The organism is Streptomyces hyderabadensis (assembly GCF_020404845.1).
In the GTDB taxonomy this organism is placed as follows: Bacteria; Actinomycetota; Actinomycetes; order Streptomycetales; family Streptomycetaceae; genus Streptomyces; species Streptomyces hyderabadensis.
The window spans coordinates 112917-153851 of sequence record NZ_JAIOJZ010000014.1; the positions used below are offsets into that span (position 1 = coordinate 112917).

Here is a 40935-nt window from a genome sequence, read left to right on the forward strand (position 1 = left end):
GAGTCCCGCGCGGCGTACCGGCGGCAGATGTCCTGGGTGCCGTCGGTCGACGCGTTGTCGGATATCACCAGTTCGAAGTCCTCGTAGGTCTGGCCGAGCAGGGCGTCCAGCGACTCGGCCAGGTACTCCTCGCCGTTGTAGACGGGCAGGCCGATGCTCAGCCGGGGGTGGGGGGTCATGTGTTCCTCACTTCGGGAATGGGATGGTCGTGTCGCTCGCGCAGGGCCGCCCGCAGTTGCAGCCACCACACGGCCGAACCGCAGACGGAAGCGGCTGCGGCGCCCCAGGCCGAGCCGACCGTGCCCCCCGCGACCGCTCCGCCGAGTCCGCCGGCCACGTAGCAGGCGGAGGCGAACAACTGGCAGCGCAGACTGCGCCGGGCCGCGGCCAGCGCGCGCAGCCCGGCCGCCGCCCCGGTGCCGAGCCCGGCGCCCGCGACGCTGAGCGTGACCGGGACGATGAGTTGTGAGGAGGCGCTCCAGACGTCACCGAGCACCAGCTCGCCGAGCCTGTCCGGCACCAGCAGCAGCGCCGCGCCCCACAGCGTCGCGGCGACGGTCTGCCCGGCGCCGAGCAGGAAACAGAACTTCCCGAGCCGCTCGGGTGCCTGCCGCAGCACCCGCGCCGACTCGGCCACGGTGACGAGCGACAGCCCCATCAGCACCGCGAGGAACGGTCCGAGCAGGAGTTCCGCGCCGCGGATCACGCCCACCGCGCCGACCCCGACGATCGCGCCGAGCCCGTAGGCCCGGATCTGGCCCGCCCCGCTGACGCCGACGTTCTCGACCAGGTACCGGTAGCCGAGGTCGCGGTGGTCGCGGTGCCACTCGCGCGCCCCGGTCGGCCGGGGCCGGATGCCGGACTGGATGCAGCCGTACACCGCGGCCACGGCGGCGGATCCGCCCCAGGCGAGCAGGAAGGCGGTCACGCTGCCCACGTAGGCCGCCACCACCATGGCCGGGACCAGTGCGAGGGCCCACACGACGTCGTTGACGAACGCCTTCCGGCCGACGCCCGCGGCGAAGAACGAGTACCGCCAGGCGTCCTGGAGCAGCAGCCCCGGCAGCACGACACCGAGCGCGGCGAACGCGGCCCCCACCTGGCCGCCGATGCCCAGCCCGGCGATCAGCGACACCAAGCCGATCGAGGCGCCGACCAGGAGCGCGGCACCCGATGCCCGGCCCACCGCCCCGCGCCAGGACGACTCCGGCACGCCGCTGAAGCGCACCACGAGCGGGTCGGTGGCCAGCCCGCGGGAGACGTTGAGGACCACGCCGTAGGTCACCCAGGCCAGGCTGAACACCCCGAACGCGGTCAGTCCGAGCGAGCGGGCCACATAGACGCCCACCACGAAGTTGGACAGGCTGGAGGCCGCCTGGTCGGCCAGGCCCCAGGACAGCCTGCCGACGACGCCCCGGCGGGCGGGCCCCGCCGGTTTCGTCGTCTTCTCCCCGTCGACGGCCATCGGCGTCATGCCTTGATCAGTCCGGCGCCGTGCAGGGCGTCGGCCGCCGCGGCGACGGTGTCGAACGACAGCCCCGACCGCTCGGCCACGTCCAGCAGACCGTGCTCGCCGTCGGCGAGGCTGAGCACCCACAGCATGGCCATCTGGGCCTGCTTGGCGTCGCTGCGGCCGCCGAGCGAGTCGTACAGCCCGCGCCGCCCCAACTGCGGCTCGCCGTACGGGCTGAGGTTGACGTAGCACCGGTTGCGGTCGAGGACGTCGAACGCCTCGCGGCAGACGGCGAGCGTGTCCGCCATCGCCGCGGGGGAGACGAAGTCCAGGTCGTCGGCCGACGTGTGGTACTCGGGGTAGCCCGCGTACGGGGTCCGGGTGAGCGAGCCCACCCCGAGGTCGAACCCGGTCGAGCAGTACTGCCGTTCGTCGTAGCCGTACGGCGTGAACTCGGTTATCCGGTGCGGTCGTTGAGACGCGGACAGGACGTGCCGCAGCACCCGGTCGATCTCCGCGTCGCCGCGCCTGCTCTGTTTGTAGGTGAGCCCGCCCGGGTCGCCGGCGCAGGCCAGCACCAGACCGTGCCTGACCCGCTCCACCCGCTCCCGGTTGCGGGCCAGCCAGGTGATCGCCCCGATGGTGCCGGGCGCGAAGACGAACCGGTAGGTGTAGTACGGCTGCCGCTTCGCCAGCTCCCGGGCCAGGAACACCGCCACCGCGATGCCGGCCAGGTTGTCGTTGGCCAGCGACGGGTGGCACGTGTGGCAGGAGACGAGCACCTCGTCCGGCACCTGGCCGGGGACCACGTGCTCGGCGTAGGTGAGGTGACCGTCCGCCAGGGTGGAGTCGATGCGGACCTCGTACTCGCCCTCCGGCAGCGCGTCCAGGGTCTCCTGGGCCAGGCAGAAACCCCACTGCGGCTCGTAGTAGCTGGTGCGGTACGGCACCCAGGACGGGTGCTCGGGCAGGGTGTGCAGGTGCGGACGCAGCTCGGCCAGCGGCATGGTCGCCGACACCGGCACGCTGTAGCCGAGCACATGGAGGCTGGACGCGGCGAAGTCGACGACCCGGCGGCCGGCCGCGTCGGCGACGTACGCGTCCCGGATGTTCCACTCCTGCGGCACCGTCCAGTCCAGCACCCGTGTCCCGGTCGGTACCTCGTGCACGTGCAGAGGGATGTACTCGTCGACGATCCGCAGGGTCGCGCGGACACCGTCGCCGGTGATGCTCCGGCACAGCGGGTACATCCGCTCCACCAGGGCGTACATCTCCTCTCCTGGCTCGGTCATCGGCGCCACCGCAGGGTGTCGTCGACGGCACCGGTCCCGGTGGACTCGCGCAGGACGGCCAGGCGGGTGAAGCGCCGCTCGAAGTCCTCCCGGGTCAGCCCGTGCTCGCGGTAGGCGTCGGCGAGTTCGAGCGCGCCCTGCTTCACCGTCCACTCGCAGTCGAAGCCGGGGACCGCGGCCCGGAACCGGGAGAAGTCCACCCGGTACGAGCGCGGATCGGCGCCCGTCTCGCCGGTGATCACCACCTTCGAGCCGGACACCGCGGCGGCCACCTCCTCGGCGATCTCGGCGACCGTGACGTTGTTGACCTCGCTGCCGATGTTGAACGCCCGGTCGTGCACGGCCTCGCGCGGGGCGGTCAGCGCGGCGGTGAAGGCCCGCGCGATGTCGGCGGCGTGCACCAGCGGACGCCACGGGGTGCCGTCGGAGAGCACCAGCACCTCGCCGGACAGCAGCGCGTGGCCCACCAGGTTGTTCAGCACGATGTCCGCGCGCAGCCGGGGCGAGAAGCCGAAGGCGGTGGCGTTGCGCATGTACACCGGGCTGAAGTCGCCGTCGCACAGCGCGTGCAGGTCGTCCTCCACCCGCACCTTGGACTCCGCGTACGGCGTCACCGGGCGCAGCGGGGCGTCCTCGGTCACCAGCTCGCCCCCGCCCGCGGCGCCGTAGACCGAGCACGTCGACGCGTACAGGAAGCGCTGCACCCCGGCGTCGCGGGCCAGCCGGGCCAGCCGCACGGACGCGTGGTGGTTGATGTCGTAGGTCAGCTCCGGCGCCAGCGAGCCCAGCGGGTCGTTGGAGAGCGCGGCCAGGTGGATCACCGCGTCCACCCCGGCCACGTGCTCGGCCGTGAGGTCGCGCAGGTCCACCCGCCGCCCCGGCGGGTCGGCGGGTGCCGGTCCCAGGACGCAGTCGGCGAACAGGCCGGAGTCCAGCCCGACGACCTCGTGTCCGGCGGCCGTGAGGACCGGGGCCATCACGGTGCCCAGGTAGCCCTGGTGTCCGGTGAGCAGTACGCGCAAGGTTCAACCCCCCAGGTTGAGAGTGAGTTTGGCGACGTCGAACGCCTCGGCGTAGCGGGCGTGGCATTCGATGCCGCGGATCCGGGCCAGGCCCAGGAAGGCCTCCCGGTCGTACCAGGGGCGGTGCCGCTGCGAGGGGTAGTGCTCCTGCAGCAGCCGCACCTTCTCCTCGGCGGCCTCCGGTGTCAACGGCTGGTACGCCGTCGGGCGGCCGAGGTCGCCGTCCCACTTGACGATCTCGTAGCGGAGCACCAGGTGGTCGCGGAACGCGGTGGTCATCAGCTTCGCCAGACCACGGTGGTCCTGGTGCGCGTCGTCGGTGCGCGGGGCCAGCACGAGGTCCGGTTCGGTCCGCTCCCGCAGCTCCTCGACGGCGGTCTTGGCCTCCTCCCAGTGGGCCGGCATCCGGCCGTCCGGCAGCTTGAGCACCGTCAGCCGCAGGTCGGCGTCCGGGCAGAAGGCGGCGAGCGCGGCTCGCTCCTCCTGCTCCCGTTCGCCGCCACCGCCGGAGAGCACCAGCGCGTCGACCCGGACGCCGGGCCGGGACCGGCACAGCGTCAGCAGGGTGCCGCCGGCGCCGATGGCGATGTCGTCGCAGTGCGCGCCCACCGCGACGATCCGGTCCGTGCGCCCGGCGCTGAGGCCGATCACGCGGTCACCCCGGCGGGCGTCCCCGCACCGTCCCGCTCCCACACGGCCCACGGACGCTCGCCCCGGGTGTAGGCGGCGTCCAGCGCGGCCCGCTCCTTCACGGTGTCGGTCGGCTTCCAGAAGCCGCGGTGCTGGTGCGCCACCAGTCGTCCGCGCTTGGCCAGCTGGGTGCAGCCGTCGGCCACCAGGTCCCCGTTCTCCGGGATGTGGTCGAAGACCTCCTGCCGCAGCACGAAGTAGCCGCCGTTCTCCCACAGCGGCAGGTCGCTCACCGGCGTGATGCCGCCCACCAGACCGTCCTCGCCCAGGTCCACGCAGTGGAACGAGGACTGCGGCGGCACCACCATCATGGACGCCCCGGCGTCCCGCCGCGCGAAGGAGTCGATCATCTGCGGCAGGGGCGCGTCGGTGAGCACGTCGGCGTAGTTGGCGAGGAACATCTCGTCGCCGTCCAGATGGTGCCGCACCCGGCGCAGCCGCTCCCCGATCGGCGACTCGATGCCGGTCTGCGCGAAGGTGATCGTCCAGTCGGCTATGTCGGCGGACAGCAGCTCGGTCCGCCCGCCCCGCAGCACGAAGTCGTTGGACGTCGTCTCCTCGTAGTTGAGGAAGAAGTCCTTGATGTGGTGGGCCCCGTAGCCGAGGCACAGGATGAACTCCTTGTGCCCGAAGTGCGCGTAGTAGCGCATGACGTGCCAGATCAGCGGCCGCGGCCCGACCATCGCCATCGGTTTGGGCACGTCGTCGGACGCGCCCTCGCGCATCCGCATCCCGTAACCGCCGCAGAACAGTACGACCTTCATGCTGTGACCTCTCGGGACGGGGCCTCGACGATGCTCAGTTCCGGAATGGGAAACACCAGCCGGCCGCCCCACTCGTGTACGAAGGAGAGCTGCTCGGCCAGTTCGGCCCGCAGGTTCCACGGCAGGACGAGGACGTAGTCCGGCCGGTCGGCGGCGATCCGCTCGGGCGGCAGGATCGGGATGCGGGTGCCCGGCGTGAACCTGCCGTGCTTGTACGGGTTGCGGTCCACCGTGTACGCGAGCAGGTCGGGGCGGATGCCGCAGTGGTTGAGCAGGGTGTTGCCCTTGCCGGGGGCCCCGTAGCCGACCACCGTCTCGCCGCGCTCGGCCGCCTCGATCAGGAACCGCAGCAGGTCCCGGCGCACCTTGGCCACCCGGGCGGAGAACTCGGTGTACCCGGACAGCTCCCGCAGACCGGCCGCCTTCTCCCGGTCCAGCACCTCGGCCACCCGCTTGCCCGGCTCACCGGCCACCTCGGCCGGCCGGGCCCACAGCCGGACGGAACCGCCGTGCGTGGGCAGCAACTCGACGTCCACGAGGGCGAGTCCGCCGCTCGCCAGCGCCCGGATCGCGGAGGCGACCGTGTAGTACTGGAAGTGCTCGTGGTAGATCGTGTCGTACTGGTTCTCCTCGATCAGCGTCAGCAGGTGCTGCACCTCGATCGAGACCCAGCCGTCGTCGGCGACCAGGGCGCGCAGCCCCTTGGTGAAGCCGATGACGTCGGGGATGTGCGCGTACACGTTGTTGGCCACGACCAGGTCCGCCGGGCCGTGCTCGGCGCGGACGGCCGCGCCGGTGTCCGGGCTGAGGAACTCGGTGAGCGTGGGCACCCCCGCCTCCCGCGCCGCGGCACCGACGTTCACCGAAGGCTCCACGCCCAGGCACCGGATCCCGCGGTCCACCATGTGCCGCAGCAGGTAACCGTCGTTGCTCGCGACCTCGACCACGAAGGCGTCCGGGCCCAGGCCCAGCCGCTCCACGGCACCGGTGACGAAGGTCCGCGCGTGCTCGACCCACGAGGTCGAGTAGGAGGAGAAGTACGCGTACTGCGTGAACGTCTCCTCCGGCGTGATCAGCGCGGGGATCTGCGCCAGCCAGCAGTCGGTGCAGACCCGCAGGTGCAGCGGGTACGCCGGCTCAGGCCGGTCCAGTTGGTCCGCGGCGAGGAAGCTCTCGCACGGCGGAGTCGCTCCGAGATCGACGACGCTCTCCATCGCCGCCGAACCGCAGAGTCGGCATCGTGTCATCTACTGCCCCCATCCCCCCTGCCCGCGCGGGTGTCCCCGCCACGAGCCAGTGCCGACCGCCCCGCGATCGCGGTGCGGTACCCCTCCAGCAGGCGCTCCAGCCCGACGGCCGGGCTGAAGCCCTGCTCGTAACGGTGCCGGGCCGCCCGGCCCATCTCCCGGTTGCGGTCCGGCTCCGCCGCGATCCGGCGCAGGCGGTCCGCGAGCGAGGCGGCGTCGCCGGGCTCGTGCAGCAGCCCGGTCACCCCGTCCTCGACGAGTTCCACGAAGGCGCCGTGCCCGGCGGCGACGGCCGGGACCCCCGCCGCCATCGCCTCCACGACCACCAGGCCGAACGCCTCCAGCCACGTCGAGGGCGCCACCACGGCCACCGCCCGCGCGAGGGCCCGTCTGCACTGCTCCGGGTCGTACAGACCGACGTACCGCACGTCGTCCCGGCTGGCCGCCCAGGCGGTCACCTCGCGCTCCAGCGGACCCGTACCGGCGACGACGAGCGGGACCCCGACACCTCCGGCCGCGGCGATCTCGTCCCACGCGGTCATGAGCAGCCGTACGCCCTTGGCCTCGGCGAGCCGGCCGAGATACAGCAGGTGCTCGCCCTCGCCCGCACGGCGCGCTTCCGGCTCGGGCACGAAGTTGTGCTTCACCGCCAGCCGTTCGGCCGGCATGCCCGAGCGGACCAGGACCTCGCGCTGCGCGGCCGAGATGCAGAAGAACCGCTCCACCCCGGACCACCAGCGCCGCCGGTTGGCCGCCAGGCCGACCGCGAGCGGCACCGTGGCCAGCCGCGAGCCCCGGTAGCAGCCGTGCCGCACCGCGGGCAGCGGCGTCGCCCCGACGCACTCGGTGCAGGACCGCCCCTCGCGCTGCAGCGTGCCGGGCGGGCAGACCTGGGTGTAGTTGTGCAGCGTGGCGACGGCGGGCACGTCGGCGTCGGCGCAGGCGGCCAGCACCGCGGGCGACAGGAGCGGGAAGACGTTGTGGACGTGCACCACGTCCGGCCGCTCGGCGCGCAGCCGCGCGGCAAGCTCCCTGCGGACCGCCGGGTTCCACGGCACGAGCAGCGGCACCGCGACCTTGCCCGGCAGCGACCGGGCGGCGATGTCGTCGCTGCGCCGCTCGAACACCCCGACCCGGTGACCGGCCGTGCGCAGCAGCTCCACCTCCTGGTCGACGACGTTGTTCTCGCCGCTCGGCTGGGCCGAGTTGTACCGGTTGTGCACCACGAGGACGTGCATGCTCAGGTCACCTCCGAGGTCCGCGCCCAGCGCGGGACGCGTCGACGAGGGGGGTCGGCCATCGGCAGGGGCGCGGCCGGGGCGGGCTCCGTCAGCAGGGAGGCGGCCACGGCCAGGTGCAGCAGGTACGGCGAGGCGTCGCCGAGACCCGCCTCGGTGTACGACGCGAGTGCGCAGTAGCTGATCAGGAAGATCGCGCAGGCCCTGGCGAGCGACGGCGGCCGCAGCAGCGCGACGCCGCCGAGTGCGACGAAGACCGCCGCCACCAGGGCGACGCCGGTCAGCCCCTGCTCGTGGTAGACGGCCAGCCAGCTGTTGTCGATCGGCAGCCCGTCGAACGACTTGTCGCCCAGACCCAGGCCGAAGACCTGTTCCCCGACCGTCCGGTGCGCCGCCAGCAGGGCGTCCCAGACCTTGGCCCGGCCGGTGAGGTTGCTGAAGTTCTCCTCGCTCTGGCCGCGCAGGAACCACGCCTGCAGCGCGGAGGCGAACACCACGGCGGCCACCGCGGCGCACAGCACCGCCCAGGAGAAGAACCGGCGGGCGGCCGCGCTGGTCAGCGCGAGCGAGCCGATCGCAAGCGTCAGACCGACGAGCAGGCCGAGCGTGGCCGTACGGGTGTGGGTGAGCATCAGCAGGACCAGCGAGGGCACGACGACCAGCGCCGCGCTGCGCCGGTCGGTCCGGCCGCCGAGCACGAGCAGCACGGCGAGCCCGATGATCACCGCGGCGTACTGCCCGATCTGCGGCGGGGTGAGCGGCCACAACGCCCCCACCAGCCGCCCGCCGTAGAGGTCGGGCAGGGCCGCGCCCGGCGAGACGAGCGCCCCGGCGGCCACCGTGCACAGGACCAGGAAGTACATCCGGATGTGGTGCCGGACGAACGTCGTGCCGCCGTCCCACCAGCGGCTGAGCAGCCACAGCGTGCCGACGAACAGCGCCAGCCGGGCGCACCGGAACAGCGCGCCGAACCCGGACTGCAGGTCCGCGCTGGCGATCACGCTCGGTACCAGCAGCAGGGTGAGCAGGAACAGGTAGGCGCTGGCGCGCACCCGCAGCCGGAGATTGAGCGCGAGCGCCAGCGAGAACGCCACGACCAGCGCGCCCATCGTGACCATCTGGATGAGCGAACGGGGGAGCGGGACGATGGTCTCCGCCCCCGTGGAGCCCAGGGTGTTGAGGACCAGCAGTCCCCAGACCGTCCCGACCAGTTTCGGCGTGCGGTCCGCGTCCATCTCAGCCCCCCTCCCGTGCGCGCAGGGTGCTGCCCTCGTCCTGCCGGTACGGGGCGCCCTGCCACTGCCCGAAGTCCAGGACGCGGCTCGGGTCTTGGGCGACGAACTTCCACGGCCCGACGTAGACGTTGTCGTGCCAGCGGTTGTGCTGCCGGTGGGTGACGGCCTCGGCCACCCGCTCGCCCTGGTACGGGGACCAGTCCGGATAGGTGCCGTAGTTCGCCAGCAGCGCCATGCGGTCGCAGTTCGACGTGCACTCCACGACGGTCTTGTCCAGGACGAAGCGGTTGTCGTGGACGTCCACCCGCTGGGTCTTCCACCGGCAGTCGCCGTACAGCGGCGCCTTGGTGATCGCCGGGCGCGCGCAGCGGTCGATGTCCTCCACCAGCAATGTGCAGTCGCCGGAGGAGGTGTTGGCCGGACTGTTGCAGAACCGGTCGGCGTTCTCCCACAGGGTGATGCCGGACCAGTTGTCCTCCAGCACGTTCCCGTAGATCTCGATCTTGTCCGTGCGGGCCTCGATGCGCGGTTCACCGCCGGACTCGGAGATGTAGAGGGTCGCGTAAGGGAAGTTGTCGCCGCCCTCGGTGTTCGCCCGGCCCTCGACCCAGTTGTTCCGGCGGATCGTGTTCTTGCGGACGACGGCGTTGTAGCTGGTCTCGTAGATCAGCGCGGCACCGTCGTTGGACTCGATGACGTTGTCCTCGACGAGGAAGTCGTTGTTGTTGGTGTCCGCCCACAGGCCGGTCCCGCGGTTGTCGTGCACCCAGTTGCCCCGGATGTCGGCGCCCTCGACGGCCCAGAACTTGATCCCCCCGGTGCAGCCGCAGCCCGGCCGCTTCCGCTCCCAGTCGCCGGTGTTGTTGCCGACGATCTCGTTGCCCTCGACCACCAGGTCGTTGATGGTGCCGTCGCCCTTGTAGGCGTTCATGCCGTACTGGCCGTTGTCGCGCAGACAACTGGCGCGGACCTGCTGGCGGTCACCCGCCATCAGCCCGGCGCCGGAGTTGCGCTGGATCGTGGCGTGCTCGATCACCCACCCGTCCGCCGAGTCGTGGTTGACCACGCCCTCGTCGTGCGGCGCGGCGAAACCCTGCACGGTGAGATGGCCGATCGTGACATCGCGCGCGGTGCCGCCGAACGCGTACCGGTTGGTCTTGCCGCCGTCGAGCACCGCACCCGGCGCGCCGAGGTAGCGGTTGCCCTCCTTGGGGACGACCTGCGCGTACGGGTCGGAGTCGAGCCGGTGCTTGCCCGGCCGCAGCCAGAAGGTGGTGTGCGCGGGACTGCTGCGGGTCTTGGCGGCCAGGTCGCCGACGACCGAGGGATCGACGGTCACCGCACCGGCCGGGGCCTTGGCCGGTCCGGCCGCGGGTTTCGCGCACACCCGGGCCACGGGGGGCCCGTCCGACGGCGCGGGCGGGGCGGACGACGCGGACGGCCCCGGCGCCGGCGCGTCCGAGTCCGAGGTGCCGACACAGCCGGCCGCCAGCAGCGCCAGCGCCAGCGGCACCGCCGCCGACAGCGCCCGGCTGCTCCGTCCTGCAACTCCCATGCGTCCTCCCCCCTTCCTGCGCCTAGCCGCGGAATCCGAGTACGGTCGTGAAGCCCCGGGCGCCGTCGGTGACGCCGGTGCCGACCAGCGTGGTGGCCGGTTCCTTGCGCCCGAAGCCGGGGGAGTACCAGCCCAGCGGCGGGTCGGTCTCACCGCGGTGCGCCCGCCAGGACAGCTCGCCCGGCAGGTCGAGCACCGCCGAGCGCTCCTCGCCGTCCCGGGACCAGGTGAGCACGGCGCGGCTGCCCGACAGGTCGGCGGAGACCGCCGGGCCGAGGTGGAACGCCAGCCGCACGGTCCGGCGCGGGCCGCTCACCTCGTCCACCACCCGCAGTTCACGGCTCGCGGCGGTCAGCTCCACCCGGCGGCGGTGCACCGAACCCCGGTACCCGTCGTGCTCGGCGCACCAGCGGGACACCCCCGCGTCGGAGACGTCCACGGCCGGCACGCGGCTGCGCGCGTGCCGGGTCCACAGGAACGGACCGCCGGAGACGGACTGGTCGGTTCCGTCCAGCTCCAGGGTGTTGTGGCCGAGGGTCGAGCGGAAGTACCGCCGCCACCCCGGCTGCCCGTGGTAGCAGTACGTCCCCGGGTCGGCGAGCACGTCGACCCCGTCGTGCCGCACCTCCACCGAGAGCGCGTCCGCGTGGGCGTGCGCGGCGATGGACAGGAAGCCGTGCGGACCGCCGTCGCAGCGGCACCAGATGCCGCCGGGGCCGCGCAGCACCGTGAGCCCCGCGTCCGCGAAGTGGGCCGGCCTGGCCGCCGGGCGGCTCACCGACCCGCCCGCTCCGTCCTTGCCGTACGGCCGGACCAGCGCCGCCAGCAGCGGGGTGCGCACATCCGTGCCGGTCACCTCCGGCCACCAGGGGAGCGATCCGAACACGGCGTCGCCGGTGGCCAGCAGCGAGGCCCAGCGGTCGGTGTCCGGGCCGTCCACCACCAGGCCGTGGCCGTCGTCCGCGTCCCCCTGGCGCGGCGGGCGCAGCCGGTCGTCCACGACTGCGGCGAGCGCGTCGGTCATCCGCAGCAGCACCAGCCGGACCGTCGCCGGAACCGGCACACCGGCGGCGTCCGCCTCCGCCAGCGCGGCCAGGCCCAGCTCCAGCACCAGCCCGTGGTACTCGGTGGCCAGCTCCCGGTTGAGGCCGGAGAGGAACGTGTTGGCGCGCAGGTGCCGGTCCAGCGACCGCAGCGCGTCGTCCCGCCAGTGCGCCGAGTCGGGGAACCAGCCGAAGGCGCAGGAGGCGGCCAGCTGCCCCGCGGCCTCGGCCACCGCGTGGTTGTTCGCCGACGACCCCCGGCTGGGGAAGGCGGCCAGCCAGCGCTGGTGGTGCCAGATCTGCTTCAGCGCCGCCGGGTTGTCCTCGAAGAGCGCGGCCGCGCCCGGCCAGCCGTCGAGCAGCCGGCGGATCCACACCCACGACAGCAGCCGGATCCCCAGCTCGATGCCGCTGACCCAGTGCACCCCGCGCAGCGGCGCGTTGGACGTCCACCACGACCGCAGGTGCCCGGCCACCCGCTCGGCGTACCGCTCGTCGCCGGTGACCGCGTAGGCGGCGGCGAGCACCGTGAGGTACTGGTGCCGGGACAGCTCCCAGATCTGCTTGACGTCCCCGATCGCGTCCTCGTCGCGGTACGGCACGTCGAAGGCGTAGCCCCACGGTGCGCGGCGCCCGGTCTTCGGGTCGTACGACCAGTCCGGGTCGGCCAGGTCGCCGCGGACCGTGCCGAAGTACTCCACCCGCCCGGCCATCAGGCGGTCCGCCTCCGCGACCAGACGCTTCGCGGCGTCCGGCGCCACCGAGGCGAGCGTCCCGGCGGGCAGGACCGCGGTGAACCGGGCCCCGGTCAGGCTCGGGGCGACCGGCGGCGCCGACCGCCACCGCCGCCTGCGCACGGTGTCGGCCACCCGGCCGCCCACCTCCCGCGGACCCATCCGGGACAGCCGCCGCAGGTACCAGCCCGCACTCCCCGGGTTCACGGTCATCGCGCCTCCGCCAGGGTCACCGGAGCACCACCGGTCAGGGCGGCCCGCACGGCCAGGGTGGCCGCCGTGGTGGCCACCAGCGACCCGAGCGGCACCGGCATCGGCCCGCCGGTCCGCACCGCCTTGACGAACGCGGCCAGTTCGGCCGACTGGCCCTTGTCCCGGGCCTTGGGCAGCCGGGAACTGACCCACCGCTTGCGGCCGTCGTAGACCGATGTGCGCACGAAGTCGTCGAGTTGCAGCACCTTGCCGTCGGCGACCAGGTCGAGCGTCTCCTTGGGGAATCCGGCCGCGCCGGTGGTGACGTAGCTGATCGTGGCGGTGGACCCGTCGGGGTAGCCCAGCACCACCTGGAGGTCCTCGTTGCCGGACGGGGCGAGGGCGTACACCGAGACCGGGTCGGCCCCCAGCAGCCAGCTCGCCGTGTCGACGAAGTGCCCGCCCTCACCGGCGAACCGGGAACCCTCGGTGCCCTGCTGGAGGTACCAGCTGCCGTGGTCGAGCCGTCCCGCGTTGACCAGGTAGCGCAGGCTCGCCGGCCCGGTGCGGGCGCCGAACCGGTCCCGGGCCTCCTTCAGCAGCGGCGCGAACCGGCGGTTGAAGCCCACCTGCAACCGGTCGTTGCCGGACTCCTCCACCGCGTCGAGCACCCCGGTCAGCTCGTCCTCGGAGAGCGCCAACGGCTTCTCCACGAACACGGCCTTGCCGGCCAGCAGCGCCTTCCGGGTCAGTTCGGCGTGCGAGCTGTGCCGGGTGACCACGAACACCGCGTCGACGGAGGCGTCGCCGAGCACGGCGTCCAGGTCGGTGGTCGCCTCCCGGAAGCCGAACTTCCGCTGCGCGTTGGCCGCGGACAGGGCCGTCGTCGTGACGACCGTCGACAGCTCCACGCCGTCGCGCTGGGCCAGGTGCGGCAGCAGCATCGACGTCGCGTAGTTCCCCGCGCCGACGAACGCGAGGCGCACCGGCTTCTTCGCCGCCCGCACGGGGGCCGGGGCCTTGCCGCCGCCGCGCACCGCGGGCACGGTGATCGCCGGCGCATCGGCCGGCGCCCCTTCCCCGGCGGCCGGTTCGGGATACCGGAACAGCACCGCCACGGCCTTCAGGCCGCCGTCCTTGAGGCTCTGGTACGTCTCCACGGCGTCGTCGAAGGCGGCCGTACGCGTGATGAGCGGCTCCACGTCGACGCGGCCCCGGGCGACGAGGTCGAGGAAGCACGCCAGGTTGCGCCGCTCGGTCCAGCGCACGTAGCCGATCGGGTAGTCCCGCCCCTCGATCTCGTACTGCGGGTCGTAGCGCCCCGGCCCGTAGGAGCGGGAGAACCGGACGTCCAGCTCCTTCTCGTAGTACGCGTTCCACGGCAGGTCCAGGCGGCACTTGCCGATGTCGACGACCCGGCCGCGGTCCCGGCACAGCCGCGCGGCCAGCTCGACGGGCTGGTTGCTGCCACCGCCGGCGGCCAGGTACACCTGGTCCGCCCCGTGGCCGTGGGTGAGTTCGGCGACGGCGCTCTCCACGGCCGGGGACGCCGGGTCACCGCAGGCCGCCGCGCCCAGCCGCTCGGCGAGTTCGCAGCGCTCCGGGTCGGGGTCGACGCCGACGACCCGGACGCCCGAGGCGGTCAGCAGTTGCGCCACCAGCTGCCCGATCAGCCCGAGCCCGATGACCAGCGCCACCTCGCCGAGCCGCGACTCGCCCTGGCGGACCCCCTGGAGCGCGATCGACCCGACGGTCCCGAAGGCCGCGTGCCGCGGCGCGAGACCGTCGGGCACCGGGGCGTAGAGGTTCTTCGGGACCCAGTTCAGCTCGGCGTGCAGGGCGTGCTCGTTGCCGGCGCAGGCCACCAGGTCGCCGGCCTTCACGTCGTCGATGCCGTCACCGACCTGCTCGACCACCCCGCACAGCGAGTAGCCGAGCGGCGTGTAGGAGTCCAGCTTGCCCATCACCTTGCGATACGTGGCGGGCACCCCGTTGGTGGCCACGCTCTGCACGACCTTGGCCACCTGGTCCGGGCGGGAACGGGCCTTGCCCAGCATCGACATGCCGGCCTCGGACACCTTCATCAGCTCGGTGCCGGTGGAGATCAGCGAATAGGCGGTCCGCACCAGCACACCGCCCGGCTTGCAGCCCGGCACCGGCACGTCGAGCAGCGCCAGCTCGCCGCTCTTGTAGTTCTGCACAACCTGTTTCACCGAAAGTCCTCTTGTCTCTCTGCCGGTCATGGTGCGGGGGAGGTGCCGAGGTGCTACGCGCTCGACGGGACGTCGTGGTCGGCCCCCGAGGTCGCGCCGCGGTACCAGTACTCGAGGGTCAGCACGTGCCACAGGTGCTTGGAGAAGTCCCGCTGCCCGGCGGCGTCCTCGGCCACGAGCCGCCGCAGCGCGTCACGGCGCAGGAAGCCGGACCGCACCAGCTCGCCGTCGTTCACCACCTCGCGCACCAGCGGCGCCAGATCCCGGCTCATCCAGGCCCGCAGCGGGGCGCTGAACAGGCCCTTGGGCCGGTACACGATCTCCCGGGGCAGGATTGACGTGGCCGCCTCCTTCAGGACGGCCTTGCCCTGCCGTCCGACGATCTTGCGGTCACCGGGGACGGCGAACGCCGCCTTCACCACCTCGACGTCCACGTACGGCACCCGCACCTCGGTCGAGGCGGCCATGCTGGAGCGGTCCGTGTAGGCGAGGTTCAGGCCCGGCAGGAACATCCGGGCGTCGGCCAGGCACATCCGGTTCACGAAGTCGTCCAGCCCGTTGTCCCGGTAGACGTCCGCGTGCTCGGTCAGCACCTCCCCGACCGTCCCCGCCAGGTCCGGATCGATCAGGGCGAGCAGCTCCCCCCGGTCGTACATCGTGTAGCTGCGCCGGAAGGCCGTCTCCTCCGGCAGGTCCGCGAAGGACAGGAACCGCTTCGCGAAGCGCACCGACCGGTAGCCCCGGCGGCTGGTCGCGACCGGCAGCCGGTCCACGGCCGCGGACAGCCCGCGCCGCAGCGGCCGCGGGACGCGCTGGTAGCGCAGCGCCAGCGTGTTGGCCAGGTGCTTGCGGTAACCGGCGAACAGCTCGTCGGCCCCCATCCCCGACAGCATCACCTTGACCCCGGCCTCCCGGGCGGCCGAGCAGATCAGGAAGGTGTTGATCGCCGCGGGGTCGCCGATCGGCTCGTCCAGGTGGTACGTCATCCGCGGCAGCAGGTCCAGCACGTCCGGGGCGATCTCGATCTCGCGCAGGTCGACGCCGAACCGCTCGGCCACCTGCCGGGCGTAGCGCAGGTCGTCGGGCATGGCCTCGAACCTGGCGTCCTCGGCCCGGAAGCCGATGGTGTAGGCGCAGATGCCGGGCCGGTCGCGGGCCGCCAGCGCGGTCAGATAGCTGGAGTCCAGCCCGCCGGAGAGGAACGTCGCCACCGGCACGTCGGACAGCAGGTGGCGGCGGGTCGACTCCTCGACGACGGCGGCCAGATCCGGCTGCTCGCCGGCCAGGGCCCGCTCCCGGCCCTCGGCGGCGACGTCCTTCAGGTTCCAGAACCTGCCGCGCTCCACCCGGCCGTCGGGACGGCAGCGCAGCCAGCTCCCCGGCGGCAGCTTCTCCGCCTCGCGGAAGGCACAGCGCGAGTCCGGCACCCAGTAGTACAGCAGCGAGGCCACCAGCGCCCCGTGGTCCACCTCCAGCTTCCCGCCGGACACGGCGGCGAGCGCCTTCAGCTCGGAGGCGAACACCAGGCCCCCGCCGCGCCGGAGCAGGAACAGCGGCTTGATGCCGAGCTGGTCGCGGGCGAGGACCAGTTCACCGGTGCGCTCGTCGAAGACCGCGAACGCGAACATGCCGCGCAGCCGGGCCAGACAGTCCGTGCCCCAGCGCCGCCAGGCCTCCAGGACCACCTCGGTGTCGGAGGTACCGCGAAAGCGCACCCCGGCGGACTCCAGCTCGGCCCGGAGTTCGGGCGCGTTGTACAGCTCGCCGTTGTAGGTCAGGGCGAGGCCGTCCGCGACCATCGGCTGGGCGCCGGTCCCGGACAGGTCGATGATGGCCAGCCTGCGGTGCCCGAGCTGCACCTCGCCGTCCCCCGCGCGGTGACTGTAACGGCCCGCCCCGTCCGGGCCCCGGTGGGCGAGGACGTCGGTGAGCCGGTCGGTCACGGCCTTGCCGTCCGGCCAGTGGTAGGTGCCTGCGATGCCGCACATGTGCTACCGAGCCTCCTGATCGCTGTCCGGGACCGTCGCGGCCGGGATCACCGGCCGTTCCGTCCGGAGCCGCCCCGTCCCGTTGTGCCGCTTGGGGGATTCGTCGCGGCCGCGTGGCGCGGCGGCGTGCGGACCGTCCCACAGCGTGCCGTCGGTCCGGTCACGCGGATCGGGGTCGATCAGGACCACCCCGATCACCGTGATGCGCTGGTCCGCGAGCTGCCGCGCCACGGTGTGCAGCCACGCGGCGCTGCCGTGCCCCGCCCGCACCACGAGCACCGTCCGGCTGCCGAGGTGATGCAGGTCGGTCCACGCCGTACCGGGCGCCACCGAGCCGACCCCGATCCGGCGGACGTGGTGCGGCTCGGACGCGGCACGCTCGCCGCGCAGCACGGTCGGGCCGCCGGACTTCCGGCGGGCGGCCCCCGCGAGGTCCGTGCCGGGCAGCGCGTCGACGACCACCACGGGCCCGTCCGCCTCCAGCGCCCCGGCGACGTCCAGGGCGATCACCCCGGCGCCGCGCGCACAGCCCAGTTCCAGCAGCGACACCGGTTCCGCGGAGCGGCGCACGAGGCGCGCCAGGGTGGCGGTGAGCCGTTCGCGGGCCGCCCGGGTCCGCCGGCGCTGCCACGACCGGGCCGACCCGCGCGGCCCGTGGCGCAGCTCGGCGAGGACCGAGGCGCCCAGGTTCGCGGCGATCTCCCGGCGCAGCACCGGGCGGTCCGCCACCACCGCGCCGACCGCGGCCAGCGCGAGCCCGACGACGAGCCCGAGGACCAGCCCGATCCCGGCGTCGGTCGCCACGGCCCTGGGCAAGGAGTGCCGCACCGCGTGCGGGGCGTCCACGATCTGCGTGCCGGCGACGACCTCGGGTGTGCCGGTGAGCGCCTCCGCGGCCCGCTGGTCGAACTCCGCGATCCGCGAGTCCAGCTCGGCCCGGCGGGCGAAGAGCGACTCGATGCTGGCCGACGCCTTCGGTTCGTCGTCCGGCGAGCGGTCCCCGATCGACCTGTTGACCTCGGCCAGCTCCTTGCGCATCCGGTCGCGCTGGTCCAGCAGGGACTTGGACTCGGCCTCCGCGGCTTCCCGCATCCGCCGCACGTGGTCCGCGACGAACGTCTCGGCCAGGGCCTTGGCCCGGGCCACCGCTTCCGCCTCGCTGTCCCCCGTGACGTCGATCTGCAGCAGGTTGTTGGTCAGTCCGGTGCCCCGGTAGTCCTTCATGAAGTCTTCCGGGTTCTCCCGGGAGCCGAGGGAGCGCAGGGCCTCGGCGGCGATCCGCGTGGTGTCCAGCAGCTCGACATCGGTGCGGATCAGCGTTCCGGTGTCGTTCGGCTGGTCGTCCTTGTGCGCGACCAGCACCTTGGTCACCGCGGCGGGACGGGGCGGCAGCAGGACCGCCACCGCCGCGCCGGCCAGCAGGCCCAGCAGGGCCAGGGACGCCCACAGGCGCCGCCGCCTGCGCACCGCCACGACCAGGGCCTGAAGATCCAGCAGCGGGGCGGAGGAGGACGACTGCGCAGTCGTACTCGTCGTCATGCGGCACCTCCTGTCGCGTTCTCGGGCACCGGTGCCGCCTCGGTGGCGTGCTCCGGAGGGCGGCCGGCCGGCTCCGTCGAGCGGGCCCGGACCGCGCCGGCGACGACGACGCCGACGACGTCGTGCCCGCCGTCCGCGCACGCCTCGGCGAGGCCGGCGAGTTCCTCCGCGGTGCGGCTGCCCGCGCCGAGCACGACCAGGACACCCGACTCGGTGTCGCGGTCCGGCACCAACGGCCGGGGCACCGAGACCTCCACCACCCGCAGCTGCGGCTCGCCCCCGGCCTCGGCGGCGAGCCGCTCCGCGGCCCGGCGGGCGACCAGGTCGTCGTCCGGTACGACGACCAGCAGCCGCCGGGCGGCCGGCAGCCGTTCCCGCAGGCGCGCGCAGATGCGCCGGTAGCGGATCCGCCGCCCGGCCTCGTCGCCGGAGGACTGCGGGGCCGGCAGGTCCCACCGGACGTCGGTGCCCAGCAGCCGCCGGAGCCGGGCCCGCGCGCCGCGTGCCTTCGGCCGGTGGGAGCGCCGGTCACCGGGCACGTCCACGGTGCCCAGCAGCGCCGCGCGCAGCGCCGCGGCGATCTCGGATTCGGCCCGCAGCCGCCGGTTCACCCGCGCCGCGGCGAGGTGTCCGACGACCGAGAGCACGAGGAACAGCAGCGCGCCGCCGCCGACGAGCTGCAGCCTGGTCGGCGGGGCCTCACCGGTCGGCCGGGCCGCCGGTCCCATGACGACCATGCCGGCCCTGTTGTTCGCCGGGCCGGCCTCCTCCAGCTTCTGCATGGCCTCCTGCAGCGTGCTGCGCAGCTTCTCCAGCTCGGTGCGGGCCTGCACGCTCTCCACGGTCTGCCCGGGATCGGCCGCGTTGGCCAGGTCGGTGATGCGCTGGTTGGTCCGCTTCACCTGCTCCCGCAGCGCCTCCGGCCCCGCGGCCTCGTCGGGATCGGTGCTGCCGCTCGCGATCCGTGCCGCGAACGTCACGAACTGCTGGGCCACTTCGTCGGAGAGCCGCTGCGCACGCTCCGGGGTGTCGGACGTCCCGGAGATCTTGATGATGTTCCCGTCGGCGGCCTCGGCGCTCACCCGGTCGCGCAGCTCGCTGTCGCTGACCCCGCTCCAGCCGAGTGCCTCGCCCGCCCGGTCGATCACCGACGAACTGGTGGCGACGTCCACCTGGGTGATCAGCTCGCGCTCCTCCCACTGCCCCGGCAGCAGGACCGACGCGGACGCCGTGTAGCGCGGCGGGAAGAGCACCGAGACGCCGTAGCCGACCAGTGCGCCCACCACGACGAGGACGGCGAGCAGCCGCCGGCGCCGCCGGAGTATTCGCCCGACCGTGACCAGGCGTATCGTGTCATCGCTCAACGGCGCGGCCTTCTCCCTGCCTTGATCCCTGCTGTGATCTTCGACGCGATGCCCGCTGCGCCCCGGGCGCGCGCCGGCACCGAAGTGCGGTTGCGGCAGGCGGCGGCGTACGCGGCGAGCAGCGCCTGCTGCGAATTGCGCCAGGAGAGCTGCCCGTTGACACGCTCCTGGCCCATCTTGCCCATCCGGGCGCGCTCGTCCGGGTCGTCCAGCAACCGGGCGACGAGCCGCGCGAACGCGGACTCGTCGTTGGCGGGGGCGTAGAGGGCGGCGTCACCGGCGGAGACGCGCGCCTCCCGGAGGTCGAAGGAGACGATCGGCCGGCCCATCGCCATGTACTCCAGGACCTTGTTCATGGTCGACACGTCGTTGAGCGGATTGCGCGGGTCGGGGGAGAGGCACACGTCCGCCGTCGACAGGTAGCGCACCAGGTCGGCGTCCGGGATGCGCCCGGTGAACTGCACCTGATCGGCGAGCCCCAGCGACCGGGACAGCTCCACCATCGCGTCGAAGGCGTCACCGGAGCCGACGAACACGGCGTGCCAGTCGCTCCGCCCGACCTCGTCGCGCAGCTTCGCCAGGGCCCGCAGGGCGTAGTCGACGCCGTCCTGGGGGCCCATGACGCCGAGGTAGCACAGCAGATGGGGCTTGCCCCGCTTCAACCCCGGTTCGGCGGGCACCGGCTGGAAACGGTCGGTCGCGGGCGCGCTGCGCACCACGAACACGTCGTCCGGGTGCCGGCCGCCCCGGCGTACCGCCACGTCCTTGTAGCTCTCGTTGGTGGCGAGCACGATGTCCGCGGTCCGGTAGGTGAGCCGTTCCAGCGCGCACACGGCGCGGTAGAGCAGGTCCTTGCCGCGGCCGAACCGGGAGAGGTACAGCTCCGGTATCAGGTCGTGCTGGTCGAAGACGAACCGCGCGCCGCGCCGCTTGAGCCACAGGGCCGGCAGGAACAGCAGGTCGGGCGGGTTGCAGGCGTGGACCACGTGGACCGGCCCGACCCTGCGGGCCAGCCGGGCCGTGTGCCACAGCGCCGCGCCGTACTCCCGCAGGTAGCCGGCCGGACCCCCGGTGGCCGCGCGCAACGGGTAGCGGTGGATGCGCACCCCGTCGACGACCGCTTCCCGTTCCGTGTCCCGCTTGGTGCCGCGGGGACAGATGACGTGCACCTCCCAGCCCGCGTCGCGCAGGGTCGTGCACTCCTGCCACACCCGCCGGTCGAAGGGCACCGACAGGTTCTCCACCAGGATCAGCGCGCGCCGTCCCGGCCGGTCGCCGGTGCCGCCGCCGCGCGGCGTGTCACCGGACGTCGTGTCACCAAGCAAGGCCCACGTACCCCGGTTCGGCCCGGCGCGCGTCGGCGTCGGGAAGGTGGACGAGGTCGATCAGCAGCGGCTCGCCGCCGTGGGGCAGCGCCGCAAGCACGGCCGGGTCCCTGGTCCCGACCAGGCACACCTCGGCGTGCTCCAGGACCTCGTCGACGGAGTCCGCGAGCAGCTGGGCGAGGTGCGGCAGCCGGGTCTCGACGTACTCGCGGTTCGCGCCGAGCAGCCGGGACAGGCTCACGTTGGCGTCGTGGATCCTGAGGTCGTAGCCCTTGCCGAAGAGGCGCTCGGCCAGCTCGACGAGCGGGCTCTCCCGGAGGTCGTCGGTGCCGGGCTTGAAGGACAGCCCGAACAGCCCGACCCGGCGCTTCCCGGCGCGCTCCACCAGCTCCACCGCGCGCTCCAGATGGGCGGAGTTGGAGGGCAGCACATGGGAGAGGATGGGCACCGACACGTCGGCCCGCTGCGCCGCGTGGACCAGGCTGCGCAGGTCCTTGGGCAGGCAGGAGCCGCCGAAGGCGAAGCCGGGCCGCAGGTAGGCGGGGCTGATGTTCAGCTTGCGGTCGGCCAGGAAGACGTCCATCACCTGGTGCGAGTCCACCCCGAGCGCCTGGCACACCGCGCCCAGCTCGTTCGCGAAGCCGATCTTGAGGCCGTGGAAGGCGTTGTCCGCGTACTTGATCGCCTCGGCCGTCGCGACCGGCACCCGGAACACCTCGCCGGGCAGGTCGCCGTACAGCGCCGCCACCGCGTCGCCGCTCGCCGCGTCGAGTTCGCCGATGACCGTCTTCGGCGGGTCGAAGAAGTCCCGCACACTCGTGCCCTCGCGCAGGAACTCCGGATTGACCGCGACCCCGAAGTCCACCCCGGCGGTGCCGCCGACGTACTTCTCCAGGATCGGCACCAGCAGGTTCGTGCAGGTGCCCGGGAGCATGGTGCTGCGGAACACCACGGTGTGCCGCCCGCCGCTCCCGCCGCGCTCCGCCAGGGCGGCGCCGATCTCCTCGGTGACCCGCTCCAAGTACGTGGTGCACAGGCTGCCGTTGGGCTCCGACGGCGTGCCCACGCAGATCAGGGACATCTCGCTCCCCATGATCGCCTCGCGGACGTCTGTGGTGGCGCGCAGCGCCCCGCTGTCCACGACCTCGGCGATCAGTTCGCCGATCCGCTCCTCGACCACCGGGGCCTTGCCGTCGTTGACCAGGTCGACCTTCACCTGGTTCACGTCCACCCCGATGACCTCGTGTCCCATGCCGGCCAGACACGCGGCCGACACGCAGCCCACGTAGCCGAGGCCGAAAACGCTCACCCTCATGACCCGTTCCTCCCCCCAGGCAGACCCCGACGGCCTGCGATCCGCGCGTCGGCCCGGCGGCCCCCGCGCATCAGTACGCCCCCTGTCCGTGGAGGACCGCCCGCAGCGTCTTCCACAAGATCACTGTGTCCAGCGCGAGCGACCAGTCCTCCACGTACCGCAGGTCGAGCCGGACCGCCTCCTCCCACGGCAGGTCGCTGCGTCCGCTGATCTGCCACAGGCCGGTGAGCCCGGGCTTGACCAGCAGCCGTCTTCGGATGTCCGGGCCGTATGCCGCGGACTCCTCCGGCAGCGGAGGCCGCGGCCCGACGAGCGACATCGATCCGGTGAGTACGTTGAACAGCTGCGGCAGCTCGTCGATGGAGTACCGGCGCAGCACGGCCCCCACCCGGGTCACCCGTGGGTCCCGGCGGAGCTTGAACAGCAGTCCCGCGCCCTCGTTGCGGTCGGCCAGCGCGGCACGGGCCCGGTCGGCCCCGGCGACCATGGTGCGGAACTTGAGAATCGTGAACTCGCGGCCGTCCTTGCCGACCCTGCGCTGGCGGTAGAACGCCCCGCCCCGGCTGTCCACCAGGATGAGCAGTGCGACGAACACCATCAGGGGCGCGAACAGCGTCAGCAGGATCGCGGCGCCCAGCCGGTCGACCACCGCCTTGACGGCCCGGCGGCCGCCGGTGAAGGCCGGCATGCTGACCCGCAGCAGCGGGATCCCGAGCACCGCGTCGACGTGCAGCCGCGGGCCGGCCACCTCCATCAGCACGGGGGCCACGACCATCTCGGCGTCGCTGCCCTCGAGGTTCCACGCCAGCCGCTGCAACCGGTGCGGTGACCAGTGCGGGTCCGGGGTGACCGCGACGACCCGGTAGCCGTCGCGGCGGACGTGATGGGCGACGTCCTCCAGCGGGCCGACGACCGGCACTCCGTCCAGCTGGTCAGCCTCCGGCCCGGGGCCGACCGTGGTGCAGACCGCGTCCACCCGCCAGCCCAGGTGCGGGAACCTCCGGGTCCGGGCGATCAGGTCGCGCACGGTGGCCGGGCTGCCGGCGGCGAGCACCGGCCGCAGGCACCGGCCCGCCTTGCGCTGCCGGTGCAGCCGCACGCGCAGCGCATAGCGCGAGATCATCGTGACGATCGCGATCGCGGGAACGGCGACGAAGATCCACAGTTTGATGTTGCGCGAGGTGAGGGCGATGCCGCCGAGCGCCAGCACGACGGTAGCCATGAACAGCGAACGTCCGAGCCGGCGGAATTCCTCGGCACCCTGGCCGAGTACGGCCGGCGCCCACGACCGGCTCACCGCGAGGGCGCCCAGCACCAGCAGCTCGGTGCCGAACGCGAGAATTCCCCATTTCTCGTGCCAGTTGGCCGCGTCCCGGACCCCGAAGAAATTCCCGATACCCGCCACTACGATGGCGGTGGCCACGGTATCGCTGGTGATCACGGTACGGCGGTACCGCTGCTCCCAGTCGCTCGCCGACCGGCTGACGGCCCCGTCCGCCAGCTGCCCGCGTGCAGACGGAAATGGGCTGACCAATCCCCCTTGCCGCACAGAACCCCCCAGGTCCCCAGTGGTTCGACGTGTTCGCCTAGCACTGTTCCTCCCCCTCGGGAGGCCCCCGCCTCCCGCGCCGCGCTGTTCCTCCCCACGGGCGGCCCCCCGGCCTGCCCGCGCACAACGTTCCGGCTATGTCACAGCAATACGTGCAATGCACAGTGACAGCAGCAGACCCCCCTGCCCCGGACCTAAAGATCATTACCGGTCGCCTCGTGCCTGAACGGCCGAAGCACGGTCAATCTAGACCATCGGGGCCACGGTGTAGAGGGGATGTGTGTAATTCGTGCTCATGCTTTGGGAGTTGATCAAGCAACCTGTGAAAACCCAGGAGTCGCTTCCCGTCACAGCGCACCCTGGACCGTCGCGCGTCACCGTGATTCTGCCGCTGTACGGGTGCTCGCGCACCGCTGGTTCAGGCCATGCGCAGGCGGGATCGGGGGCGGGGCCGGGACCCCGCCCGGCGGGGCCGGGGGATCAGCCCGCGAGGAGGTGGGCCCGGCCGAACATGGCCGCGGCGGCCCGTGCGGTCGGCGTACCGGAGTCCAGGTCCGCGCCGGCCCGGAGCAGCACGGTCACGACGTCGTCGGCGCCCTTGAAGAGGGCACCGGCGACAGGGGACTGGTCGCGGTCGTTGCGGAGGTCGGGATCGGCGCCGTGCCGGATCAGGGTCTCCACGGTGTCGGCGTGACCGTGGTACGCGGCGAGCATGAGAAGGGTGTTGCCCGCCGGATCGCGTACGTCCACCGGCAGTCCGTGGGCCACGAACTCCACCAACTGTTCGGTGCGGCCCTCCCGGGCCAGGTCCATGGCCAGGGCCACGACCCGCTCCGTCTGCTCGGGAGTCAGCCCGCCGCTGTTGTGCATGTCCATCGTTTCTCCATGGCAGTGCACCCGCACCGGCGCGGCCACTGGGATGTGCCCACACCGGTGCGGGTGCGTTGCGCGTACCGCGCGTCCTGGTGACCGCTGAGCGGCCGGGTCAGAGGTTGCCGGCGGCCAGGGCCTCGATCGCCTTGCGGACGCCCTGACCGTAGGCCGGGTCGGCCTGGGTGCAGTTGGCGATGTGCCGCTCGATCGTCTGCTGGGAGGCACCGTTGATCGCGCGCGCCGTGTTCTCGAAGAGAACCTGCTGCTGCTCCGGGCTCATCTGCCGGAACAGGTTGCCGGGCTGCTCGAAGTAGTTGTCGTCGTCCTCACGGTAATTGAACCGGTCGGCGACGGCACCCACGGCCTGGCTCGGCTCGCGGTAGGCGGGCTGCTCCTGCCAGCGCCCGTAGGAGTTGGGCTCGATGCCCGGGGTGGCTCCCTGGTTGCCGTCGACGCGCATGCCGCCGTCGCGGTGGTAGGAGTTCACCGGGTTCTTCGGGGCGTTGACGGGGATCTGGTGGTGGTTGACGCCGAGGCGGTAGCGCTGGGCGTCACCGTAGGAGAAGAGCCGGCCCTGCAGCATCCGGTCGGGGGAGAAGCTGATGCCCGGGACCACGTTGGCCGGGCTGAAGGCGGCCTGCTCGACGTCCGCGAAGTAGTTGTCGGGGTTGCGGTTGAGCTCCCACTCGCCGACCTCGATCAGCGGGTAGTCCTTCTTCGACCAGACCTTGGTGAGGTCGAAGGGGTGGAAGCGGTAGTTCTCGGCGTCCGCCTCCGGCATGACCTGGATGAACAGCTTCCACTTCGGGAAGTCGCCGTTCTCGATCGCGTCGAAGAGGTCGCGCTGGTGGGACTCGCGGTCCTTGCCGACCAGGGCCTCGGCCTCGGCGTCGGTGAGGTTCTTGATGCCCTGCTGGGTGCGGTGGTGGAACTTGACCCAGAACCGCTCGCCCTCGGCGTTGATCAGGCTGTAGGTGTGCGAACCGAAGCCGTGCATGTGCCGGTAGGAGGCCGGGATGCCGCGGTCCGACATCACGATGGTGACCTGGTGCAGGGCCTCCGGGAGGTTGGTCCAGAAGTCCCAGTTGTTCTCCGCGTTGCGCAGGTTGGTGCGCGGGTCGCGCTTCACCGCGTGGTTGAGGTCCGGGAACTTCAGCGGGTCGCGGAAGAAGAAGACGGGGGTGTTGTTGCCGACCAGGTCCCAGTTGCCCTCCTCCGTGTAGAACTTCACGGCGAAGCCGCGGATGTCACGCTCGGCGTCGGCGGCACCGCGCTCGCCGGCCACCGTGGAGAACCGGGTGAACAGCTCGGTCTTCTTGCCGACCTCGGAGAAGATCTTGGCGCTGGTGTACCGGGTGATGTCGTGGGTCACCGTGAAGGTGCCGAACGCGCCCGAGCCCTTGGCGTGCATCCGGCGCTCCGGAATGACCTCGCGGTCGAAGTGGGCGAGCTTCTCCAGGAACCACACATCCTGCAGCAGCATCGGACCGCGCGGGCCGGACGTCAGGGAGTTCTGGTTGTCGGGAACCGGTGCACCGGCAACCGTGGTCAGCGGCTTCTGGTTGTTCTCAGGCAAGGCATGCTCCTCGGTGTGGTTCTTCGCGGGCACCACCCTACATTGGACAGGATCTAAGGCAAGGAGCCATCTAGAGCGATATCCGCTCTTGAGTTGATGCGGAACCCTGCTAGGGTGCTGCGCATGAGTGATCTCCTGGAGCGGCTTCGCGAACGCGGCTGGCGCCTGACCGCGCAGCGGCGCGTGGTCGCCGAGGTCCTCGACGGAGACCACGTGCACCTGACCGCCGACGAGGTGCACGCCCGGGCGGCGGAGCGACTGCCCGAGATCTCCCGGGCGACGGTCTACAACACACTGCGTGAACTGGTGCACCGGGGCGAGGTCCTCGAGGTGTCGACCGACGGCCGCGCCAAGCGCTACGACCCGAACGCGCACCGCCCCCACCATCACCTGCTCTGCGCGCGCTGCGGCTCCATCCGCGACGTGCACCCGACGGGCGACCCCCTCGCGAACCTCCCGGCCGCCCAGTCCTTCGGCTTCACCGTCCTGGAGGCCGAAGTGACCTACCGCGGCATCTGCCCGGACTGCGCCGCCTGACGCCGCCCTCGGGCATGGGCGGACGATCGAGATCCGCGCCGTCCGATGGCGTGCCGAGGCCGAACCCCTTCCGGAGCGCGCCCCGTTCGCGATGAACGACATCCGCGCCGAGAACCACCCGCACACTTCCGTCCGGCAGTCCGGTGCCGGGCGTGCCGTCATCCCTTCGGGGCGCCCAGGGCGCCGTCCCGCGCGCGTACCGACACAGTGGTTACGGAACCGCACGGCAACGGCAGGAAGCGAGGCGCACCGTGGAGATCGCGGTCATCGGCGGTACGGGACTGATCGGCTCGCAGGTCGTGGAGCACCTGGACGCGGCCGGACACCGGGCGGTGCCGCACTCGCTGTCCACCGGAGTGGACGTCGTCAGCGGCGAGGGCGTGGACCGGGCGGTCGAGGGAGCCGGCGTCGTCGTCAACCTGACGAACTCCCCGACCTTCGACGACGCCTCGCCCGACTTCTTCCGGGCATCGATGGACAACCTCCTCACGGCGGCACAGCGGGCCGGAACCGGTCACTTCGTGATCCTCTCGATCGTCGGCGTCGACCGGGTGCCGCAGCTGGCCTACTACCGTGCCAAGCTCCTCCAGGAGGACCTCCTGCGCGGCGGGCCCGTGCCGTACTCGATCGTGCGCGCCACCCAGTTCATGGAGTTCATGGCGGCCGTCCTGTCCTGGACCGCGGACGACAGCTCCGTCCGGCTGCCCGCCACGCCGATCCAGCCCATCGCCGCGAAGGACGTGGCGGCCGCGGTGGCGGAAGTCGCCGCGGGCACCCCGCTGAACGGCATCCGCAACATCGGCGGACCGGAGGTGTTCCCGCTGGACGACCTGGGCCGCCTCACCCTCTCCCGCAAGGGCGACGGGCGCACGGTCGTCACCGACCCGACCGCAGGCATGTTCGCGGCGGTCGAGGGAGACGTCCTCACCGACCTGAACGCCCGACTGGCCACCACCCGGTACACCGACTGGCTGTCCTGAATGCCCGCGCATGCCGGATCCTGTCCCGCCGAGGGCGCCGCGCCGAAGGGAATCCTGCGGCGCCGGCCGGAGCGGTGGCTGTTCAAGGGCATCTACGGCCTGGTCCTGGCCAGCGCCCTGGTGGCCGCGCTGGACGTGCCGGGCGGGGAGGCCAACCCCGGCCAGGACGCGCTGTGGGTGCTGCTCACGGCGCTGACCTCGGGCGCCGCCCACGGCTACGCGCACGTGATCGCCCAGCGCGCGTCCGGCGACGGGGCCGCGGGGGCGAGCAGCAGGCTGCGGGCGGTGCTCGCCGAGTGGCCGCTGATCGCCGCGGTGCTGCCGACCGTGGTGATGCTGCTCGCCGCCGCGGGCGGGTGGTGGGCGGAGGACACGGCCGCCGGCACGGCCCTGGTGCTGAACACCGTCCTGCTCTTCGCCCTGGGCACCTCCGCGGCCCGCGCCGCAGGGCTCGGCCGGCTGTCCTCGTGCCGCGCGGGGCTCCTGGACATGCTGCTCGGGCTGGTGGTCATCGCCGCGGACGCGCTGATCGAGTAGCGGTTCGCGCCCTGCTCGCCGGAGGCCGCCACGGCGCGCGGCGGCCGCCGGTCCGAGGCTCAGCCGTGGAAGGTCGTGACCTCGTCGAGCGCGGCCCGCCCGGCCGTGACCCGGTTCACCGGAGCGGTCTCGTCGGCGTAGCCGAAGGAGACGCCCACGAGCAGCCGCCCCTCGCCGACGCCCAGTTCGGCGCGGACCGTGTCGGCGTAGAAGCTCAGCAGCCCCTGCGGGCAGCTCGCCACGCCGTAGGCGGTCATCGCCAGCAGGAGGGTCTGCAGGTAGGCGCCGACATCCGAGGCCAGCCGGGGTCCGCCGTCCCCGGCGACGAACAGGAAGGCGGCGTGCGGTGCGCCGTAGAAACGCAGGCTCTCCGCGTTGTAGGCGGCCCGCGACGCCAGGTCGTCCGGACCGATGCCCAGGGCTCCGTACAGCCCGGCGCCGAAGGCCGCCCGGCGCGCCTGCTGCACCTCGGAGTACATGTCGTCGGAGTACGGGAAGTCGACCGAGGTGCGGTTCGCGGCGTGAGCCGCCTGCAGCGCGTCCGCCAGCCGCTCGCGGGCGGGGCCGCTGACCACCTCCACCCGCCACGGCTGTGCGTTGGAGTTGGACGGTGCGGCGCCCGCCAGCGAGAAGACCGCACGGATCGTGTCCTCGGGCACGGCTTCCGGACGGAACGCGCGGGTCGCGCGCCGGCCGCGTATCAGCCGCTCCGCGGCGTCACTCAGCTCGGTGTGGACCGACAGGCTCATGGATTCCTCCTCGACGGGCGTCTCAGGTAAACACAACCGTTTACCTGGCGGACCCTACCAGCCCTTTCCGGTGGAAGTAAACGCAGGCGTATACTCACCCCATGAGTGCGACCACGACAGCCCCGGCGCGCGGGCGCGGCGGACGGGAACGCATCCTCACGGCCGCCGCCCACCTCTTCGCGACCCAGGGGATCAACGCGACCGGCATGGAACAGGTCGCGGAAGCGGCGCCGGTGTCCAAGCGCACCCTCTACGCCCACTTCCGGACCAAGGGCGACCTGGTGATCGCGCACCTGGAGGACCTCGCCTCCTCGGGCGCCACGCTCGAAAGCGTGCTGACCCGCGACGACGTGCCGCCGCGGGAGCGGATCCTCGGGCTGTTCGACGTGCCCGCGCCCGACGGGGCGCCGGTACGCGGGTGCCCGTTCATCGATGCCGCGGCCGAGTTCCCCGACCCGGACAGCGCCGTCCACTCCTATGCCCGCGAACAGAAGCTGCGGATGGCGCGGCTGGTCGCGGCGCTGCTGACCGAGCTGGGCTGCGAGCGGCCCGCCGTGCTCGCCGAGCAACTGGTCACGCTCGCGGACGGAGCCGCCAGCCGCGCCATGGTGCTGGACGACGCCGACTACGGCCGGCACGCGCGGTCCGCGGCCGAGATCCTGCTCGCGCACGCCCTGCCCGCCGGGGCCTGACGCCCCTCGCGGTCACTCGCCCGTGTCCCGGGCGTCGCGCTCCTCGCCCTCACGCTGGTGGCCGCGGCGGGCGTCGCGGTCGAAGATGCCCAGGATCTCGCAGGGCCCGCCCGCGGTGCCGATCGCGTGCGGCATCATCGTGGGGAACTCGGCGGCCTGATGGGTCTCGACGCGGAGACGGCGGTGGCCGAGCATGAGGACCGCCGTGCCGGACAGGACCACGAGCCATTCGCGCCCCGGGTGGGCGCGCATGCGGGCCGGGTTCTCGGGAGGCGGCTGGGTCAGGCGCTGGCGCACCACGGTCATGCCGGGATCCCCCTTCACGGGCCAGCGCATCAGACCGTGCGTGCTGTCGATCATCGGACTGGTGATGACGTCGTCGTCGGCGGTCTCCACGAGCTGGTCCAAGGTGGTGTCCAGGGCGCGGGCAAGCGTGACCAGCTGGTCCAGGGCGAGGCGGCGCCGGCCGTTCTCGATGCGGCTCAGCGAGGACTGGCTGAGGTTGGCGCGGGTGGCCAGCTCCTCCAGGGACCAGCCCTGCGCGACCCGCAGGGCGCGGATGCGCTTGCGTACGAGGCTGTCCAGATCTCCATCTTCTTGCGTCATGGGCAACATCGTATGCCTCTGGTGCAATGCGGGCTTAGCGTCGGACGCAGTCGAGCCGCGCTCCCCGACACCCCCACCTCCCGTCGGGCGGCGGCATGCCCTGCGAAAGGAACCCATGCGTACCAGCCCACCCCTACCGGCCGCCGAGGCCGGCGCGGGGAACACCCCAGACGCGCGTCAGCTGCGCACGATCCTGATCGCCGTCTCCGTCGCGCTGATGGCCGTCATCGCCTCGGTGTCCGGTCTGAACGTCGCCCAGACCCACATGGCCGTCGAGTTCGGCGCCTCCCAGAGCACCGTCCTGTGGATCATCAACATCTACACCCTCGCCCTGGCCGCGCTGCTGCTCCCGCTCGGCGCCGTCGGCGACCGCCTGGGACGCAAACCCATGCTCGTCGCCGGGCTGGGCGTCTTCGGCGCCGCGAGCGTCGTCGCGGGACTGGCGCCCTCGGCCGAGGTCATGCTCGCCGCCCGGGTGGCCGGCGGTGCGGGCGCCGCGATGATCATGCCCGTGACCCTCGCCGTCATCTCCTCCACCTTTCCCGAGGAGCAGCGGGGCAAGGCGATCGGCGTGTGGACCGGCGTCGCCGGAGGCGGCGGCATCCTGGGCATGTTCCTCTCCGCCCTCCTCGTCGACGTCGCCGACTGGCGCCTGCAGTTCGTCCTCCCCGTGGTCCTGGTCCTCGTCGCCCTGGCCCTGGCCCTGAAGTCGGTCCCCAACTCCCGCGAGATTCCGGCCCACCGGTTCGACACGACCGGAGCGGTGGTCTCCACGGTCGCCGTGACCGGCCTCATCTTCGTCCTGCAGGAAGGCCCCGAACGCGGCTGGACCGCCCCGGTGACCCTGACCGGCCTCGTCGTCGGGGTCATCGCCGCCGCCGGCTTCGTCGCCTGGGAACTGCACCGCCGCGACGCCTCGCTGCTGGATGTGCGCCTGTTCCGCGAGCGCGGCCTGGCGGGCGGCTCGATCACCCTCCTGGTGGTCTTCGGCGTCCAGGCGGGCATCGCCGTGGTCCTCTTCCCGTACTTCCAGGCCGTACTCGGCTTTTCGGGCCTGCTGTCCACGGTGGCGCTGATGCCCATGGCCGTCATGATGATGGCGACCTCCGGCCTGGCCCCCGTGCTCGCCGCACGCGTCGGCTCCCGCGCGACCATGGCCCTGGGCATCGCCCTGGCCGGTGCCGGCCTCGCGCTCATGGCCCTGTTCGTCTCCGTGGACGACGGATACCCGACCGTCCTGCCCGGCATGCTGGCCATGGGCGTCGGCATGGGCCTGTCGATGACCCCGTCCACCGAGGCGATCACCGGCTCCCTGCCGCGCGGGAAGCAGGGCGTCGCATCCGCACTCAACGACGTCACCCGCGAGTTCGGCACCGCACTCGGTGTCGCCCTGCTGGGTGCGCTGGTGGCCAACGGCTACCGCGGCGCCGTCGACGGACGGCTGGACGGCATCCCCCAGGGACCGGCGGACACCGCCCGGGAGGGCGTGGCCAACGCCGTCGAGGCCGCGGGCAGCGCCGGCCCGCACGCGCCGGACCTGCTGCACGCCGCCCGGCAGTCGTTCGTCGACGGCTGGCAGCAGGCCATGTGGGTGGGCGTGGCCGTCATGGGCGTCCTCTTCGTCTACGTCGTGCTGCGCGGGCCCGGGACGACGGCCCCCGCGGACGCGGACGAACCGGAGACCACCGAGGCCCTCACCGCCCCGTGACCAAGCGCGATCGCGGCAGGGACGGGAGGGGACCGAGCCTCGCACTACCGCTCCCCGGCGGCTGCCGCGATCAACTCCGCACACCAGGAGCCATCGGGACCGACTGTCTGTCAGGGAGGCGTGGGGCGGGGGATGCGTGACGGTTCGCGACCGACCCGGCCTGCGACGGCTACTCCACAGGAGAGCTACGCGCATGCTGTTCGGTGCCGTTCCCCGATCTCGTAGAGCAGTTCGGCACGGCGGCCGGAGAGGTGGACGCGCGCCAGGTGAGAACCCAGCCGGCGGTGAGCAACGCCGCGCCGCCCGCCAGGGCGATTGCGCCGCCTGTTCCGAGCCCCGCGGCCACCGATCCGAAGCAGGCCGGCCCGACGCCCTGAAGCGTCATGCTGCCGGAGCCGAGCAGGCCGAAGGCCTGGCCCTGCCCATCCTGCGGCAGGGCGTCCAGGAACGGCCGTTGCAGGCCGAGACCGGAGGCGAATCCGAAGCCGCAGACGAGCAGCAGACATGACGAGACGCCCACGCCGGGCTCGGCGGCGAAGCCGACCAGCGGCAGTCCCATCAGCGCAATCAGCGGGACCACCAGTCGCTCCCGGGTAGGCGGCCGCAGCAGCCGGCCCACCAGCAGGTCACCGACCACCATGCCGACCGGCAGACAGCCCATCAGCACCGCGTACCAGCCGGGCGCGAAGTGGCGTTCCCCCGTGTAGGCGACGATGAGGCCCTCCGCGCCCGCTACGAACGCGGGCGGCAGCCACTGGGCCAGCATCAGCCGTCGCACCGTCTGTCCGCGCAGCAGCAACCCGGCACCGTGCAGGCTGGCCCGGACGGCCCCGCCATCGCCCCCGGCGCTACCGGGTGTGCCGCCGAATTCGGCCGGCCGCAGCCGGGGCAGCCCGATGCGGACGGCGAGCGCGCAGCCGAGGTAGAGGGCGGCGCCGACCGCGAGCGCCCGGTGCGGGCCGAGTGCCGCGACGGCCGCACCTCCCAGCGCCAGACCGAACAACTGCGCGCCGGAGGCCGCGATGTTGTTCAGTGAACGGCCCAGTACGTAGGCGTCACCCTCCAGCGACTGCGCGACCAGCCGACTCGAGGCGCCGTGCACCAACGGTGTGACGAGGGAGACCAGCGCCACGACACCGAGGCTTGCCGCGATCGGCATCCGCACCAGGGCGATCAGCAGGGCGGCGGCGCACGTCAAGGCGTAGCCGCCGGTGATGAGCGCGCGGGGCGGCAGCCGGTCGGCCAGGGAGCCCAGCAACAGCGAGCCGAACAACTGCGGGATGAAGCCGATGCCGAAGGCCACTGCGCTCAGCAGCGGGGAGCCGGTGGCCGAGAAGACCAGAGCCGAGAACGTGGTGATCCGCAGCGCGTCCGCAGTGATCGCGACAGCACGGGTGGAGAAGAGCAGCCGGAATCGCGGCTCGGCCAGCACCTCCCGGTAGGTGGCACGGTGGTCGGCCTGCGCGGGTACGGCGGTAGGGGTCATGACGCGCAGCGTCGCCGTGCGCCCACGCCGCTCACCAATGATTCGTCGCTGGACGAATCGGAGCGGACGTGCCGCGGTAGCATCGCGGGGTGCTGCGTTTCGAAGTCTCCGTCGAAGACCTGCTGCGCAGCCGCTTCGCACTGTCGCCCGCGCTGGACCTCTGCTTGCTGCTGCGCTCGCTCGTCGGCCGGAGCCGGCCGCTGCCGCCGGCCTGGGCCTCCCGGCTCCTTCCGGCCTTGGGGCGGCTTCGCCGCGAGACCGAGCTGGACGCCGCCCTCGCTCTGCAGGCCCCGCAAGGCGGACCGAACTTCGTCGCCCCGCCCCCGCGCGGCCTCGGCCAGACCTGGGCGGACGACCTGGCCGCGATCCGGGCCACACCGCTGGAAGCGGCCCGCCAGGAATTCGCCGCCACCGCGACCGGCCCGTTGGCCCGTGATCCCCGCGTGCGCGCAGTGCTGGACTCGACCGACGCCGTCTCCAGGATCGCCGAGGCGATGGACCAGGCGTGGCACGAGCTGCTCGCCGCGGACTGGCCGCAACTGCGCGCGGTCTGCGAGCGCGACGTCGTGCACCGGGTGGGCGTGATCGGCGAACACGGTTGGGCCACGGCCATCGAGAGCCTGCACCCGGGCATCGCCTGGCACGCCGGCGGGATCGAGATCGGCTTCTTCCGAGGCGGAACAGTCCGCCTCGCCGGCGACGGGCTCCTGCTGATCCCTTCGGCCGTCGTCGGGCACATCGCCGCCCACACGGAAGACCCCTGGCCCAGGACCTTGATCTACCGTGCCCGCGGCACCGCCGCCCTGTGGGGCGAACAGGAGAGCGTCCCCCGACCGGACGCCCTGACCGCTCTGGTCGGCCGGTCCCGAGCCCGGTTGCTGCTGGCGCTGGACGCCCCCGCCAGCACCAGCCACCTGGCCCGAAGCCTCGCCATGGCCCCCGGCGCGGTAGGAGACCACCTCGCCATCCTGCGCGGCGCGGGACTGCTCGTCCGCGCCCGCTCCGGACGGTCCGTGCTCTACCGCCGCACCCCGCTCGGGGAGGCACTGGTCGCCGGTACGCGCTGAGGGCCCGGATCTGGGCGGGCGGTCAGGCGCCGGCGAGCTTGTCCCCGCGGGCGAGCGGTTGCGGGTATGGCACCGCGCCGTGCGGCCGGGCGGCGGCAAGGACGCCGGTGACCGCCCGGCAGCCGGCGTCGCACCCCCGGGAGACCGTGCGTGCCGGTGCCCGACCGATGCACGGACCCGTGGGGCGCAACGTGCCTCCCGGAACGGGAGGCTGGCCGAATCGCCGACGCGGGGCGCGGACTCAGTCCTCGATCCAGCCGTGGCCCTCGCTGAACTTCAGGAGCGCGCCGCGGATGGTGAGGATCTGCTCCGCCGTCAACTGCGGGCTGGCGGTCAGCAGCAACTCCGTGACGTCCCGTCGGTACTCGTCGGTACTCAGCACGTCGCACAGCGGCTGGCCGTTCTCGTCGGACATCGCGACCCTGGGCGCGGCCTCCTGGTGGCGCCGCGCGGGCTTGTGCCGCTCTCCCTCGGGGAGCCGGATGCCCGAGGCCTTCAGCCCTCGTTCACCGCTCTCCACCTCGAACTCCACGACCAGCCCGGAGCGTACGTACTCCTCGGGAATGAGCAGATCGTTCACGTGCAGGAAGATGTCCTCACCGCCGTCGTCCGGCGAGATGAACCCGTAGCCCCGCGTACTGTCGAAACGCACCACACGACCCGCGACCATGCGGACCCCCAACCTCTGAAAACCACACCTCTCCGGAGCCCTTCCCCGGAGTCGTGAGCATGCTATCCGGTGCCGTCAAGCCGGGTTCGCCCCGGGGGCCGTGCCGCGCCGCCGAAAGCAGGCGACGGCGCCGCGGCGCACGGAAGTTACCGGTGCGACATGTCTTGACCCCCATGATCGGGCCGGATTACCGTTCCCGCGTTCGAACGCTTTGAAACGATTCAATCCGCTCAGCTCGACACAATTCCTCCTCCGAACTCTGGGGCGCACTCATGCACGAACTCGTCTCGCAGCGTGGCGGGATGTCCCGACGCGCGGTGCTGGCCGCCGCCGTGGCCGCGGGGACCGCCACCGCGGTCGCCGTCCCGCCCGGCGCCGCCGCGCTCCCCGCCGGCCCCGCCGCCGACCGGGCCACCGGCTCGGCCCGTTGGTTCACCGACCCCGCCCGATCGGTGCGCCCGAAGTTCCGCTGGTGGTGGCCGGACGGCCTGGTCGACCCCGACGAGGTGGCCCGCGAGATCGACCAGATCGCGGACGCCGGTTTCGGCGGAGCCGAGATCGCCGCCGTCCACCACAGCATCCGGGACAAGTCGCTCCTGGACACCGCCCACCACGGCTGGGGCAGCAGACCCTGGCGCGAGGGCGTCGAGGCCGCCCTGCGCCGGGCGGTGCGACGCGGCCTGACCGTCGACCTCACCCTCGGCCCGAGCTGGCCCGTGGCCGTCCCCGGAGTCACCCCCGACGACGAGGCCGCCGCCCAGGAACTCGCCCACGGCCACGTTTCGCTGGCCGCCGGGACCACCTACCGCGGGCCCGTACCCGCGCCCGTCCACGAGGCGGCCTCCGGTGTCCGCACCCAGCGCCTGCTCGCGGTGCAGGCCGCCCGCGTCGAGCCCGCCCACTCCACCCGCAAGGAGACCGGCCTCGATCCCGGCAGCGTCCGCGACCTCACGGACACCGTCACCGACGACGGCCTGACCTGGACCGCGCCCGCGGACGGCGAGTGGGTGCTGATCTCCTACTGGCAGCGGGGCTCGGGACAGCAACCGGAATCGGGGCCGCACTCCGCGCCCGCCGCCCTCGTGGTCGACCACCTCGCCGCGGCGGGTACCACCGCCGTCACCGACTACTGGGAACGGCACGTCCTCACCGGTTCACTGCGACGCCTGCTCAAGGCCGCGGGCGGTGCCTTCTTCGAGGACTCGGTGGAACTGGAGTCCGAGGCCCTGGTCTGGACGGCGCGCCTGCCGGAGGCCTTCGAGCAGCGCACGGGCCGGCCGCTGCTGCCCTGGCTGCCCGCCCTGGTCCTCGACGACGGCAACCAGGTGTTCGCCTTCGAGGCCCAGCTGACCCGGCAGATCCGGCACGACTTCTGGGCCACGGTCTCCGACCTGTTCAACCGGCACCACGTGGGCGCGCTGAAGGACTGGGCGCACTCCCTCGGCATGACCCTGCGCGCCCAGCCCTACGGCCTGCAGACCGACGCCATCGCCACCGCGGCGATCCTCGACATCGCGGAGGGCGAGTCCCTCGGCTTCAAGAACCTGGACGACTACCGGTGCCTGGCCGGCGGCCGGGACATGGCGGGGCACACCGTGCTCTCCTGCGAGGCGGGCGCCTACAACGGCTCGGCCTACAGCACCACCTGGGACCGCGTGCTGCGCACCATGGGCGGGGCCTACGCAGCGGGCGTCAACCAGACGGTGATGCACGGCTTCTCGTACGCGGTCGCCCCGGAGGCCGAATGGCCCGGCTTCGCCGCCTTCAGCCCCTACAACGGAGCGCCGGGGTACGGCGAATCGTGGGGGCCGCGGCAGCCGACCTGGCGGCACGCCGGGGACATCGCCGGCTACCTCGGCCGCGTGCACGCGGTGCTGCAGACCGGCAGGGCCCGTGCGGACGTGGCCGTCTTCCGGCAGACCGGCTACACGGCCACCGGCATCGGCGCCTCCTGGTTCACCTCGACCGGTGTGCCGCTCGGCTGGACGCACCAGTTCCTCAGCGGCCCGCTCCTCGGCCTGCCGAACGCCACCGTCTCCGGCGGCCGACTCGCCCCCGGCGGACCGGCCTACAAGGCCCTCTTCGTCGAGGGCGACTTCTTCTACGGCTCCACCCCGACCCTCGCCCTCGCCGACGCCCGCAGGATCCTCGCATTCGCCGAGGCGGGGCTGCCGGTGGTGCTCCTGGGCGCCTTCGACCAGGCGCTGACACCGGGCGTGCCGAGGACCGGCGAGACCGAGCGGCTGCGCGACGTCCTCACCCGCCTGCTCGCGCTGCCGGGCGTCGTCCGCGTCACCGAGAAGACCGCGGTCGGCGACGCCCTCGCCGCGCTCGGCGTCACCCCGGACGTACGGCACTCCGTACCCTCGACGCTCCTGAACGCCCACCGTGTCACGGCCGATGCGGACTACTACTACCTGGTCAACGGCAAGCACGCCGAGACCGTCAAGCCGCCCGTGGCCGCGATCGACCACGACGTCACCCTGCGCCGCACCCACGGCCGGGACGCGGTCCCCCACCTCCTCGACCCCTGGACGGGCCGGGTGGTACGGGTGGGCCGGTACACCCAGGACGGCCAGGACGTGACCTTCCGGGTCGCCCTGCGTCCGGGCCAGACACTCGTCGTCGCGCTGGGACGCCCCGGACTGTTCGGCGACCGGCACGGCAACCGCCCGCACGCCCTCTCCTCGGAGGCCGACGAGGTGCTGTTCACCGCCCGCGGCCTCACCGTACGGGCCGGGGCGGCCGGCACCTACCGCACCCGGCTGTCCCGGGGCCGGACCGTCACCACCACCCTCCCCGCGGTCCCGGCGCCGATCGAGCCGGGCCGCTGGCACGTCGAGGTCGAGGACTGGCGGCCCGGGGACCGCCCGACCCGGACCGAGAAGGTGCGCCACACCCTGACGCTCGACACCCTGCTGCCCTGGTCGAGCATCCCGGAACTGGCGGACTGCGCGGGCATCGGCCGCTACCGCACCACGGTCACCCTCCCCGGCGGCTGGAGTTCCGCCCACGGAGCCCTCCTGGAGCTGGGGCGGGTCGGCGACACCTGCCGGGTCCGCGTCAACGGTGTCGACGCCGACCCGGTCGACCCGCTCGACCCCGTCGTCGACGTGGGCCCGCTGCTGCGCCGGGGCACGAACACCATCGAGATCGAGGTCGCGACGCCCCTCGTCAACCGGCTCCGGGTGAGCCGCCCGGAGGTCTTCGGAGGACTCGCCCGCCAGGAGTACGGGCTGACCGGACCCGTGCGGCTGGTCCCGTACGCACAGAAGGCGGTCTGACTCCGAAGAACGGATTGAACGAAGGGATTGAACGATTCAAAGAGCGCGGACGGTGCCGAGGCCCGTCCGCGCCGAGTCATGCCCGCTCGGCGCCCGCTCGGTGCCCGAAGGCTTGCGCTTCGAAGGGAATAAGCAGGGAATTATGGGGCGTCAGCTGGTTCTTGTGAGAACCCTTGACGCTCCTGATGGTGCCGCTTAGCGTCTCCGTCGAATCGAGTAAAACGATTCAATCGAAGGGAGCTGAGCCCGCACCATGCCCGCACCGCACAGCAGACCCGCCCCCTCCCGCCGCCAGGTGCTGTTCACCGCGTCGGCCGCCGCGGCCGCCACCGCGATCCCCACGGCATCCGCCGCGGCGGCGCCCTCCGCACCCGTCGCGCCGACCCCGGCGACCCCCGCCGCGACGCCCCTGCGGACGACCGGCGCGCGTCGCCCGCGCCCCGCGCTGGACGCCTTCCCGCTCCCGGCCGTGCGCCTCCTCGACAGCCCCTTCCTCGCCAACATGCGGCGCACCTGCGCCTACCTCCTCTTCGTGGACCTTGACCGGCTGCTGCACACCTTCCGGCTCAACGTCGGCCTGCCCTCCTCGGCCGAACCCTGCGGCGGCTGGGAGGCCCCCGACGTCCAACTGCGCGGCCACACCACCGGACACCTCCTCAGCGCCCTGGCCCAGGCCCACGCGGGCACCGGCGAGCGGGCCTACGCGGACCGGGCCCGCCTGCTCGTCTCGGCACTGGCCGAGTGCCAGCGGGCGGCGCCGGCGGCCGGATTCCACCGCGGATACCTCTCCGCGTTCCCGGAGTCCGTCTTCGACCAGCTGGAAGCCGGGGGCAAGCCCTGGGCGCCCTACTACACCCTGCACAAGATCATGGCCGGGCTCCTCGACCAGTACCGCCTCAGCGGGAACGGGGAGGCGTTCGAGGTCCTTCTGGAGATGGCCGCCTGGACCGAGGCCCGCACCGCCCCGCTCTCGCGCGAGCGGATGCAGAGCGTGCTGAAGGTCGAGTTCGGCGGCATGAACGACGTCCTCGCCCGACTCCATCTGGAGACCGGTGACCCCGTGCACCTGCGCACCGCCCGCCGCTTCGACCACGACGAGCTGTACACGCCGCTCGCCGCGGGCCGCGACGAACTCGCCGGACGGCACGCCAACACGGAGATCGCCAAGGTGGTCGGGGCCGTCCCGGCCTACGAGGCCACCGGAGACCGGCGCTACCTGGACATCGCCGACACCTTCTGGACCACCGTCGTACGCCACCACTCCTACGCCATCGGCGGCAACTCCGACAAGGAACTCTTCGGCCCGCCGGACGAGATCGCCGGCCGGCTCTCGGAAGTCACCTGCGAGAACTGCAACAGCTACAACATGCTCAAGCTCGGCCGGGACCTCTTCCGTCACGACCCGGAGCGCACCGAGTACCTGGACCACTACGAGTGGACGCTGTACAACCAGATGCTCGCCGAGCAGGACCCCGACTCGGCGCACGGCTTCGTCACCTACTACACCGGGCTGTGGGCGGGCTCACGGCGCGAGCCGAAGGGCGGCCTCGGTGCCGCGCCCGGCAGCTACAGCGGCGACTACGACAACTTCTCCTGCGACCACGGCACGGGTCTGGAGACGCACACCAAGTTCGCCGACACGGTCTACTTCCGGACCCCCGGCACCCGCCGGCCCGCGCTCCACGTCAACCTGTTCATCCCCTCCGAAGTGCACTGGGATGAGCTGGGCGTGACACTCCGCCAGGAGACCGACATGCCCACCGGCGACCGCACCCGCCTGACCGTCACCCGGGGAGCGGCCCGGTTCTCGCTGCGGATCCGGGTGCCCGGCTGGCTGGCGGCGAGCGACGGCCGCGCCGAGCTGACGGTGAACGGCCGGCGCGCCGGCGGCCGCCTCGAACCGGGCACCTGGGCGACGGTGACCCGCCACTGGCGGACCGGGGACCGCGTCGAACTCGTCCTGCCCCGGGCCCCCGTCTGGCGCCCCGCGCCCGACAACCCGCAGGTGCAGGCGGTGTCGTACGGCCCGCTGGTCCTGGCGGGCGGCTACGGCGACACGCCGCTCGCGACGCTGCCCGCCATCCGCCCCGACACCCTGCGCCGCACGCCGGGCGAGCCCACCCGGTTCACGGCCCTGGCGGACGGCCGGCCGGTGCCCCTGCGCCCCTTCCACGAGATCCACCACCAGCGCTACAACGTGTACTGGTCCGTCGCGCCGTCGCCCGCACCCGCCGGTGACGTGGCCCGATACCCCCTCGACGAAGGCCGATGACGGCGCTCGACACCGACGTACCGATGGACCGCATCAGCGTGTTGAGGCCGTTGGCGGCGCCCGTCTCCGAGGCCGGGACCGCGCTGATGATCAGCGCGCCGTCACCACAGCAGCCGATCACGTCGCAGCGGCCCTGGACC

32 protein-coding genes and 1 pseudogene (1 of these 33 cut by a window edge) are annotated in these 40935 nt (G+C 72.8%); 8 read left to right on the forward strand and 25 right to left on the reverse strand.

Annotated features, from left to right (window positions below; genetic code table 11):
- The 20 genes from K7854_RS13635 to K7854_RS13730 all read right to left on the reverse strand — a co-directional run.
- Positions 1 to 179: the start of a glycosyltransferase family 2 protein gene (locus tag K7854_RS13635; RefSeq protein ID WP_226026726.1), read on the reverse strand. The gene continues 769 nt to the left of window position 1, outside the view; only the first 179 of its 948 coding nucleotides appear in the window; the start codon lies at positions 177 to 179; the stop codon falls past the left edge of the window.
- Positions 176 to 1465: an MATE family efflux transporter gene (locus tag K7854_RS13640; RefSeq protein WP_226026759.1), complete on the reverse strand. Its 1290-nt coding sequence runs from the start codon at positions 1463 to 1465 to the stop codon at positions 176 to 178. Before K7854_RS13640 ends, K7854_RS13635 begins: the two co-directional genes overlap by 4 nt.
- A gap of 5 nt (positions 1466 to 1470) precedes the next feature.
- Positions 1471 to 2745: a DUF4910 domain-containing protein gene (locus K7854_RS13645; protein WP_226026727.1), complete on the reverse strand. Its 1275-nt coding sequence runs from the start codon at positions 2743 to 2745 to the stop codon at positions 1471 to 1473.
- On the reverse strand, positions 2742 to 3767 hold the full coding sequence (locus K7854_RS13650; RefSeq protein ID WP_226026728.1) for an NAD-dependent epimerase/dehydratase family protein: 1026 nt from the start codon (positions 3765 to 3767) through the stop codon (positions 2742 to 2744). The genes K7854_RS13645 and K7854_RS13650 overlap by 4 nt, the downstream gene beginning before the upstream one ends.
- A gap of 3 nt (positions 3768 to 3770) precedes the next feature.
- Positions 3771 to 4418 carry a PIG-L deacetylase family protein gene (locus K7854_RS13655; RefSeq protein ID WP_226026729.1) on the reverse strand — a complete coding sequence of 216 codons (648 nt, stop codon included), beginning with the start codon at positions 4416 to 4418 and terminating at the stop codon, positions 3771 to 3773.
- Positions 4415 to 5221 carry a sugar phosphate nucleotidyltransferase gene (locus K7854_RS13660; protein WP_226026730.1) on the reverse strand — a complete coding sequence of 269 codons (807 nt, stop codon included), beginning with the start codon at positions 5219 to 5221 and terminating at the stop codon, positions 4415 to 4417. The genes K7854_RS13655 and K7854_RS13660 overlap by 4 nt, the downstream gene beginning before the upstream one ends.
- On the reverse strand, positions 5218 to 6468 hold the full coding sequence (locus K7854_RS13665; protein ID WP_226026731.1) for a class I SAM-dependent methyltransferase: 1251 nt from the start codon (positions 6466 to 6468) through the stop codon (positions 5218 to 5220). The genes K7854_RS13660 and K7854_RS13665 overlap by 4 nt, the downstream gene beginning before the upstream one ends.
- Positions 6465 to 7706, reverse strand: coding sequence for a glycosyltransferase (locus K7854_RS13670; protein ID WP_226026732.1), 1242 nt, complete (start codon positions 7704 to 7706; stop codon positions 6465 to 6467). Before K7854_RS13670 ends, K7854_RS13665 begins: the two co-directional genes overlap by 4 nt.
- A 2-nt stretch (positions 7707 to 7708) precedes the next feature.
- Complete coding sequence (locus K7854_RS13675) at positions 7709 to 8941, reverse strand: O-antigen ligase domain-containing protein (RefSeq protein ID WP_226026733.1); 1233 nt, start codon at positions 8939 to 8941, stop codon at positions 7709 to 7711.
- Between the two features lies 1 nt (position 8942).
- On the reverse strand, positions 8943 to 10496 hold the full coding sequence (locus tag K7854_RS13680; protein WP_226026734.1) for a right-handed parallel beta-helix repeat-containing protein: 1554 nt from the start codon (positions 10494 to 10496) through the stop codon (positions 8943 to 8945).
- Between the two features lie 22 nt (positions 10497 to 10518).
- A complete protein-coding gene (locus tag K7854_RS13685; RefSeq protein WP_226026735.1) occupies positions 10519 to 12486 on the reverse strand; it encodes a heparinase II/III family protein in 1968 nt (655 codons plus the stop codon).
- Positions 12483 to 14678 carry a bi-domain-containing oxidoreductase gene (locus K7854_RS13690; RefSeq protein WP_226026736.1) on the reverse strand — a complete coding sequence of 732 codons (2196 nt, stop codon included), beginning with the start codon at positions 14676 to 14678 and terminating at the stop codon, positions 12483 to 12485. The genes K7854_RS13685 and K7854_RS13690 overlap by 4 nt, the downstream gene beginning before the upstream one ends.
- Positions 14679 to 14731: 53 nt before the next feature.
- The gene (gene asnB, locus K7854_RS13695) at positions 14732 to 16666 is read right to left on the reverse strand and encodes an asparagine synthase (glutamine-hydrolyzing) (RefSeq protein WP_226026737.1); all 1935 of its coding nucleotides are present in this window, start codon (positions 16664 to 16666) and stop codon (positions 14732 to 14734) included.
- A gap of 3 nt (positions 16667 to 16669) precedes the next feature.
- Positions 16670 to 18205 (reverse strand): Wzz/FepE/Etk N-terminal domain-containing protein, encoded by a 1536-nt coding sequence (locus tag K7854_RS13700; RefSeq protein ID WP_226026738.1) that lies wholly within the window; start codon positions 18203 to 18205, stop codon positions 16670 to 16672.
- Entirely contained in the window at positions 18202 to 19569 is a 1368-nt protein-coding gene (locus K7854_RS13705) for a Wzz/FepE/Etk N-terminal domain-containing protein (RefSeq protein WP_226026739.1), read from the reverse strand. Before K7854_RS13705 ends, K7854_RS13700 begins: the two co-directional genes overlap by 4 nt.
- Positions 19566 to 20894: a glycosyltransferase family 4 protein gene (locus K7854_RS13710; RefSeq protein WP_226026740.1), complete on the reverse strand. Its 1329-nt coding sequence runs from the start codon at positions 20892 to 20894 to the stop codon at positions 19566 to 19568. The genes K7854_RS13705 and K7854_RS13710 overlap by 4 nt, the downstream gene beginning before the upstream one ends.
- Positions 20884 to 22209 carry a nucleotide sugar dehydrogenase gene (locus K7854_RS13715; protein WP_226026741.1) on the reverse strand — a complete coding sequence of 442 codons (1326 nt, stop codon included), beginning with the start codon at positions 22207 to 22209 and terminating at the stop codon, positions 20884 to 20886. The genes K7854_RS13710 and K7854_RS13715 overlap by 11 nt, the downstream gene beginning before the upstream one ends.
- A gap of 70 nt (positions 22210 to 22279) precedes the next feature.
- Positions 22280 to 23758 (reverse strand): sugar transferase, encoded by a 1479-nt coding sequence (locus tag K7854_RS13720; protein WP_226026742.1) that lies wholly within the window; start codon positions 23756 to 23758, stop codon positions 22280 to 22282.
- A 480-nt stretch (positions 23759 to 24238) separates the two neighbouring features.
- Positions 24239 to 24634 (reverse strand): ankyrin repeat domain-containing protein, encoded by a 396-nt coding sequence (locus K7854_RS13725; protein ID WP_226026743.1) that lies wholly within the window; start codon positions 24632 to 24634, stop codon positions 24239 to 24241.
- A gap of 109 nt (positions 24635 to 24743) precedes the next feature.
- Positions 24744 to 26207, reverse strand: a complete 1464-nt coding sequence (locus K7854_RS13730) for a catalase (RefSeq protein ID WP_226026744.1) — start codon at positions 26205 to 26207, stop codon at positions 24744 to 24746.
- A gap of 123 nt (positions 26208 to 26330) precedes the next feature.
- Here K7854_RS13730 and K7854_RS13735 point away from each other — a divergent pair, with 123 nt between their 5' ends.
- The 3 genes from K7854_RS13735 (at position 26331) to K7854_RS13745 (ending at position 28261) form a co-directional block, all read left to right on the forward strand.
- Positions 26331 to 26744 (forward strand): Fur family transcriptional regulator, encoded by a 414-nt coding sequence (locus K7854_RS13735; protein ID WP_226026745.1) that lies wholly within the window; start codon positions 26331 to 26333, stop codon positions 26742 to 26744.
- A gap of 251 nt (positions 26745 to 26995) precedes the next feature.
- Entirely contained in the window at positions 26996 to 27724 is a 729-nt protein-coding gene (locus K7854_RS13740) for an SDR family oxidoreductase (RefSeq protein WP_226026746.1), read from the forward strand.
- A complete protein-coding gene (locus K7854_RS13745; RefSeq protein WP_226026747.1) occupies positions 27725 to 28261 on the forward strand; it encodes a hypothetical protein in 537 nt (178 codons plus the stop codon).
- Positions 28262 to 28320: 59 nt separating this feature from the next.
- Here the strand turns inward: K7854_RS13745 and K7854_RS13750 are convergent, their stop codons facing one another.
- The gene (locus K7854_RS13750) at positions 28321 to 29010 is read right to left on the reverse strand and encodes a nitroreductase (protein ID WP_226026748.1); all 690 of its coding nucleotides are present in this window, start codon (positions 29008 to 29010) and stop codon (positions 28321 to 28323) included.
- A gap of 101 nt (positions 29011 to 29111) precedes the next feature.
- Here K7854_RS13750 and K7854_RS13755 point away from each other — a divergent pair, with 101 nt between their 5' ends.
- The gene (locus tag K7854_RS13755; protein WP_226026749.1) at positions 29112 to 29702 is read left to right on the forward strand and encodes a TetR/AcrR family transcriptional regulator; all 591 of its coding nucleotides are present in this window, start codon (positions 29112 to 29114) and stop codon (positions 29700 to 29702) included.
- Positions 29703 to 29714: 12 nt separating this feature from the next.
- Here the strand turns inward: K7854_RS13755 and K7854_RS13760 are convergent, their stop codons facing one another.
- A complete protein-coding gene (locus tag K7854_RS13760; RefSeq protein ID WP_226026750.1) occupies positions 29715 to 30317 on the reverse strand; it encodes a helix-turn-helix domain-containing protein in 603 nt (200 codons plus the stop codon).
- Positions 30318 to 30423: 106 nt separating this feature from the next.
- Here K7854_RS13760 and K7854_RS13765 point away from each other — a divergent pair, with 106 nt between their 5' ends.
- On the forward strand, positions 30424 to 32016 hold the full coding sequence (locus K7854_RS13765; RefSeq protein ID WP_226026751.1) for an MFS transporter: 1593 nt from the start codon (positions 30424 to 30426) through the stop codon (positions 32014 to 32016).
- A gap of 169 nt (positions 32017 to 32185) precedes the next feature.
- On the opposite strand, the gene K7854_RS13770 is transcribed toward K7854_RS13765, so the two are convergent.
- The gene (locus tag K7854_RS13770) at positions 32186 to 33502 is read right to left on the reverse strand and encodes an MFS transporter (RefSeq protein WP_226026752.1); all 1317 of its coding nucleotides are present in this window, start codon (positions 33500 to 33502) and stop codon (positions 32186 to 32188) included.
- Positions 33503 to 33591: 89 nt separating this feature from the next.
- Between K7854_RS13770 and K7854_RS13775 the strand changes: the two genes are divergently transcribed.
- A complete protein-coding gene (locus K7854_RS13775; protein ID WP_226026753.1) occupies positions 33592 to 34569 on the forward strand; it encodes an ArsR/SmtB family transcription factor in 978 nt (325 codons plus the stop codon).
- Positions 34570 to 34810: 241 nt separating this feature from the next.
- Here the strand turns inward: K7854_RS13775 and K7854_RS13780 are convergent, their stop codons facing one another.
- Positions 34811 to 35239, reverse strand: coding sequence for a cold-shock protein (locus K7854_RS13780; protein ID WP_226026754.1), 429 nt, complete (start codon positions 35237 to 35239; stop codon positions 34811 to 34813).
- Positions 35240 to 35511: 272 nt separating this feature from the next.
- Here K7854_RS13780 and K7854_RS13785 point away from each other — a divergent pair, with 272 nt between their 5' ends.
- A complete protein-coding gene (locus tag K7854_RS13785) occupies positions 35512 to 38523 on the forward strand; it encodes a glycosyl hydrolase (RefSeq protein WP_226026755.1) in 3012 nt (1003 codons plus the stop codon).
- A 253-nt stretch (positions 38524 to 38776) separates the two neighbouring features.
- Positions 38777 to 40477 (forward strand): annotated as a pseudogene (locus tag K7854_RS13790) (glycoside hydrolase family 127 protein); the annotation flags it as partial.
- Between the two features lie 172 nt (positions 40478 to 40649).
- On the opposite strand, the gene K7854_RS37795 reads toward K7854_RS13790, so the two are convergent.
- On the reverse strand, positions 40650 to 40935 hold a 286-nt coding region (locus K7854_RS37795), incomplete at its 5' end, for a hypothetical protein (protein ID WP_372481030.1).

Coding starts and splice junctions, on each gene's coding strand:
- K7854_RS13640 (WP_226026759.1), bottom strand. CDS start 1,465: ATGGCCGTCGACGGGGAGAAGACGACGAAACCGGCGGGGCCCGCCCGC.
- K7854_RS13645 (WP_226026727.1), bottom strand. CDS start 2,745: ATGACCGAGCCAGGAGAGGAGATGTACGCCCTGGTGGAGCGGATGTAC.
- K7854_RS13660 (WP_226026730.1), bottom strand. CDS start 5,221: ATGAAGGTCGTACTGTTCTGCGGCGGTTACGGGATGCGGATGCGCGAG.
- K7854_RS13665 (WP_226026731.1), bottom strand. CDS start 6,468: ATGACACGATGCCGACTCTGCGGTTCGGCGGCGATGGAGAGCGTCGTC.
- K7854_RS13670 (WP_226026732.1), bottom strand. CDS start 7,706: ATGCACGTCCTCGTGGTGCACAACCGGTACAACTCGGCCCAGCCGAGC.
- K7854_RS13675 (WP_226026733.1), bottom strand. CDS start 8,941: ATGGACGCGGACCGCACGCCGAAACTGGTCGGGACGGTCTGGGGACTG.
- K7854_RS13680 (WP_226026734.1), bottom strand. CDS start 10,496: ATGGGAGTTGCAGGACGGAGCAGCCGGGCGCTGTCGGCGGCGGTGCCG.
- K7854_RS13685 (WP_226026735.1), bottom strand. CDS start 12,486: ATGACCGTGAACCCGGGGAGTGCGGGCTGGTACCTGCGGCGGCTGTCC.
- asnB (WP_226026737.1), bottom strand. CDS start 16,666: ATGTGCGGCATCGCAGGCACCTACCACTGGCCGGACGGCAAGGCCGTG.
- K7854_RS13700 (WP_226026738.1), bottom strand. CDS start 18,205: ATGACGACGAGTACGACTGCGCAGTCGTCCTCCTCCGCCCCGCTGCTG.
- K7854_RS13715 (WP_226026741.1), bottom strand. CDS start 22,209: ATGAGGGTGAGCGTTTTCGGCCTCGGCTACGTGGGCTGCGTGTCGGCC.
- K7854_RS13725 (WP_226026743.1), bottom strand. CDS start 24,634: ATGGACATGCACAACAGCGGCGGGCTGACTCCCGAGCAGACGGAGCGG.
- K7854_RS13735 (WP_226026745.1), top strand. CDS start 26,331: ATGAGTGATCTCCTGGAGCGGCTTCGCGAACGCGGCTGGCGCCTGACC.
- K7854_RS13745 (WP_226026747.1), top strand. CDS start 27,725: ATGCCCGCGCATGCCGGATCCTGTCCCGCCGAGGGCGCCGCGCCGAAG.
- K7854_RS13750 (WP_226026748.1), bottom strand. CDS start 29,010: ATGAGCCTGTCGGTCCACACCGAGCTGAGTGACGCCGCGGAGCGGCTG.
- K7854_RS13755 (WP_226026749.1), top strand. CDS start 29,112: ATGAGTGCGACCACGACAGCCCCGGCGCGCGGGCGCGGCGGACGGGAA.
- K7854_RS13760 (WP_226026750.1), bottom strand. CDS start 30,317: ATGTTGCCCATGACGCAAGAAGATGGAGATCTGGACAGCCTCGTACGC.
- K7854_RS13765 (WP_226026751.1), top strand. CDS start 30,424: ATGCGTACCAGCCCACCCCTACCGGCCGCCGAGGCCGGCGCGGGGAAC.
- K7854_RS13770 (WP_226026752.1), bottom strand. CDS start 33,502: ATGACCCCTACCGCCGTACCCGCGCAGGCCGACCACCGTGCCACCTAC.
- K7854_RS13780 (WP_226026754.1), bottom strand. CDS start 35,239: ATGGTCGCGGGTCGTGTGGTGCGTTTCGACAGTACGCGGGGCTACGGG.
- K7854_RS13785 (WP_226026755.1), top strand. CDS start 35,512: ATGCACGAACTCGTCTCGCAGCGTGGCGGGATGTCCCGACGCGCGGTG.